The following is a 57,671-nucleotide window of genomic DNA, read 5'->3' on the forward strand; positions in this document are numbered from 1 at the left end:
GCAGCGCTACACCGAACCATCAAATGAAGGTTTCCACCGATACACCGAAGCGCTCGGCCAGCCAGCGGATCTGCCTCAAATTGAGCTGACGCTTACCGCTCAATACCTCCGATACCACCGACTGGGTACCAACGCCCGGCAAGTCGCTCTGGCTCATGCCATGTTCACGCATCAGGTAACGCAGCGCCTCGACACCGCTCGCCTTGGGCATTGGCCGGTGCTGCTGATCCCATGCCTCGATCCATTCGCCGATAATATCCACCAGGCTCATGAGAGGATGGGTTTCGTCTTCGCCCACCAACACCAACAGCTCATCAAGAGCACTTGCCAAGCGGTCATAATCCTCTTCGCTCCTGGGTTTTCGCAGCAGGGGCGACACAAATTCCCAATGGGCAGCGACTTGTTCAATCAGTGCACTCATCCCTTTTCCTCCTTCCACTTGCCTCTGTCGTATTCCCGATGGTCAAGCACGCATTTGATATACAGACGCTGTGCTCGGTATCGAATCACCGCAATCAGCCGCAACTTGTTTCCACCGATGTCAAACACATGCAGCGGACCGACCTTATCGGTTGCCGGAAATATGGATTTCATCGCCGCGAAATCAGCCGGGCTATTGCGCTTGATCAGCCGATACCATTGATCCAACGCATTCGCTGAATGTGGCCATTTCTCCTTGGCCTCCCAAATGCGTTTCTCAGTGATCACATGCATGCAACGTCCTTATCGCATTTTGCTATGGGGAAGTTAAACACAAATCTGGCGCATCGCAAATTGCGATAGCGCCAGTTAGACAAATGGTTAGCTCTTGCTGGTTTCCAGCCTAGTCGCCAAAAGATTTAGGTCTCGGTAAGAAATGTGAGCAGATATGAGTCCTGCTCACCCAACCTTATCGTTCCCCTGCTCAGGCGTCTCGATCCCCGGCTCCGCCTCTTCACCCCCCTTCTCCTTGGGTTTGGCCGCTGGTTTTTCCTCGGGATAGCCGGGCATGCCGCGGGCGTCTTCGGGGGTCAGCTCGTCCCGGTCGTGGCGGCGGTCGGTGGCGTAGGACGGGGCGGCGTTGGGGTCTTCGTCGCGGCCGGCGGTGCCGAGGACAAAGCCGTCGTCATTGGGGTTGTCCACGGCCTGTGGGGTGTCTGGGTCTTGAGGATTGCTCATGGGACCTCCGGGTTGCGAACAGGTACGTTGTGGTTTTTTGAGGGCCTGGCGTGCATTGAGTGCAACGCACCTGATGAATGGCAGCCTGGCTAGCCGCCCTTCACCGCAGACAAAAAACCAACGGGCCCGGCCCTATGCCATATCGCTATGACTGAATTCCTCGGCCAGGAAATCGATCAGCGTACGTACCGACGGCAGCAATCCGCGCCGTGAGGCGAAGATCGCATGAACGATGCCGCATTTAGGCGTCCAGCCCGGCACCAGTTCCACCAGCCGGCCAGCCGCGATGTCTTCACGCACCACCACGGTGGGCAGGTGCGCGATGCCGATGCCGGCCAACACGGCGTGACGCAGGGCCAGCAGGTCGTCGGTGACCATGCGCGGTTCATGACAGATCAATGCGCGACTGCCGTCCGGGCCGAACAATTCCCACTGATATTCCCGCTGCGCCCCGCCCCAATGCACGCTCGGCAGGCCGTTGAGGTCCGCCGGCGAAGCGGGTGAAGACAAGCGCTCAAGGTAAGCCGGGCTGCCCACCAGGCATTGGGTGCTGTTGCTCAGCACTTTCATGACCATGTCGGTGTTTTCCAGCGGCGGAAAGCGCACCCGCAAGGCGATATCGAACCCTTCATGGATCAGATCCACCCGGCGGTTGGTGCTCTCGATGAACAACTCCACCCGTGGGTACTTGAGCATGTAGCGGGTCAGCATCGGCCCGACCCAACTGTTGAGCAGCGCCGTCGGGCAACTGATGCGCACCAGCCCCTGGGGTTCGGAGCGGTTGCGTTCGATCACTTCCGCCGCGCTCTCGGCTTCGACCCGCATCGCCAGGCAACGCTGGTAATAGGCCTGGCCGATCTCCGTCAGCGTGCAGTGGCGGCTGGTGCGATGGAGCAAGCGCACCCCGAGCCGATCTTCCAACTGGGCGATACGCCGACTGAGTTTGGACTTTGGCATGTCCAGCGCCCGGCCAGCCGCGGCGAACCCACGGTGCTCCACGACCTGGGTGAAGTAGTAAAGCGTGTTGAGGTCTTCGATGATCGTTCTCCAAATAGAACGCTAAGGCTAATTTTCGCAGTCTAGCGCATCAAAGGTGCCAGTTTTAATCTACACCCATCGAAACGCAACACGGATTGAAGCCGGGGCGCTTCGACCGGATGAGTCACCGATCAATCGCTGCACCGACATTGAAAACCTTAACCACGCCGACACCTTCGGCAACCAAAACTTGATGAGGACTACGCCATGACCACTTCCTACAACCGCCTCGACAAAGATAACGCCGCCGTTCTGCTGGTCGATCACCAAGCCGGCCTGCTGTCCCTGGTACGTGACATCGACCCGGACCGCTTCAAGAACAACGTGCTGGCCCTGGCGGACCTGGCGAAGTACTTCCAACTGCCGACCATCCTCACCACCAGCTTCGAAACCGGCCCCAACGGCCCGTTGATGCCCGAGCTCAAGACCCTGTTCCCGGACGCGCCGTACATCGCCCGTCCTGGCCAGATCAACGCCTGGGACAACGAAGATTTCGTCAAGGCGATCAAGGCCACCGGCAAGAAGCAACTGATCATCGCCGGTGTGGTCACCGAAGTCTGCGTAGCCTTCCCGGCACTCTCGGCCCTGGCCGAAGGTTTCGAAGTGTTCGTGGTCACCGATGCGTCCGGCACGTTCAACGAGCTGACCCGTCAATCGGCCTGGGACCGCATGTCGTCCTCGGGTGCGCAACTGATGACCTGGTTCGGCCTGGCTTGTGAACTGCACCGCGACTGGCGCAACGACGTGGAAGGCCTGGCGACCTTGTTCTCCAACCACATCCCGGACTACCGCAACCTGATGACCAGCTACAACACGTTGACCAGCGCTAAATAACAGCCTCACCGATATACCCTTGTGGGAGCGAGCTTGCTCGCGATAGCGGTCTGACAGTCGATCCAGTATCTGACTGATACACCGCCATCGCGAGCAAGCTCGCTCCCACGGGTTTTTGTGCTGGTTTCTATATAGTGTTCAATCTGTGCCAATGAATTTTTCCGGGAGACTGACCTGATGCTGATCCCCTGCCCCCATTGCAACGGGCTCAATCGCATACCCGCCGAACGCCTGGGCGACCAACCCAAATGCGGGCGCTGCAAGGCCCAGGTGCTATTGAACAAACCGTTCGAACTCAAGCAAGGCGACTACACCAGCCAGATCAAAGGCGACCTGCCATTGCTGGTGGATGTATGGGCCGATTGGTGTGGGCCGTGCAAGTCCTTCGCTCCCGTGTTCGAACAAGCCGCCGCACAGCTGGCGGGCAAATGCCGCTTGGCCAAGCTCGACAGCGAGGCCAATCAGCAGTTATCGGCACAGTTGGGGATCCGCTCGATTCCCAGCCTGATTCTGTTCAAGGATGGCCGGGAAGTGGCGCGCCAGAGTGGGGCGCTGCCGTTGCCGCAGTTGATGGCTTGGTTGCGCAGCCAGGGGATTTGAATCAAAAACCCATGTGGAGCGAGCAAGCTCGCTCCACATGGGTTTTGCACAGGTCAGATTCAGGCGCTTTCCAGCAGGCTATGCAGCTCCATGAACTGCTGGGTCAGTTTGTGCCGTGGATCGAGGTGGATCAGCGGCAGGCTGGCCTGGTGGGATTCGCGCATGCGCACCGAGCTGCTCAGGTACACCGGCAATACCGGCAGCCCTTCGGCGATCAGTTCGTCGAGCATCTGCTGTGGCAGGCTGGCCCGAGCCTGGAACTGGTTGACCACGATGCCTTCGACTTCCAGGCCTTCGTTATGGTCGTCCTTGAGCTCTTCGATTTCCGCCAGCAGTCCATACAACGCCTGTCGGGAGAAGCTGTCGCAGTCGAAGGGGATCAACACCCGATCGGCGGCGATCAATGCTGAAACCGCATAGAAATTCAGTGCTGGCGGGGTATCGAGGTAAATCCGGTCGTAATCTTCCTCCAGCTCTTCAAGCAGTTTGCGCAGCTTGTTGATCTTGTGCTTGGCCTCAAGCTTGGGCTGCAGATCCGTCAGTTCCGCCGTGGCGGTGATGACGTGCAGGTTGTCGAACGGCGTTTCGTAGATATCCACCTTGTTCTTTTTCGAGAACGGCCCGGACGACAGGGTTTGCTTGAAGAAATCGGCAATACCCATGGGAATGTCATCGCCGGTCAAGCCAGTCAGGTATTGAGTGGAGTTGGCCTGGGCATCCAGGTCCACCAACAGCGTGCGATAGCCCTCGCTGGCGCTGACTGCCGCCAGATTGCAGGCGATGCTGGACTTGCCCACGCCACCTTTCTGATTGAACACCACACGCCGCATGTCAAAACCTCCGTGTATCAAAGATTCCCGAGTGTAGTAGGCAGCGACACCGCTTAGCTACCTTCCGCGTAGAAGGACTACAGCAACAGTGGCTTTTCCCACAATTCAGACGTCAATTCGCCCAGACCGTGACAGAAATAACCGACAGACAGGCTCATGATGATCGCGACAATGGTCCAAGCCTGGCCTTGAGCGGACCAACTCGTACATTTCGCTGGACAAAATGTAACCAGCATTTGCTACAAGCCAATCGCACCGGGATAATGCGCGCCACTTGGGTCGCAAGGCCATGCAGGGTTGGACGCGGGTCAAACCACTGAACCGTGACAATAAAAGCCCGCAGGGGTGGGGTGAAGTTTGTGATCAATTTCAATATCGCCCAATGGCGCGCGTGGGCCCCTGGGCTCGAAAGCGTGGACGATTGGCAGGCATGGAGCCGACAGCCGGTCGTATTGCCGGCCAGCGATGCCGCCCCTGACGTTTCGTTCCTGCCGGCCATGCAGCGCCGGCGCCTCAGCCGCCTGGCGCGGATGGCCTTCAGTGTTGGCTGGCCGTTGGCCGAGGGCCGGCCGGACCTACCGTTGGTCTTTATTTCCCGCCACGGCGAAACCCCGCGCACTTTTGAGATTCTCAAGGACCTGGCAGCCGACCAGCCCTTGTCGCCGACCCAATTCAGCCTGTCGGTGCACAACGCGGTGATTGGCCTGTGGTCGATCATGCGCGGCGAAACCAGCGAAATGACCGCCCTGGCCGCTACCGGCGACGGCTTGGAACACGGCGTGCTGGAGGCCGTCGCGCTGTTGAACGAAGGATCGCCTGCGGTGCTGCTGGTGATCACCGAAGAGCAACCTCCGCAAGTCTATGCACCCTGGGTCGATGACGTTCCGTTTCCCTATGCCATGGGCCTGCTGCTGACCCCGGGCGATGACTGGCAACTGGATCTCTGCCCGCAGGCCGGCCAATCGCCTGGCAGCGACTGGCCCCATGCCCTGGATCTGTTGCGTACCCTGCTGAACAACGAAACCACCTGCCAACATGCCTGGAAGAATCGTGTATGGACCTGGCAACGCAACCGGTGACCGGTAAACATCGCGACGCCTATTACTGGCGCCTGATCGCGACCGCCGCAAGCTTCGCCCTGTTCGGGCTGGGCGGGCTGTGCCTGCGTTTGCTGGTGTTCCCGCTGCTGGCCTGGTGGCCCGGCGATGCCCAGGCCCACCGGCAAAGGGCGCGCCGCACGGTCGGGCGGTTGTTCTGGTTCTTTATCCGGTTCATGGCCCGTACCGGCGTGCTCACCTATCAGATCGATGGCGCCGAACGACTCGGGCGCCCTGGGCAGATGATCATTGCCAATCACCCGTCGCTGATCGACGTGGTGTTCCTGATCGGGCTGGTGCGCGACGCCAACTGCGTGGTCAAGCAAAGCCTCTGGGACAACCCCTTTACCCGGGGCCCACTGCATTCGACCCAATACATCAGCAACGACGGCAGCATGGACATGCTCGATGCCGCCAGCGACGCCTTGCAAGAGGGCCAGACGTTGATCGTCTTCCCCGAAGGGACGCGCACCCAGCCAGGCCAGGTGCCGGCCTTTCATCGGGGGGCGGCGGCCATCGCCCTGCGGGGTGCGAAAATCCTCACGCCCGTCACGATCAAGGTCTGCCCCACGACCCTGACCAAGGCTGAACCCTGGTATCGCATCCCCCTGCGCCGCGTGCACTTCAGTTTTCACGTCGGGGCCGATATAGACCCACAGGCGTTCGCCGCGCTCGGCCCGCCCCCCCAGGCTTCGCGCAGGCTCAACGATTTTTTGCATCACTATTACATCAAGGAGCTCGCCGAAGATGAGCGATCTGCACCGTGACATCAAAAAGCTGATCATCGACGCCCTCGGCCTGGAAGACATCGACATCGACGACATCGGCGACCACCAGACGCTGTTCGGCGAAGGCCTGGGCCTGGACTCGGTGGATGCCCTGGAGTTAGGCCTGGCGATCCAGAAGGAGTACGGCATCAAGATAGACGCCGACGCCAAGGACACCCGTAACCATTTCAGCAATGTGGCAAGCCTTGCGGCCTTCGTCACTGCAAAAAGCGTAGCCTGAGACCAGACCATGCAAACTCGTGACGATATTTTCCACACCCTGCGCGATGCTCTGGTCGAGCTTTTCGAGCTGGACCCTGAGCGTGTGACGTTGGAATCGAACCTGTACCAGGACCTGGAAATCGACAGCATCGATGCGGTCGACCTGATCGACCATATCAAGCGTCAGACCGGCAAGAAAATCGCCGCCGAAGAATTCAAGTCGGTGCGCACCGTCAATGACGTGGTCGAGGCGGTTTATCGACTGGTCCAACCGGCCGCATGACCCGGCTGATTGGCCTTGGCCTGCTGCTGGCGGGCCTGCTCTACCCCTTTGCGGTGTATTTCGGCATGGAGCACTTTGCCCCGTGGCAGTTCGGACTGCTGCTGGGCAGCCTGTGGCTGGCCCGGGCGTTGCTTGGCACAGGCGGGGCCGGCAGCCGCTGGATGGCGGCCACGGCGATCGTGTTTTGCATATTGCTCGCGCTGTTCGACAGCCCGCTCCTGCTGCGCTGGTACCCGGTGCTGATCAGCGCGTTCATGCTCGGGCTGTTCGTGCTGAGCCTGAAATACGGCCCGCCAATGATCGAACGCCTGGCCCGCCTGCGCGAACCGCAGTTGCCGGCCAAGGCGGTGGTGTATACACGCCAGGTCACAGTGGCCTGGAGTGTGTTTTTCCTATGTAACGGTTTGCTCGCCGCCGCCCTCACCCTCTGGGCGCCGCTGAGCTGGTGGATGTTGTACACCGGCCTGATTTCCTACGGATTGATGGGGCTGCTGTTTGCCATTGAATGGCTCATACGACAACGGGTAAGAGGCCGCCCATGAATTGGATAACACTTGAGCAGATGCTGCTCAAGAATCAGCCGGAACGCACCGTTGCGGTCGATCCGGCGCTGAATCACTCGCAACTGCGGGACGCGGCGTTGCGCCTGGCGGCCGGCCTGCAAGCTCGGGGGGCGCGGCATGTGGCGGTGCACCTGGAAGATGCCGCCGACCTGGCCGTCGCCCTGCTTGGTGCCTGGCGCGCCGGGGTCCGGGTCCTGCTTCCCGCCGACCTGCAAGCGCAGACACGTCAGCGCTGGGCGGCGGACGTGGACCTGTGGCTGACCGACCAGCCCGGCGATACACATCCCGGCGACCTGCAACAAGCGCCGATGGACGCCGCCGAACTGGACCTCGATCACTGCTGGCTGAGCCTGTGCACCTCCGGCTCCAGCGGCGAGCCCAAGCGCATCGAGAAGACCCTGCGCCAGTTAAGCAACGAGGTCCAGGCCCTGGAACACCTGTGGGGCGCCGACCTGGGCCCGGCCTGCGTGATCGGCAGCGTTGCTACCCAGCACATCTACGGGTTGCTGTTCCGGGTGCTGTGGCCGCTGTGCGCCGGGCGTGCGTTCGTGCGTCGGCAATTGGCCTTCCCGGAAGACCTGCAACGTGCCAGCCGTGAGCAACCGGCCTTCGCCTGGGTCGCCAGCCCGGCGCTGCTCAAGCGCATGGGCGATAACCTCGATTTGCCAGCCCTGAGCTGCGTGCGCCGGGTGTTCTCCTCTGGCGGCGCCTTGCCCCCCGAGGCAGCGCAAAGCTTGCAGCAGCGCCTGGGGCAATGGCCCACGGAAATTTTCGGCAGCTCGGAAACAGGCGGCATTGCCTGGCGCCAGGGTGGCGGATTGTGGCAGCCCTTTGCCGGCGTCGAGTTGAGCCAGGACAGCGACGGCGCCTTGCTGATCGCGTCGCCCTATCTGCCGGCCGGGCATGTGGAACACACCGCCGACGCGGCGCGGATCGCCGAAGACGGCCGTTTCGAGCTACTCGGGCGACTGGACCGTATCGTCAAGCTCGAAGAGAAACGCATCTCCCTGCCCATGCTGGAACACGCGTTGGTGACCCACGACTGGGTCAGCGAAGCGCGACTGGGCGTGGTACAGGAGAATCGCGCCTCCCTTGGCGCGCTGCTGGTGTTGAGCGATGCCGGCCTGGGCGCCTTGCGCAACCAGGGTCGGCGCGCCGTGACCGAGGGCCTGCGCCGGCACCTGAGCGAACATTGCGAAACCCTCGCCCTGCCACGGCGCTGGCGCTGGCTGCGGCAGTTGCCGCTCAACGCCCAGGGCAAGCTGCCCCAGGCCGAGGTCGAGGCGCTGCTGATGGCGCCACGCCCCAAGACCCCCGACGTGTTGGCGCAAGTCGAAACCGACGGTGAGTGGAGCCTGCAACTGGTCGTGCCGCCCGATCTGGCGTACTTCAGCGGCCACTTCCCCACCGCGCCGGTACTGCCGGGCGTGGTGCAGGTCGATTGGGCCTTGAGCCTGGGGCGCCAACTGCTGGACCTGCCGCCTCGGTTCGTCGGCATGGAAGTGCTGAAATTCCAGCAACTGGTGCGCCCCGGCGATGACATCCAATTGCACCTGCGCTTCGACCGCGAGCGCGGCAAGCTGTACTTCGCCTACCGCAATGACACGGCGGCCTGCTCCAGCGGGCGGATTGTATTGGGGGAAAACAATGCCTAGGCATCTGCACAGATCACTGTGGCGAGGGAGCTTACTCCCGCTGGGCTGCGAAGCAGCCCCTGGTGCTACAAGAGCGAGTGCTTCGCACTCGAGCGGGAGCAAGCTCCCTCGCCACAAAGTGCACCTTAGCCACCGAGACATGCCGCATGCATAACCCCTGCGCCGTCATCCCGGTCTACAACCACGAAACCGCCATCTCGGCGGTGGTCCAGGCGTTGCTCGCCAACGGACTGCCCTGCGTGCTGGTGGATGACGCCAGCAGCCCGGCGTGTGCCGCCGTGCTCGACCGGCTGGCAGAGGGCGAGCGGGTTCATCTGGTCAGGCTAGCCGTCAACGAGGGCAAGGGCGGCGCGGTGATGACTGGCCTGCGCGAGGCTTCGCGCCTGGGTTTCAGCCACGCCTTGCAGGTGGACGCCGACGGGCAGCACGACCTTGGCGACGTGAAAGCCTTCATCGAACAATCCCGTGCCCACCCGGACGCGGTGATCTGTGGTTATCCGCGCTACGACGCCAGTGTGCCGAAAGGTCGCCTGTACGCGCGCTACCTGACCCACGTGATGGTCTGGATCAACAGCCTGTCCTTGCAAATCCGCGATTCCATGTGCGGCTTTCGGGTCTATCCCCTGACACCGACCCTGGCGCTGATCGACTCGGCCAATATCGGCAAGCGCATGGATTTCGATTCGGACATTCTCGTGCGCCTGGCCTGGCGCAATCAGCCGATGCGCTGGCTGCACACGCGGGTCCATTACCCCCAGGACGGGGTCTCGCACTTTCGCCTGTTCCACGACAACGTGCTGATTTCCAGCATGCACACCCGGTTGTTCTTCGGCATGCTCGTGCGCTTTCCCCTGATTCTCTGGCGACGGTGGCGAGCATGAGCCTTCAGCAAGACAAGCAACATTGGGCCGACCGCCAGGAGCGCGGCAGTTTCTGGCTGATGAAACTCACCGCAGTCGCTGCCAAAGTACTAGGCCGGCGCTTGCTGACTCCGGTGCTGTACGGCATCGTCCTGTACTTCTTCATTTTCGGCCGCAGCGCGCGCCAGGCGGCCTGGCAATATCAGCAGCGCCTGGCCGACTGGAGCGCTCGTCCCGAGCTGCACCCGAGCCACTGGCGGGTGTTCGGCCAGTTCATGGCGTTTGCCGACTCCCTGCTGGACAAGCTCGACGTCTGGAACGGCAAGCTGAGCATCGACCAGATCGAAATCGTCGATAAGGCACTGCTGCGCAATCACTTGCGAGACACCCGCGGGCAAATGCTGGTGGGCGCTCACCTGGGCAACCTGGAAATGTGCCGGGCCCTGGCCGAGCTGGGCGAGAAAGTCACCATGAACGTGCTGGTGCACACCAAGCACGCCGAGCAGTTCAACCGCTTGCTGGGCGAAGCCGGTGCCACGCACCTGCGGCTGATCCAGGTCAGCGAGCTGGACCCGGTGATCATGTTGCAGTTGAGCGAACGCCTGGAGCGCGGCGAGTGGCTGGCAATTGCCGGCGACCGCGTACCGCTGCACGGCGGGCGCAGCGTGACTGTGGACTTCATGGGTCAGCCGGCCGCTTTTCCCCAGGGCCCCTGGTTGCTGGCCGGCCTGTTGAAATGCCCGGTCAACCTGCTGATGTGCCTCAAGCACGAGGGGCGCTATCGCGTCACCCTCGAACCCTTCGCCGATGCCGTGGTGTGGAAACGCAACGAGCGCGAGCAAGTGATCGCCCACTGGGCTGGCCGCTACGCCGAGCGCCTGGCGCAATACTGCCTCCAGGCCCCCCAACAGTGGTTCAACTTTTACCCTTTCTGGAAGACCGATGACGATGCCCACTCTTGAGCCGGTAACCTTCGGCGAACGCCCTTTGCGCATCGAAGATGTGCTGGCCCTGGCCAACCGTCAGGCAGCGACGCAGTTGCAGGATGACCCGGCGTTCCGCCAGCGCATCGCCAAGGGTGCGCAATTCCTCGATTCCTTGCTGGACAAGGAAGGCGTTATCTACGGCGTGACCACCGGTTACGGCGACTCCTGCGTGGTGGCCGTGCCGTTGCACCACGTCGAGGCCTTGCCGCGTCACCTGTATACGTTCCACGGCTGCGGCCTGGGCAAGCTGCTCGACGCCCAGGCCACCCGTGCGGTGCTGGCGGCGCGTCTGCAGTCGCTGTGCCACGGCGTGTCCGGGGTGCGGGTGGAACTGCTGGAACGCCTGCAGGCCTTTCTTGAACACGACATCCTGCCGTTGATTCCGGAAGAAGGCTCGGTGGGCGCCAGCGGCGACCTGACGCCGCTGTCCTACGTCGCCGCCACGCTGTCCGGCGAACGGGAAGTGATGTTCCGTGGCGAACGGCGATTGGCCGCCGATGTGCACCGCGAATTGGGCTGGACCCCGCTGGTGCTGCGGCCCAAGGAAGCCCTGGCGCTGATGAACGGCACCGCCGTGATGACCGGCCTGGCCTGCCTGGCCTTCGCCCGGGCCGATTACCTGTTGCAACTGGCAACCCGCATCACTGCGCTGAACGTCGTCGCCCTGCAGGGCAACCCGGAACATTTCGACGAGCGCCTGTTCGCCGCCAAGCCGCACCCAGGACAGATGCAAGTCGCCGCGTGGCTGCGCAAGGACCTGGCCATCGACGCGCCGACCGCGCCGTTGCACCGCCTCCAGGATCGCTACTCCCTGCGCTGCGCGCCCCACGTGCTTGGGGTATTGGCCGACAGCCTGGGCTGGCTGCGCGCGTTCATCGAAACCGAACTCAACAGTGCCAACGACAACCCGATCATCGACGCCGAAGCCGAGCGCGTACTGCACGGCGGGCATTTCTACGGCGGGCATATCGCCTTCGCCATGGATAGCCTGAAGAACCTGGTGGCCAACGTCGCCGACTTGCTGGATCGCCAGCTCGCACTGCTGGTGGACGAGCGTTACAACCATGGCCTGCCGAGCAACCTGTCGGGCGCCAGCGCCGACCGAGCGATGCTCAACCATGGCTTCAAGGCCGTGCAGATCGGCACCAGCGCCTGGACCGCCGAAGCCCTGAAAAACACCATGCCGGCCAGTGTGTTCTCGCGCTCCACCGAGTGCCACAACCAGGACAAGGTGAGCATGGGCACCATCGCCGCCCGGGACGCCATCCGCGTGCTGGAGCTGACCGAACAAGTCGCCGCCGCGACCTTGCTGGCCGCCAACCAGGGCGTATGGCTGCGCAGCCGCGCCGAAGACGCCCGCCCACTGCCGCCGGCCCTGGCCGCCATGCACGAGCAACTGGCCGAGGATTTCGCCCCGGTCATCGAAGACCGCGCCCTGGAAGGCGAACTGCGCCTGTGCTTGCAACGCATCGCCGAGCAACACTGGAGGCTGCATGCGTAGCCAAGGTGTTTTGCACGTCGACACACACATCGTGGTGCCGTTCTTCGATGTCGATTCGATGAACGTGGTCTGGCACGGCCACTACGTCAAATATCTGGAAGTGGCCCGCTGCGCCTTGCTCGATCTGATCGGCCACAACTACAACGACATGCTCGAATCCGGCCACGCATGGCCGATCATCGACCTGCAACTGCGCTACGTACGCAGCGCCGTGTTCGGCCAGGCCCTGACCGTGCGTGCCAGTCTGGTGGAGTGGGAAAACCGGCTGAAGATCAATTACCTGATCAGCGACGCAACCACGGGCGAGCGCTTGACCCGTGCCAGTTCGGTGCAAGTGGCCGTGGACGTCGCCAGTCGCGAAATGCTGCTGGCATCGCCCCGGGTCTTTGTCGAAGCCGTGGAAAGGAAACTGCCATGAAGCGCCTGTCAGTCTGGCTGTTGCTGTGCTGCCTGGCACCCCTGGCCCAGGCGTTCGACTTGCAACAGTTGAGCGACCAACTGGCCCGCCCGGAAGTGATCCACGGGCAGTTTATCCAGGAAAAACATCTGCGCGCCCTGCCCCAGCCCCTCACCAGCAAGGGACGCTTCGTGCTGGCGAAAAACCACGGACTGCTGTGGCTGCTGCAAACCCCGCTGCAACAGGACTACCGCATCACCGCCCAGGGCATCGCCCGGCGGGATGGCAACGCCTGGCAGATGCTGCCGAACAAGAGCGCCGGCGCCGAGCAGAACCGCTTGTTCCTGGCGGTATTGCAGGGAGACAGCACAGGCCTGCAACGGGATTTCGAACTGAGCCTGTCGGGCGAGCCGCAACAATGGAAGCTCACCCTGACCCCGCGCTCGGTGCTGCTCAAGCAGGTTTTCAACCAGATCAACATCGACGGCGGCGAACTGGTGCAGCGCATCGAACTGCTGGAAACCCAAGGCGACAGTACCGTGCTGCGCATGCAGGACAGCAACAGCGCACAACCCTTGAGCGAAGCGGAGCAACATGATTTTGCCGAGTGAACGGATGCTGCCCCGGCTGTTCCTGATCCTGCTGCTGGCGGTGCTGGCGCTCGCCGGTTGGCAATGGCGCAACGGCGCGCCGTTGTCGGCCAATCTCATGGAGCTGGTGCCGGGCACGTCGCCCGATGCCCTGGAACTGATCGCCGAACAACGCATGCAGGAGCCGCTCAATCGCGAGATGCTGGTACTGGTCGGCCACACCGATCGCCAGCAGGCCATCGCCCTGGCGCAAACCCTCGGCGAGCAATGGCAGGCCAGCGGTCTGTTCGACAAGGTGCAGTGGACGTTGCAGGCCGACTTGCCGGCTCTGCGCACGCAATTGCTCAACGGGCGGCTGGCGATGCTCTCGGCGGCGGACCGGCAGCAATTGATCGAGCAGCCCCAGGCGTTCATCCAACAACGGGTGCAGGCCCTGTTCGACCCGTTCAGCGGCTTCAGCCTGGTGCCGAACCAGGACGACTGGCTGGGCCTGACCGGGCGCATCCAGAACAGCCAGCCACAACGCGGCGCGATCAAATTCGACATCGGCAGCGGTGCGTTGGTCGCCGATGCCGACGGTAAAAGCTGGGTGATGCTGCGGGCCCGCGCCCAGGGCAACGCCTTCGACATGAACCTGCCGCTGCAAGTGGCCGAGCTGCTGCAACGCAGCCGCGACCAGGCGAGCCAGGCCCAAGGTCAACTGCTGGCGGCGAGCGGCCTGCTGTACGCCGCCAGCGGCCAGCAACAGGCGTCGCGGGAAATCACCTGGGTCGGCGGTGGCGCGACCGTCGGTATCTTGCTGTTGCTGTTGCTGGCCTTCCGGCGCCTGCGAGTGTGGCTGGCGTTCGTGCCGGTGCTGGTGGGCGTGCTGTTCGGCGCGGTGGCCTGCGTGGCCTTGTTTGGCCGCATGCATGTCATGACCCTGGTCCTGGGTTCCAGCCTGATTGGCGTGGCCGTGGACTACCCGCTGCACTACCTGTCCAAGAGCTGGAGCCTGAAGCCCTGGCGCAGCTGGCCGGCCTTGCGTCTGACCCTGCCGGGGCTGAGCCTAAGCCTTGTGACTACCTGCATTGGCTACCTGGCCCTGGCCTGGACGCCCTTTCCGGCCCTGACCCAGATCGCGATATTTTCCGCCGCTGGCCTGGTCGGCGCTTACCTGAGCGCCGTCTGCCTGCTACCGGCGCTGCTCAAGGGCGCAGAGTTGCGTCCTGCCCAATGGCCGCTCCAAGTCTGCCAATACCTGCTCAAGGCCCGCGAAGCCCTGCTGAAACGGGTACGCACGCCGGCCCTGCTGATGTTGTTGCTGATGTTCTGCGCGGGTGGGCTCTGGCACCTGACCCCGAAAAACGACATCCGCCAGTGGATCGGCACGCCCCAGCACCTGACCGACGAAGCCCGCGATATCGCGCGCATCACCGGTTTCCAGCCCACCAGCCAGTTCTTCCTGATCCGCGCCGACGATCAATCCCAACTGCTGGAGCGCCAGACCGCCCTCAACGAGCGGCTGGATCAGTTGATCGGCCTGGAAAAGCTCCAGGGCTACCTGTCGCTGAACCAACTGGTCAGCCCACCCGCCGAACAACAGAAAGTGCGTGAGGCCCTGGGGCGCTTGCCAGCCGTCTGGCAACCGCTACTGGACCTGGGCGTCCCGGTCGCTGCGCTGCAAGCGGAACTGGCGCAATTACAGGCCCTGCCGGTGACCGACATTGACGCCGCACTGGCAGGTCCGCTGGCCGAGCCGTATCGCACACTCTGGCTCGGACCAACAGCGCAAGGCGTCGCGGCGGTGGTCAGCTTGCAAGGTTTGAACGATGCGGCGCTGCTGCGGATACAGGCGGTGGATCTGCCAGGCGTACAACTGGTGGATCGCCTGGGCGACCTGAACCGGGTCTTCGCCGCCACGCAGGTCAGCGCCGCCGAGTTGAAACTGGCCTCTTGCGTGCTGATTGTGCTGGTGCTGATCTGGCCGTTTGGCGTCGGCGGCGCCTTGCGCATCGTGGCACTTCCGCTGCTGGCTGCGCTGTGCAGCCTGGCGAGCCTCGGCTGGCTGGGGCAGCCACTGACCTTGTTCAGCCTGTTCGGCCTGTTGCTGGTGACGGCCATCGGCGTCGACTACGCGATCCTGATGCGCGAACAGATCGGCGGTGCCGCCGTGAGCCTGCTGGGCACGTTCCTGGCGGCGGTCACCACCTGGCTGTCGTTCGGCCTGCTGGCGCTGTCCAGCACACCGGCGGTGAGTAACTTCGGCCTGGCGGTGAGCCTGGGGCTGGCCTTCAGCTTCATGTTGGCGCCCTGGGCCGGACAACAAGCCCACGCGGCGACGGTCGCGGAGCCCGCCCAATGATGACCCTGCTGTTCTGGCTCATGGCCCTGGGGCTGTTCGCAGTGGCCACACGCCTGGGCGCTCGCTTCGGGTTGATCCCGATTGTCAGCCAGTTGTTGCTGGCGACCTTCGGCCTGCCGCTGCTGATGTATTTCTGGATCGAGCCGGGCTGGCAGCTCAGCGGCGCGCAACTGGTGTCGCCGGTGTGGCTGAAGAATCTCTACAGCCTCGCGTTCGCGCTGTTGCTGGGGCATATCCTCAGCGACGTGATCGACCTGCGCCTGGACCGCCAGAGCATGAAAATCGCCCTGCCAAGCTTCGTCGTTCCGTTCGCCTGCGGTCTGGCGACAGCGTTCTGGTTGCTGCCGCCCCAGCCCTGGATCAACTCCCTGGCGGTGGGACTGCTGTTTGCGATCACAGCGATCCCTGTGCTGTATCTGTATCTGCGTCACATCGATTACCCACCCGCCGCCACTCGGCGACTGGTGCAAACGGCGATCCTGATCGACCTGGCCTGCTGGAGCCTGTTCGGCCTGGCCCAGGGCAGTCTCCACCTGGGCAGCCTGCTGTTGCCGATGGCCGGCGCCTGCGTGCCGCTGCTGTTGCGCCTGGTTGGCCTGCGCCAGCCGTTGCTGTACAGCGGCGTGTTTTTTGCCCTGCTGGTGGTGGCCGAACACTACCGGCTCAATGCACTGATCGTCGGCATCGGCTATCTGCTGTGCATGGCCGCGCTCAAAGTGCCCTTGAGGCTGCCGTTCAATATCGCCTGGATGCAGGGTTTGCAGACATACCTGGCGATCCCGCTGATTCTCACGTTCGGCATTGTGCAGATCGACGTCCACAGCGCCATGAGCAGCCTCGACTGGGTGCAATTGACGGCGTTGCTGCTGTTGCCCATTGCCAGCAAACTATTGGGCAACTGGCTGGGCCTGGGGTGGGCCGCCGCGTCATTCGCCGGCGCCAGTCGCTGGCGCGAAAGTATCCTGCTGAACATTCGCGGCTTGAGTGAAATCGTGTTCCTCAATCTGCTCTTGCAACAACAGCTCATCAGCCCCGCGTTGTATTTCACGCTGATGCTGATGGGGCTGATCGCCACATTGCTGCCGGCCGTGACCGGTTTGCACCGTATTCCCTCGATTGCCGTCCCGGCCAGGAGCTCCAGTGCCAACAGTTGAAATGGAACGTCGACAGGTCGTCATCATTGGCGCAGGCCCTTCCGGCGCCATCGCCGCCGCGCTGCTCAAGCGCAAGGGCCATGAGGTGCTGGTCATCGAGCGCCAGCATTTCCCCCGGTTCTCCATCGGTGAGAGCCTGTTGTCCCATTGCCTGGATTTCGTCGAAGAAGCCGGCATGCTCGACGCGGTGAATGCCGCCGGGTTCCAGCGCAAGAACGGCGCCGCGTTTGCCTGGGGCGAGCGCTACAGCGCCTTCGATTTCGGCGATACCTTCAGCAACGGCAAGCCCACGACCTTCCAGGTGCAACGCGCCGACTTCGACAAGTTGCTGGCCGACCAGGCCGCCCTGCAAGGCGTGGAGATCCGCTACGGCCAAGCGATCACCAGCGCCGACTTCAGCCTCGCCAAACCACAACTGGGCGTGCAGCGCGAAGATGGCAGCGAGTACTGTGTCGAGGCCGACTTCGTGCTCGATGCCAGCGGCTATGGCCGAGTCCTGCCGCGCCTGCTGGACCTCGAAGCCCCGTCGAATTTCCCGGTGCGCCAAGCAGTGTTCACGCACATCGAGGATCGCATCGACGCCCCGGCGTTCGATCGAGAAAAGATTCTGATCACCACCCACCCGAGCAAGCGCGACGTGTGGTTCTGGACCATTCCGTTCAGCGGCGGGCGCTGCTCGGTGGGCGTGGTCGCGGCGGCGGAACATTTCGCCGGCCGCACCGACGATCTCGATGCCTGCCTGCGCGGTTTCATCGACGAAACCCCAAGCCTGGCCGGCGTGTTGAAGAATGCCGTGTGGGACACCCCGGCGCGGACCATCGGCGGCTACTCGGCCAACGTCAAGACCCTGCACGGCCCAGGCTTCGCCCTGCTGGGCAACGCTGCGGAATTCCTCGACCCGGTGTTCTCCTCCGGCGTGACCATTGCCATGCGTTCGGCGAGCATGGCCGCCGACGTGCTCCACCGTCAGTTGCAAGGTGAAAGCGTGGATTGGCAAAGCGAGTTCGCCGAGCCGCTCAAGCGCGGCGTCGACACCTTCCGCTGCTATGTCGAGGGCTGGTACGCCGGCACCTTCCAGGACGTGATTTTCTACACCGAAGGCTCGGACGACATCCGCCGCATGATCAGCTCGATCCTGGCCGGCTACGCTTGGGATCAGCGCAACCCGTTCGTCAGCGAACCCAAGCGGCGCCTGCGCATGCTCTCGGAAATCTGCGCGAGCCCGGCGCCATGAGTCAGCAACCATGAGCTACTTGAGCGACAACTACGTCGAAGAAACCCGCTTCGGTTTCTGGTTCCTGCGCAGCCACACCTGGCAGCACCATGTGTTGCGCGTAGCGATCAACGACCTGCGCAGCCTGTTCAGCACCCCGCTGCCGAGCAGCCCGGTGCTGCTGGACGCCGGCTGCGGCCAGGGCAAATCATTCCAGTACCTGCGCCAGGTGTTCGCGCCGCACCGCCTGATCGGCGTGGATGCCGACCCCCACAGCCTGGACCTGAGCCGGGAGGAGGCCGTGCGCCAGGGCATGACCGTGGAGCTGATCGGCAGCGACTGCGCGACATTGGCAGTGCCGGATGCCAGCGTCGACCTGCTGTTCTGCCACCAGACCTTCCATCACCTGGTGGAGCAGGAAAAAGCCCTCGCCGAGTTCTACCGCGTACTCAAGCCTGGTGGTTACCTGATGTTCGCCGAATCCACCGAGGCCTACATCGATACCTGGGTGATCCGCTGGCTGTTCCGCCATCCCATGCACGTGCAGAAAAGTGCCACGCAGTACCTGGAGATGATCCGTGGGCAGGGTTTCCAGTTCGAAGCCCGCAATGTGTCCTATCCGTACCTGTGGTGGAGCCGCGCCAAGGACTTCGGCTTGCTGGAGCGTTTTGGCCTGCGCCGGGCCAAACCGTTCGGCGAGCGAGAGGAAACCCTGGTCAATGTGGTGGCGCGCAAGCCCGTCGAAGGGGCCATTGGATGATTCGCGCCCTGCTTATCGGCTGCCTGTTGCTGCTCAGTGCCTGCGCCAGCCATGCGCCGCTGCCCGAGCGCACGCCAACCCTGGCCTTGCCGATGCAACTGCACATCGAGCGGACCCTGGTCGGCCAACGCCAGGACTGGTTGCTGGTGATCCAGCGCGAAGACACCGGCATCCGTTGGTCGATGATGGACCCGCTGGGCATTCCCGTGGCCCGTCAGCGCCTGGTCGCAGGTCAGTGGCAGGCCGACGGTCTGCTGCCGCCCAATGCCGAGGCCCGGGAGTTGTTCGCCGCGCTGTTGTTCGCCCTGACCCCCGAAGCCGAACTGCCCGACAACTACCCGGCCGCCCGGCAACAGGCGTCGCAACGGACCCTCGATAGTCGCTGGCAGGTGCGCTACACGCAGCCGCTGGATTTTGAAATGAGCCTGCCCCAGGGCCCCCGCTACCGCATCACACCGTTGACCGAGAACGCCCCATGACCGCCTATTTGAATGCCCTCGGGGTGATCTGTGCCCTGGGCCGCGACAAGCACAGCGTCGCGCGCAACCTGTTTGCCGGCGACTGCTCGGGCGTGCGCATCAAGGACGGCTGGGTCGCCGAACGTGCGTTGCCGGTTGCCGCGGTGCCGGGTGAACTCGCCCCCATCCCCCCAACCCTGTTGGCGCACCGCAGCCGCAACAATCAACTGCTGTTGGAAGCCGGGCTGCAGATTCGCGCCGAGATCGACCAGGCCATCCAGGCCTACGGTCGCGCCCGCATCGGCATCGTGTTGGGCACCAGCACTTCCGGGATCGATGAGGCCAGCCAGGGCATTGCCCATTACCTGCGCGAGCAACACTTCCCCGACGGCTACGACTACCAGCAACAGGAACTCAGCGCGCCGGCCAACTTTCTTTCCGACTGGCTCGGCCTGAGCGGCCCGTCCTACGTGATTTCCACGGCCTGCACCTCCAGCGCCCGCGCCTTGATGAGCGCCCGGCGCCTGCTGGACCTGGGCCTGTGCGATGCCGTGCTGTGCGGTGGCGTGGACAGCCTGTGCAAACTGACCCTCAACGGTTTTTCGGCCCTGGAAGCGGTGTCGAACGAACGCTGCAATCCGTTTTCGGTGAACCGCAGCGGCATCAACATTGGCGAAGCAGCCGTGCTGTTTCTCATGAGCAAGACGCCAGGCGACGGGACACCGATTGCCTTGCTCGGCGACGGCGCCAGTTCCGACGCCCACCATATTTCCGCACCTGAACCCAGTGGTCGCGGCGCCCGCCAGGCCATGGAAAAAGCCCTGCGTTGCGCCGGCCTCGAGGCCAGCCAGATCGACTACCTGAACCTGCATGGCACCGCCACGCAGCACAATGACGCCATGGAAAGCCAGGCGGTGGCCGGGCTGTTTCCGGCGGGCGTGCCCTGCTCGTCCACCAAGCCCATGACCGGCCATACCCTCGGCGCGGCCGGGGCGCTGGAAGCGGCGTTCTGCTGGTTGGCCCTGAGCTCGGAGAATACCGTCCTGGCCCTGCCGCCGCATGTCTGGGACGGCCAGGCCGATCCGGCCCTGCCGGCGCTGGACTGGGTCACCGCCGGCACCCACCTGAGCCCGGCCACCCCGCGCCGCCTGATGAGCAATTCATTTGCATTCGGCGGCAACAACGTCAGCCTGATTATCGGAGACGCCCCATGATTGACTGGCCGCTCGCCGAACTGCTGCCCCATGCCGGCGACATGATCCTCATCGACCGGATCCTGTCGTTCGATGACGAACAGATCCAGACCCACGCCACCGTCAAGCCCGGCGGTTTGTTCAGCCGCGACGATGGCACGCTGCCGGCCTGGGTCGGCATCGAGCTGATGGCGCAAAGCGTCGCGGCGTTTGCCGGTTGCCATGCACGCCAACGCGGCGATGCCGTGGAGTTGGGCTTTTTGCTCGGCACCCGCAAGTTCGAATGCAATGTCGAGTGTTTTCCCGTCGGCGTCGAGCTGACCATCCACGGCGTGCGCTCCCTGGAAGACGACAACGGCATGGGCGTGTTCGAATGCCACATCCACGCCCCCGGCATCCACGCCTCGGCCCGGCTCAACGTATTCCGTCCGCCCCAGGCCGCCCATTACCTTCATGAACCGTCCGCAACAGGAAACCCGTCATGACTGAATCCGTACTGGTCACCGGCTCCAGCCGTGGCATCGGCCGCGCCATCGCCCTGCGCCTGGCCCAGGCCGGGCACGACATCGTGCTGCACTGCCGTAGCGGCCGCGCCGAGGCCGAGACGGTCCAGGCGCAAATCCAGGCCCTGGGCCGCAACGCCCGGGTGCTGCAATTCGACGTGGCCGACCGTGCCGCGTGCAAGGCCATTCTCGAAGCCGACGTCGAAACCCACGGTGCCTATTACGGCGTGGTGCTCAATGCCGGCCTGACCCGCGATGGCGCTTTCCCGGCCCTGAGCGAAGACGACTGGGATGTGGTGATGCGCACTAACCTCGACGGTTTCTATAACGTGCTGCACCCGGTGATGATGCCGATGATCCGTCGTCGCGCCGCCGGAAGGATCGTCTGCATCACTTCGGTTTCCGGGCTGATCGGCAATCGCGGCCAGGTCAACTACAGCGCCTCGAAGGCCGGTTTGATCGGCGCGGCCAAGGCGTTGGCAATCGAGTTGGGCAAGCGCAAGATCACCGTCAATTGCGTCGCGCCCGGGCTGATCGATACCGCCATGCTCGATGAAAACGTCCCGGTGGAGGAACTGATGAAAATGATCCCCGCCCAGCGCATGGGCACCCCGGAAGAAGTGGCGGGTGCGGTAAATTTCCTGATGTCGGCCGAAGCCGGCTACATCACCCGGCAGGTCCTGGCCGTCAATGGAGGCTTGTGCTGATGAAGCGCGTCGTCGTTACCGGCATGGCCGGCATCACCTCCATCGGCAGCGACTGGGACACCATCGCCGCCAACTTCGCCGCCAACCGCAGCGGCATCCGGCGCATGGATGAGTGGGACCGTTTCACCGAACTGAACACCCGCCTGGCCGGTCCCATCGACGACTTCCAGGTCCCGGCCCACTGGACCCGCAAGCAACTGCGCAGCATGGGCCGGGTTTCGCGCCTGGCGGTCGCGTCGGCGGAACAGGCCCTGGCCGACGCCGGCCTGCTGGGCGACGAGTCGATCAAGGATGGGCGCATGGGCGTGTCTTGCGGTTCGTCCACCGGCAGCACCGACGAGATCAAGGCCTTTGGCAACATGCTCCTCAACAGCGTGGCCGAAGGGCTGAACGCCAACTCCTACGTGCGGATGATGCCCCACACCACGGCGGCCAATATCAGCATCTTCTTCGGCCTGACCGGGCGCCTGATCCCCACCTCCAGCGCCTGCACCAGCGGCAGCCATGGCATCGGCTATGCCTACGAGGCCATCAAGTTCGGGCGCCTGCCATTGATGCTCGCCGGTGGCGCCGAAGAGCTGTGCCCGACCGAAGCGATGGTGTTCGATGCGCTCTACGCCACCAGCCTGAAAAACGAAGCACCACAAACCAGCCCGCGCCCCTACGACAAGGACCGCGATGGCCTGGTGATCGGCGAAGGCGCCGGCATGCTGGTGCTCGAAGAACTGGAACATGCCCTGGCGCGTGGTGCGCGGATCCATGCCGAAATTGTCGGCTTTGGCAGCAACGCCGACGGCCAGCATGCCACGCGCCCAGAACTGGTCACCATGCGCCGGGCCATGGAACTGGCCCTGGAAGACGCAGGCCTCAGTCCCTCAGCCATTGGCTACGTCAACGGCCACGGCACCGCCACCGAACAGGGCGACATTGCCGAAACCCTGGCCACCAGCAGCCTGTTTGGCGAACACATGCCCATCAGCTCACAGAAGAGTTTCCTGGGCCACACCCTGGGTGCCTGCGGGGCGCTGGAGTCTTGGTTCAGCATCGAAATGATGAACCGCGACCTCTACGTGCACACCTTCAACCTCGATGAGGTTGATCCCCAATGCGGCAAGCTCGATTACCTGCGTAACGAGTTCAGGTCGATGAGCAACGAATACGTGATGAACAACAACTTCGCCTTTGGTGGGGTCAACACCTCGCTGATTTTCCGTCGCTGGCACTGAATCGGATTCAAAACCCTGTTGCCCCTCGTCAAGGAGACCACGATGTCGTTGAAGAAAATCGCTGTGACCACCGCCCTCTTGCTCAGCACCCTGCCAAGCCTCAGCCAGGCCCGTGATACCGCGCTGTTCCTGCCGTTCGACAAAGTCGTGGCCGAAGCCATCCGCACCGGCAAGATCGACGGCAGCGTGAAGTTCTACCTAGCCGGCAATAAACCGGCCGGCAACGTCACCGTCGTCAGCCCGGGTGCCGTGACCAACAAGAAAACCAACGCGTTCAACAAGTCCGATGAAGTCGCCTGCGAATGGGTGCTGCAATCGGCCCTGATCAGCCTGCACCAAGCCGCCAAGAACGCCGGCGCCAACGCCGTCACCAACATTGTCAGCTTCTACAAGAGCAACGAACGCAAGGACCCGACCACCTATGAATGCCACGCCGGCGCGATCATGGCGGGCGTTGCGTTGAAGGGAGATTTGGCGAAGGTGCAATAAGCCCGGAACGGCTGTGGCACCGATCCACCGCAATCGCGAGCAAGCTCGCTCCCACAGTGGATCTATGCTGGACGCTCATTGGATGTTCTCCTTCACCTCATCCGAGTGCAAGTAATGAACATCCGCCAGTTTGAGAGCGGGCAAAAAGTCTTCTGCCATCGGCACGCCTTCACGCACGATGATCAGAAAACGTCTCTGAAGCGTATTGATGATCTCGTCGCCATTGCTCAAACGGCTGCCGACCAGGGCGATATGACTGTTGGCTGCCCCCGCGGCGGTTACGATCCGCGCGGTGCTGCCATCGGCATACACAACCTGGTCACCTTTCCGCGCGGCTCGTACTTTCCAGCCATTATCCAAGGTGAACGTCAACGACGATGACACTTGCTGGATCGTTGCGCCGTTACGGGTCTGGCTGCCCTCGGTGGCCACTCGGTAAATAGCGATTGGGGGATGAGCTTTGACGAATGCTTTTTGTCGATTAATAAATGTGATGACTTTTTCGTCAACACCATCGAGTTGCTGTTGCGCCAAGTACAGATCGTCCAAATGACGGAGATAGTCACAGGAGACTTCGTTGGTGTAGGGGGCGTAAAAAGATGAGTGCATTTCCAAGGCCTTATTCACGGGCTTCAGGCGGGTCCCCTTTCCGCCGGGAAAGAGCACTGAGCCAGACAATTCGGAATGATGAATAAAACGTTGCAACACAGGCGAATCGCAACCCCAACATCGTGGGCATCTGGAGCGAATAGGAAACATCGCAACTAGAAACGGGACTTTTCCTACAGCCAACAGAAGTCCTGTGCACGTTCCGCCCTGCTTTTTTCACCTGCAACTGCTCTGCCGGGGCTCAATCGGAACAATTGCCGTTTGTCGGAACTGTCAACTTCGACAGTATCGACGGCATGCGGAAAGCCACAAGCTTTAAATGCCTTAAAAACACCTTAGAAGTTAACGCTCGATAAACAGTTCGCCGTTACTTATGAGCTGCACGGCGTAGCTCATGAAATTAACTCGGCTCCCAAAATGGACAAGAAAATGATGGACACAATAGCCTGGTCGGGCGCCATCGCCTTATCTTCTCGACACCAGGCCACATCACCTTCTGTAGAACAAAATATTGTTGTAGGGGGTGCATCGTTCACACGGGCCTACGTGTACGTGAACGGCATCCGCATGCACTATCTTATAAACGGTGATGGCGCAAACCCTGTGTTGCTGGTGCATGGGTTCCCGGGAAGCTGGCGCAATTGGGCGGTATTGATGGGGCCATTGGTGCGTGCCGGTTATACGCCTATCGTTCCTGATTATCGCGGTGCTGGAGAAACCGATATTTCAGAAAGCGGCTATGATAAAAAAAATATGGCGCATGACCTGCACGAGCTGGTCACCCACCTGAATATCAAACAGGTTGATATTGTCGGCCATGACATGGGCTTAATGATTGCCTATGCCTACGGAGCCCTTTATCCCGATGAAACCAAACGTATTATCCTGATGGACGGATTCATCCCTGGCATCCCAGGGTGGGAAACGGCTTATAACGGAGACCCGCAAGCCCGCATTGCCAGCAAGTGGCATTTCCGCTTCTTTGGCAAGACAGCACTCACCATGATCCAAGGTCAGGAAAAAACTTACTTGGACATGTTTTTTGACGACTTTGTATTCCCCGGCAACGACACAATGCCGGACGAGGTGCGTATGGCTTTGGTGAAAGATTATTCCCAGCCCGGACGCATGGAGGCAGCCTTCAAGCTTTATTCAGCCTGGATAGAGCATGATGTGGGTGATAATCAAGCATACGCCAACAATAAACTGACAGTGCCTGTGCTCACTATCGGCGGGGACCATTCGAGAGGAAGTACCCTGGCCGAGCAAGTCAAATGTATCACCACGCAACCGTACTCTTTTATATTGCACAACACCGGACATTGGGTACTGGAAGAAAGAACACAGGCAACCTGCGAGGCGATCCTGGTATTTCTGCGTGATAAAACATGACCGTTAGCATGACCCGTCAAGGCGCATCGCGAACAGTCTCGCTGCCACATCGATTATGTATCCACAACACCGGTACACCGCCTGTCGCCGCTCCATGCGGTATCTATATACCGCCCCCTCTTCGCGCGCCTTCAATAGGTTGTTCCTTCCGAAAAACTTTCAGGAAGAGAACATGCTGGAGAACACCCCCTTACAAACCGCTAGCGCCCTGCTGATACACCAACTCAATGCCTCGCAGCAGCAGATGATCCGTCTGAACGATGCCGTTCCGCGCGCCTCGGAAGTGGCTGCGCGGCACTTGGATGATGGGTTCAGGCAAGCCTTCCCCACCCTGGTGAACAAACTGGCCGTCAAAGAAATACGCGTGTGCCGACTGCAAGATGAAGCCGTCCCCCTAACTGAACGCGCAGCCAGCGCGCCGGCGCTTAAAAAGGTGGCGCAAACAGTCCCCCTCGACACGCTCTTCTGGCGTGCGGTGGCAGGAAAGATCAATGCCCACGAGTTCTTCGACGATTTGGGCAATATAGACATCGTCACCGAGCTGAACAGCGTCACGGAGATGCCGGCAGCCCTGAATAGCCGTGACGCCAAGCAAGCAATCAAGCAACTGATAAGCGTCACCCCAACGTCGTATGAACAAATGCTGGCGCGGGCACTGGACAACTTCTGGGACACCCCGCCCGACGTTAGCCAGGACCGCAGCGTCAGCCAATGGCTGGCCGATGAATTCGGTAGGCAACTCAAGGCACAGGCCGATCTCCACCAACTGGATGGAACCCTGAGCCCGCCACTGCACAAGGCGCTGACGGAACATGCACTGTCGGCACCGGACGCAACGTCTCGCGCCAGGCTGGCGGAGCGTGACCGGCCCGGGGTCTACAGCCTCAGTATCACCCCCGAAGGATGGGGGTTCAGCGTGCCGGTGTCAGGCGCTGTTGCACTGACCCGGCATGACAATACCGACTACCCGGCAAGCGCGGTGCTGTACAGCTTGGGCAAGCCGCTGGAAGTGTACGCGGACCTGACGGCGCTGAAGGCCAGCCTGGAGGCCGACGATAACGTTCAGTATGACGTGACAATCGCCCCCATCGCCGGGGACTTCCTTGCCTACCTGGTTATGGATCTGCGAGCGGCGCAAAAAACCGCCGTGAGCGACGTGTTGCTGAACGGGCCGGGAGATGATGAGGAAATCAGCGCCTGGATCGCCAGGCTGGATATCGCGGCGAACCTCAAGGACCAGCTGGACCTGGCGGGCGCCATGGACGAGCGCGCGCTACGGCTCTACCAGAAAAAACTGGACGACTGGCTGCACGCCAACCCGAACGTGATCGGCAGCGACCGCGTGGCCTGGTGGAACGCGCTGCAGGACCTGCAGATAACCCTGGCGGATACCCCACCCCCGCCAGATCCCGTGATGCTGGCGTCCCCTGACGCCCTCCAGGACCGGACCCGCACGTTGCTCGCCGGCTTCATCAAGGACAAATACGCCCCGGTCGATCCTGACCAGGTATCCCTGTGCATCCGCAAGCAGACCATCGACTCGCACGCGCCCACGGGCGAGTCACCGTTCGGGTCCGGGGTGTCGCTAGGCAGTGCGAAGGCGATATTCGACGATTGCCGTTCCATGACGCAGTGGGCCATGTCCAACCTGACACCGGACGAACGCAACGCTTCCCACCACACCGAAGAGGGGCCGCTGAGCTTTGCACAGATCGTGGAGATCATTGAAAGGGCAAATGTGGGTGCCCGTATCCCGCCCGCGTTGCTGCTTGCGGCCCGGGAGCGCCAGGCACAATGGATGGTTCTGAAAGCCAAACAAATGCGGGCGCAGGCGTGGGCCGCGCATATATCGGGAGACTTTACACACGATAAGGACAACACCGGCCTGAACCTGGTGCTGGCGGCGTTGGACAGCGCAGTGCCTGAGGAACGCCGCAAGGTCAACGGGCACGAGGTGGTGGTGCGGCAGATCCAGTGGGGCGACAGTGTGCTGAAAGAGCTGCTGGCCTTTGGCGTCAGGAAACTATCCAGCCGGCCTTCATTGACGCTGTACACGCCGGGTGCGCCGGACGGAAAAGTGTTCAGGGACATCCACGCAGGAAGCGAAAGGGAGCTGGAAGCGGTCCTGGTCAAGACACTCATCAGCACGCTGGAAATGACCCGCTGGCTGATTTCCCAACTGCCGCTGATGGAACAAGCCGATCAGCTTGCCAGCCTGGTGCCGGCCGCGGAAAACCTGACGCTCAACGAGAAGATAAAGAAAGTCACGCAGTCCACCTTCTCATGGATAAAGCATCGGGTTCAGGATGATTTCGCCTTGAAGGTCGCCTCCCCCGTGGTCAAAGGCGACCTGCTCAAAGCACTGCACGAAACGCAGATCAGCCACGCGCTCAAGACGGCTGACGCGCTGATGGTAACGAACGCCGAGCGCGACAGCGCAGCGGCCCAGGAAGGGCGCAGGAATGGCGTCACCTTGCTGGCGGGTGCGATGGCCATGTTCTACGCGGGCCGCCTGGGCGGGGTACTGGGCCGTGCGATCCTGCCGACAATGGCCGGGGGCGCCGCGGTGTCGGCCATAAAAGACGAGGGTGGCAGCTTCAGCCAGTGGGCCAGTGATTTCATCAGCGGGCTGGGTGAGGTCGTGGCAGAGGCCGGGCAGGACCTGATCATGGCGCGCGCGGCACGACGCCGGGACAAGACCCGCCCGGAGCTGTCTTCCCTGCCCCGTATGCCCGACCCCGAGCTAGGCCCTTTTCTCCTGAAAGGTTTTGACAGCAAAGGGCTCGTCCCCGAGGGTCGCAACCTGTATAGGGACGCGTCCGGCCAAGCCTATTTGAAGATGGGGCATGACTACTGCAAAACCGCGATCCAGGAAAGCCTGCGGATTATCTACGCGCCCAACAATCGTACCCATCAACGGACGGTGACGTGGAAAAACGGTCGCTGGCACATCGAAGAACCGCAACGCCTGCTCGGTGGCGGAGTCCTGCATAGTCTGTTCAGTCGGGCCCCGGAAACTGCGCAACAGAAAACCTATAACGCCTTGGTGGAGGGCATCCTGGTCGACCATCACTGGCCTTCTCGACAGGTGGTGAATACGGTAAAGAAGGTCATCCACTCGATGCCCGAGGAGCTGGCCGAACGCATCTTGCGCGAGAGCATGAATGACATCGACGTGCCCGATATAGACACTTACCTTTCACGAATCAACCAGATCAACAAGGGCCTCCACGGCCTCGGGCAACATAAGAAGCCCCACGAAAGCCTGCTGTACAAATTCAACGTATGGCAGGCCGTCGACTACTGCAGCCGAGACATCGACTCCCAGGTAAAGGGGATCCAGCTGACGGCCGCGCAAAAAATAAAAGTTTTCGACATGACCCTGCCACTCAAGAAGGAGCTTTTCGACAACGAAGGCAACTTCAAGATGATGATGTCCTCCTTGCCAGACAACCTCACCGGCGCATTATTCATCACCATCGTCCCTGAACAGGGAAAGAAGAAAGCCGCCATGACCAAGATACAGGACGATATTCATGAGGTGGTCAAAGTCGCGGAAAAGCGCGTCTGGGAGGACCTGGGCGTCCGGTTTTCAGGAGAAGGTCCCGAGGTAGAGGCTGCCAGGGAGGACTATAAAACGAACCCTGCAAACTTCGCGGAGTACAAAAAGAAAAAGCTCGGCGCGTTCCGGGACGAGATGAAAAAAAGACACAAACCCGGGCTCCTGACGGAAATCCGCAACAACAAGATTCCTTACGTCATCGCCAACAAGGGCAAGTCGCAGCGCAAGACGTTACTGGTCACCGGAGAGGACATTACCAACTTCGCAAAAAATCTCTCGAACTACGACGCGTTTGATATCGAGGTCGTGACCCAAGTCCCGACGAAGAAGGTCACTGGCACATCACCTACCACCAGCACTTCACCAGTACTGAGGGAAGCATCCACCGCAATAGACAAGTTTACGGTGACTCTCAGCACGCTGGCTGAAACACAGATGTCCTATGACAACTTTCCCGAAGCGGCCCGAGCCAAGATCAACGAAATCATGGATGACATTCGAGCCGGCAGGGCCACGACAAAACGAATCAACAAATATTACTGGTACGACATGGCCCAGCTATCCCCCGGTGGCGGCAGAAGCGCATGGCGCGCCGCGTTCGAACGCAAGGGCGATACCTGGATACTCCAGGGTTTTTATGATTACCACGCCAACAAACCTGCGACGGTCTGGTAAGGCCAAGTGAAAAAATAAAGGATCGAGGTGAGTACCGCCTGCCACGGCAAGCGCCGCCGCACACGGACAATTCCAATTGGCGAGGATTCTCCGGGTGTGCGGCACCCGCCGTGGCAGCGATCTTCTAGCGGCTTCACTTGCGACTGAAAACCCAAATAGAGAAAGCGGAGCACGTAAATTCGGAAACTTCCCACAACAAGGTGTTGAACTTCGGGCTAGGGTCACTCCTTCAGCACCTATTGGGACAGGTCCAAATGAATGAAATGACAAAGAAAGCAGTCATCGTTTTCAGCGGTGGCCAGGATTCGACTACCTGCCTGGTTCACGCCTTACCCCGGTACGACGAAGTTCATTGCATCACGTTCGACTACGGCCAGCGCCATCGTCAAGAAATCGAAGTGGCGCAACAACTCTGCAAGGCCCTTGGCGTGACCGTTCATAAAATACTGGACACCACCCTGCTCAACGAACTGGCCATCAGCAGCCTCACCCGCGACAACATTCCAGTGCCCGCGGCCAACAGCGATGGAGATGGCCTGCCCAGCACCTTCGTGCCTGGGCGCAATATTCTGTTTTTGACCCTGGCGTCTATCTATGCGTATCAGGTGGGTGCAAAAACGCTTATCACCGGTGTGTGTGAAACCGACTTCTCGGGCTATCCGGACTGCCGCGATGCGTTCGTGAAGGCGCTGAACAACGCCATTGAACTGGGCATGGACTATCCCTTGCGCATCGAGACGCCCTTGATGTGGCTGAACAAAGCCCAAACCTGGGCGCTGGCCGATTATCACGGGTGGTTGGAGTTCATCGATCAACAGACACTGACATGCTACAACGGCATCAAGGGCAGAGGCTGCGGTGACTGCGCCGCCTGTCATCTGCGCGCAAAGGGCCTGAGCCACTACCTTGAAAACCGGGTGGAGATCATGAACAGCCTGAAGACAAAACTGGATTTATAGGCACAACGCTCGAAGGGTAATGGGCTATGAGGCAATAGCCCATTGAGCTCTTATGCAGGCTGGGCACCGGTTACATACTTTCGAAACAACGCCCTGGCGCCATAGGCGGGTAGTACATTAAAAACAGCAAAACACACGGGCAGCATTTTTTGCAAGGCCGGCTCGCTCAGGGAAAATCAGCTCTACAACAGATGAATACTTCGCATGGTTTCCAGCGGGCAAGTTTTTCGCCACCGCCGGCCTTGGGTCGACCGCGGGTGCGCCCGCAGATTTGCGCGTAACAACGAACAAGGGCGCCTTACGGCGCCCCTGCATAATTTTCGACCCTCTGCTCATGGTTCATCTGGGTCGAGTGGCGAGGGTGCATTTACCGAAGGCCTCAATTGATGGATGACGGTTTTACCTGCCATCGCAATCATTACGCAGAGACCGGAAAACGCGCCACCGCCCAATACTAATGAGAACATTCCGGCGACAAGCCCTGAAGCCGCTTCGCACGTATTGGCGATAGTCGAATAGATGCCATAGTTTTTTCCCAGCTCGCGATCCTCTGAAAGCATTTGTATATTGGTAATAATGGATATATCGACAATAGCACCCGAAAAACCCAAGAAAAATATGACCACGAACACACCAAACAGGCTGTAATTTATAATGATTGAAACCGCAAAAAATAACACACCATACATTACCCAGGACTTCATCAACTGCTGGGGAGTGGAATCTTTCACGCAACGGGTGTAACAGAGGCCACCTAAAACCGTACCTAACGACATCACGGAAAAAATATAACCTATCAGCTTTTCACCCTCATAAACACTGACAATTGAAGCAGGCAAGACAAATCTGAGCAATGATGCAGTAAAAAGAACACATACCGAGGTTCCTGCAATCACCATGAATAGATTTTTGTTGTTATGGTACATCGTCACGGCGATCAATTTAGCTTCAGAAAAAATATTATTAGCTGACCATGCGGCACTGACACAGGAAGCATTATTCCTTAAAAACAACAAACACATCACCGAAACAAGGTAGGCCAGCGAATACATTAAAATGACTTCGCCTTTGTCTCCCCAAGCGATTATTAAAGAACAGACCAAAGGCCCTGCCACTGAAGCAACGTCTTCTATTATCTGAAGAAGACTGTTTCCCGCCGGCAAATTTCGCTTGCCCAGGACTAAGGGTAGATAGGCGCGAAAGCTCGGCTGAAAGAGACTTCTTCCGAGGGTAATCACCATGGCACTCGCGACCAGCAGATAGATATCCAAGTTGCCCCCCGTATAGACCACATAGAGGCAAGCGATCGTGATAAACCGTAAAATATCGCCGAACAACATATTCCGCTTATAAGGAAATACATCGGCAAGCCACCCGCCCACGGGACCAAATATCAAGTAAGGAATAAACCTGAAAAAATACACCCAACCTAAATAATATAAGTCGAAATCGAGCAATTCAATGGCGAGTATTACAAAGACCACCTCATAGGCGAAATCTCCAACTTTCGACACGAGACTGCCTCCATAGAGCGGCAGCGTATCCCTATTAAAAACAGCGCCCATACTCTACGCCTCCGCAAGAACGTTTTATTCAGCACGATTCACAAAACCACGCCAGGGCGAGCGATGTTTTATTCCGCTTCTTGGTCATACATAACAGCGCTCAAAGACTATCGCCAAATGGCCCAGCCCATTCAAATGGCCGTGACCGATAAAGTCAACGCCGCTCCCTGGGCAATGCGGGGCGAGCAGTGTTTACTTAGCAACCAATATGAATGAGATTTCCTACAACCCATAAGTCCAACCTGGAGTCGGAGATCTCTACCGCCTATGATTTTCTGTAGGACGCAATTGCGGATTCACTTAAAGTCCCTTGAAATCTATTGAAATAGTTCTTGAAAATTAGAGTGATCTTAAAAAAATGCACAACAAACAAGGGCGCCTTTCGGTGTAATGCTGTTCACCTAAGGCAATCGATACACCCGTGGCGAGGGAGCTTGCTCCCGCTGGGCCGGGAAGCGGCCCCAAAACCTGCCAGATGCGGAACATCAGACACACCGCACCCGCCGGTTTACGACTGCTTCGCAGCCGAGCGGGAGCAAGCTCCCTCGCCACAGGTCCATCACTTTTCTCATGACCAGCATTAGCCTTGCGGCGCCCCTTCACATATAGGCAAGTTTTTTATTCATCACGCCGACCTGTGGGTGTCTATATTTTCAGTCAACAACTCCACAAACCCCTTCGCCATCGGCGAACGCTGGTCCTTGCGCTGCACCAGCCACACCGCTGACACCGCCGCCGGATCGAGCAGCGGCCGGTAGACCACGCCATCGATTCGCATGCGTTGGTAAGACGCTGGCAAGACCGAAACGCCCAGGCCTGCCGCCACCAGGCCGATGATGGTCATGGCTTCGCCGGCTTCCTGGGCGAAGTGCGGGCTGAAGCCGGCGTCGCGGGCCAGGTTCAGGAGTTGCGCGTACAGGCCGCTGCCATAGCTGCGCGGGAAGAACACGAACGGTTCCTGGGCCAACGCCGAGAGAAACAGGCCTTCTTCGTTGCCCTGGGCCAGCGGATGTTTGGCGCTGAGCACGGCCACCAGCGGTTCGCGGCTGAGTTCGATTTCCCTCAAGGCGTCGGGCAGTGGCAACGGCCGCATGATGCCCACCTCGATTACCTCGTCCACCAGCGCATCGGCCACTTGGGTGCTGCTCATTTCCCGCAGGTTCAGGTGCACCGCGGGAAAGCGCTGGCGGAACGAGAAGATCGCCTGGGGAATGGTGGAGTTGAACGGTGCCGAAGAGGTGAAGCCGATTTTCAGTTCTCCCAGTTCCCCCAGTTGGGCACGACGGGCCACGTCGGCGGCCTTATCGACCTGGACCAAAACCCGTCGCGCCTCCTCGAGAAACAGTCGACCGGCCTCGCTCAGCTCGACCCGACGATTGGTACGCTCGAACAACCGCGCCCCGATCTCCTGTTCCAGGGCCTGGATCTGCTGGCTCAAGGGCGGTTGGGAGATACCCAGGGCCAAGGCGGCGCGGCCGAAATGCAGTTCTTCGGCAACGGCGATGAAGTAACGCAGGTGGCGCAATTCCATGGGTGATCCAATAGGTCGTAAAACGTCTTAAACAGGTCGAACAATATATTGGATAGAAACGTTAGCCGGCTATATGCTTTTTTCAATGCCTGCCTGGCCGTGCTCGTTCGAGGTTCAACGTGAAAACTGCTGTCGCTCCACTGGCCCATGAAATCCCACCTCGTGTGCAAGATGAGGTCGTCGCCGAACTGAAGGACATCTACATCGAAAAAGGCACGCCCATGTTCATGCGCACGGTGCTGGCACTGTTCAGCGGCGGCTTTGCAACGTTCGCCCTGTTGTATTGCGTGCAACCGATGATGCCGCTGTTGTCCACGGAGTTCTCCATCAATGCGGCGCAGAGCAGCCTGATCCTGTCGGTCGCGACCGGCTTGCTCGCCATCGGTCTGTTGATCACCGGCCCGATTTCCGACCGCATTGGTCGCAAGCCAGTGATGGTCGCGGCGCTGTTCGCCGCATCGGTGTGCACGATCGCCAGTGCCATGATGCCGACCTGGCACGGCGTGCTGCTGCTACGCGCCCTGGTGGGGCTGTCTTTGAGCGGCTTGGCTGCAGTCGCGATGACCTACCTGAGCGAAGAAATCCATCCCAAGCACATCGGCCTGGCGATGGGGCTGTACATCGCCGGCAACGCCATCGGCGGGATGTGTGGGCGCCTGATCACCGGGGTCTTGATCGACTTTGTCAGTTGGCACACCGCGATGCTGGTGATCGGTGGCCTGGCCTTGATCGCGGCGGCGGTGTTCTGGAGGATTCTCCCCGAGTCGCGCAACTTCCGTCCTCGCTCGCTGCACCCGCGTAGCCTGCTGGAGGGTTTCATCATGCACTTTCGCGACGCCGGCTTGCCGCTGCTGTTTCTCGAGGCCTTCGTCTTGATGGGCGCGTTCGTCACCCTGTTCAACTACATCGGTTACCGCCTGCTGGCCGAGCCTTATCACTTGGATCAGGCCTTTGTCGGGTTGCTGTCGGTGGTGTACCTGTCGGGCATCTACAGCTCGGCGAAAATCGGCGCACTGGCGGACAAACTCGGCCGACGCAAAATGCTCTGGGCAACCATCGCGCTGATGCTGGCCGGCCTCGCGCTGACCATGGCCACGCCGTTGTGGCTGGTGGTGCTGGGCATGCTGGTGTTCACCTTCGGCTTCTTCGGCGCCCACTCGGTCGCCAGCAGTTGGATCGGCCGCCGCGCCCTCAAAGCCAAGGGCCAGGCGTCGTCGCTTTACCTGTTCAGCTATTACGCCGGATCGAGTGTCGCAGGTACGGCGGGCGGCGTGGCCTGGCACTTGGGCGGGTGGAACGGTGTCGGTCTGTTCATCGGCACCTTGCTGGTGGTGGCGTTGCTGGTGGCGGTGAAACTGGCGAAGTTACCGTTGTTGCCGGGGAATGTTCAGGTTTAGCCATCACGAGTTCACGACCCAAACCAGGGACAGAGCGAATACTTTGTGGCGAGGGAGCTTGCTCCCGCTGGGTGGCGCAGCCACCCCAGAACCAGACGCCGCGGAGCAACAGGTGAACCCTGCAAACCGCTTTACGACTGCTGCGCAGTCGAGCGGGAGCAAGCTCCCTCGCCACAAAAACCCCATGCTTCAGGCCAAAATGGCTGTGTACTCGATCGCTCATTGACGCAACACCACCCGCGCCTCCAACACACTATTACGTGCTTCCAGAGTCAACGACTGCAGCGTCGCGCCCTCCCGCTCTTGTTGATCCAGCCACTGGAGCAATTGATTGGCATCGCCACTGACGGCCAGTCGCAACGAATCGCCATCGACCTCCATTTCAGCTATTTCCAACCCCGTCGCGGCCGCACTGTCATTGACGCGCACCGACAAGGGCCGTGTGGCGGTGGTTAGATCCCGGGCGGGCTCGGCGCGCTGGATTCGTGCGTGCAGCTCGGCCTGTTGGCGGTACTGTCGCTCGGCGACATCCAGCCGTTGCCGGACAGGTTGCCAGATCGTTGTGTAGACCACGACCACCAGCAGCAGCCCGACAAGGCCCAGCAACAATTGTTGCTCACGGCGTGACAGCCTCCCCCAGGCCTGTATCAAGCTATTGAAGTTCATCAACTGTTCTCCAGGGTGAGGATGGCCTGCACGCGGTTGTTCTGCTTGCTGGCGCTGCCCAGGGTGACGGACAGTCCGGTTTGCTGCCCCCGCTCGCGCAGTTGCTCAAGCTCGACGAAACTGGTGGCGGTGAGCTGGATTTTCCAACCTTCGTCTTCACGAAAATCGATGCGCTGCACTTCGACGCTGCTCGCACCAATGACCTGTTCCGTCAGACGGACCAGACGAGCGACCTGTGTGTCCTGGCTTCGCCCGCGATGACTTTGCAACGCCTGGAACTGCGCCGCCAGGTCGACGATCCGCGTTTGCTCGGGATACAGCGACCTGAATCGCTGCTCGCCCTGGGCATACAGATGACGGCTTTCGCTTTCAAGAAATCGTATGCGGCCCTCGCTGAATGCCCAGGTGAGCAATAGCAATCCCAACGCAGTAACCGCCACACCACGCCACGGCAGCGGCTGGCGACGTCGACGGAACTCACCCTGCATCAGGTCGATGGGATGTCCGCCAGCGCAGAGCAGCCACTCATCGATGCCTTCACGATCGCGTCCCTCGTCCAGCCAGTGAATCTCTTCGGGCAAGTCCGGCTTGAGCGTTGCCAGGGCTCGGGCCGACAGCGACACTCGCGCCGGTAATGCCCCGCCCAACAGCCAGCGACCGAACCAACGCACCGCAAAAGCCTTGTCATTGGGAAGCAGGTCCGCGTCGACATGCATTGCCCGTACATCGACGCCTTGCGCAGCCAGCAGCGCCAGCAGTGCCTGGAACCGGCCTCGCTCGGTCACCATCAGCGGGTAGCGCTGCTGTCGGTCCCGCGCGCCAACGCTGATGTGCAACGCCTCCAGATTTTCACTCAGCTGTTCTTCGATGGCGAATGCGAGGGCCTGGGGTCGCGGCTGGCGTCCAGAGGGCCACGGATCGCTGCGCAGCCAACTGCACATTTCCATCGGCAACAGCACATCGACGACTCGCCCATTCAACTCGCGGGCGGCTTCATGCAAGGGCAGGCTGCGTCGTTCGCCCGTGGACGACCACACGCAACACGGCCAGTTGACGCAAGGCGCATCCATGCCGTCGGCTGTCAGGTAAAGCCAGGTTTTCATCTCAGGGACTCGCTGGGGCTGATGGGTAAAAAACGACGCTGAGCCACCGTCCAGCGTCCGCTAACGGGGTCGCGCTCGATGTCCGAGGCCAGGCGCAGACGGCTATCGGCACGGGTCACGCTCACGGTGATTCGGAACCAGCGGCTGCTCACGCCCAGGCCATGGCTGCCGATGCCCACCCCGGATAAAAGCGGGTCATTGGTGAAGGCCTGCACACTGGCGTATGGCTGATGGCGACGCTGGTTGATCAACACCTTGGCCACCTCATCCTCCATGCCGTCCAGGCTCATCAACACTGGCAGCGGCGCGGTATTGATATTCACCAGGGCGTCCCCGGGCAACACCACCACCCAAGGCTCCAGGCGCCGCAGCGTCGGACCGTCGATGCCCGGCAACAGGCGCAGTTGACTCAACTCCTGCACCGAGCCGACCTGGGGCAATGACAGCGCGGGTAGCTCCAGCAACGCCAACAATCGCCTCCAACGACCGAGGGTAACTTGATCGGTCTGGCCCTGAGCCAGCAGCGCATTAAGGTTCAGGCGCCCGGACAAATCCTCGATATCGATGTGAACCTCGGCGTCCTCCATCTCGAATGCAGGTTTGAGCCGAGCCCAATCCTGGCTCAGGTCTACCGGCCCGGACGAAGTTATCGCGCTACCCTCCAACACCGCCTGCGCCCAGGCTTCAGCGGCCAGCCCCAATTGACGCAGTTGGACGTGCTGCAACTGCTGGGCGCTGCTCTGCAACAACAGGCGATGACTGCGCAGCATGCCAGCGGTGAAAAGCAGCGCCAGGCTCAGGACCAACAACACACTGATCAGCGCCACGCCTCGTTGCCGGCTCACGGCAACGCCCCAGGCAACAACAGCACGCGGCGGATCTGCTGGAAACGCCCCGTGGAAATCACCAGCTCCAACGCCAGTGGCGCGTTGCCGCGCACGGTTTCGTCATGCCAGCCTCGTTGCGCATCGAATACACGCCAGCTCAGGCTGCGTACGTCCTCGAGCAATTTCTGCTGTTGCACGATGACCGGCCCTTCACCGCGACTGTCGCGCCACAACACCGCTGCCTCGAGTCGATAGTTCACCGTTTGCCGCTCGCTGCGTGGCTGGTCCAGCGGATTGGGCCAATGGCTACGCTGCAATTGCAGGCGCCCTGACGCGAGCACGATGGAACCGGCAACGGCCTGCCACACATCCCGTTCGATCACCCCCACCGCACGCTGCAAGGCCCTGACTTCGCGCTCATGCTGGCCGGCGCCCTGCTGGGTACGCACCACGCCGTCGAACAGGCGCCAACTGGCCAGGCCGAGCAAGGCAAAAATGGCGATGGCAATCACCAGCTCCAACAAGGTGAAGCCCGATTGTCTATTCATGACGGTCGCGGACCCATCCCGTGGTGCGGTGCACGACTGCTGGGCTGCCGGCCCGGCTGACCTGGATCTCGACCCGGAGCAGACGCGGGTCGCGGGCCGCGGCGACACGCTGTTGCAAAATCCAATCGCGCTGATCCAGGCGCCGGGCCAGGCGCTGTTGGCCCAGTGGCGTAGCGGCTTGCAGACGGAGCTCGCTGAGCTGGTTGTCCGCCAGCCAGGCGCCGAACAGACGGTCCTCAAGCCCGGCGCTTTGCTTGAGCACGAACTGACTGGCCGACAGCACCGCAGCCGCCAACGTGGCGAAAATCGCCAGCGCGACCATGACTTCCAACAAGGTGAACCCCTGGCAATCGGCGGCCAGCCTGCGAGCGTCAGCCATCGATCAGCGGCTGCGCCAAGCCGTCACTCACGACCTGGGAAATCGTCTGGCCAGCAACTTTGATGAGCAACCTGAACGGACTGATCTCGTCACTGCTGAGCATCAGCAACTGTGGTGGACCTCGAGCATCATCGAGCGCCACGACATGGCCGTCCTGCTCCAACCCAAGCGTCAGGCTTTCAGGCAGCCGTTGCGACGCCGACACCGCTGTCCACCCCTGAGACTCGAGTCGCAACGCCTGATAGCCGCGAGGCTGCACACGTACCCCATATTCCAGCCCATCCAATACCGCGCGTTCGCGCAACTGCTGCACCACGCGGATGAAGTCCTGGGCTTGCTGCCGGGCCTCACGCGTCGGGCTCGGGCCGATAGCCAGGCTGACCATGCCCATCACGCTCCCGATCAACACAATGACGACCATCAGTTCCAGCAAGGTGAAACCCCGAGAATCACGGCTCATGTTCACTCAGCCCAATTGCCGATGTCGGCAGCAAAGCCCTCGCCGCCCAGCAGGCCGTCGGCACCCAGCGAGTACAGGTCGTAACCGCCATCGAGCGCCTTGAGGCCAGGATTGAGGTACTGATAGGGCGTGCCCCAAGGGTCGACCGGCAGGCTCTTCAGATACCCCTGGGGGTTCCAGTTTTTCGCGGCTGGCGTACCGGAAGGACGCTTGCTCAACGCCTCCAGGCCCTGCTGGGTCGAAGGATATTGAGCATTGTCGAGACGGTACATTTCCAGGGCCGTGGCAATCGCCTGGATATCAGTGCGCGCGGCCGTGACCTTGGCTTGGTCAGGCCGGCTCATAAACTGCGGCACGACGATGGCGCCGAGGATGCCGATAATGACCACCACCACCATGATTTCGATCAGGGTGAAACCACGCTGGGGGCGTACCGGTCGGTTGTTTTGAAGTGTCATGGGTCAATTCACCAATTGGTTGAGGCTCAAGATAGGAAGCAGAATGGCCATGACGATCAGCAGCACGACGCCGCCCATCAGCACCAACATGGCCGGTTCGAAAAGGCTCACCACCAGCGCGATGCGTGCCGCGAGGCTGGCCTCTTGTTGTTCGGCGGCGCGGGCCAACATGCTGTCGAGTTCGCCGGCTCGTTCACCGCTGGCGATCATGTGCAGCATCAGCGGCGGGATATCCCCGCCCAGTTCCAGGCCACGGGTCAGGGTGCCACCCTCGCGGACCGAACGGGCCACGTCGGCCATGCGTGCGCGAATGGTCAGGTTGCCGATCACCTGGGCGGCAATGTGCAAGGCCTCCACCAGCGGCACCGCGCTTTTGCTCAGGATCGCCAAGGTGCTGGCGAAACGGGCCGCTTCCATGGCCCGCAGCACCTCGCCCAACAACGGCAGCCTGAGCAACAAGCGGTGCCAACGCAGGCGCCACGCCGGTTGGCGCAGGCTCCAGCGCCACAGCCCGAGCAGCCCGGCCAGGGCCCCGAGCAGCAGCAGACCGTAGCGACGCAAGCCGTCGCTCATCGCAATCAGCGCCTGAGTCAGCCAAGGCAACGGCTGGCCACTGTCGACGAAAATCTTCACCACATCCGGCACCACGTAGCCCAGCAGGAACGCAACAATCGCGACGCAGGCCAGCATCAGAATCAGCGGGTACACCAACGCCAGTTGAATGCGCTGGCGCGACGCCTGGCGCGCCTGGGTGTAGGTCGCCAATTGCTCCAGCACCTGACCCAAGTGGCCGGATTGCTCGCCTGCGGCAACGGTGGCGCAGAACAGCTCGGGAAACGCCTGGGGAAAGGCCCTCAGGGCCGTCGCCAATGCGTGGCCTTCCATCACCCGGCTGCGCACCGCCGCCAGCAGGTGGGCGACACGGCGCTTCTGGCTCTGTTGCGCCACCGCTCCCAGGGATTCTTCGAGGGGCAGGCCGGCCTGGATCAAGGTGGACAACTGCAACGTCAGCAATGCCAGATCTGCCGGGCTCAACCACGTTCCGGCGTGCCACCCGCCCAGGGTTCGCGGTTCCTTCGCTGCAAGCAGTTCGCAGGGCAGCAAGCCGCGCTCGCGCAGCAACTGGCGAGCATGGCGCGGGCTGTCGGCTTCCACACGGCCCTTGCAGCGGCGGCCCTGGGCGTCCTCGGCCCGATAGTCGAAGGTCGGCATGGTGCTAATCCTCCTGGGTAATGCGCAGCAGTTCGTCGACGCTGGTCAGGCCTTCCAGCACCCGCTGGCGACCGTCCTGAAACAGGCTGCGGGAGGTCTTGCGCGCCTCGGCGGCCAGCGCCTGCTCGGTGGCGCCCTGATGAATCAGTTGCGACAGGGCGGCGCTGACATTCACCAACTCATAGATACCAAAGCGTCCGCGATAACCCTTCTGGCATTGCTCGCAGCCCTGGGCCTTGAACAACCGGGGCGCGGCACCGGCATCGAGGCCCAGGCGCCGACACGTAGCGGCGTCGGCCACATAAGGCGTCTTGCAGGACGGGCACAAGGCCCGCAACAAGCGCTGGGCGACGATGCCGGCCAGGGACGACGCCAGCAGATACGCATCCACGCCCATGTCCACCAACCGCGTGACCGCGCCGACGGCGGTATTGGTGTGCAGGGTCGAGAGCACCAGGTGGCCCGTCAGCGACGCCTGGACGGCGATTTCGGCGGTCTCGCGGTCGCGTATCTCGCCGACCATCACCACGTCCGGGTCCTGGCGCAAAATAGCCCGCAAGCCACGGGCGAATGTCATGTCGACCTTCGGGTTGACCGGCATCTGGCCGATGCCCGGCAGGTGATATTCGATGGGGTCTTCGACGGTGAGGATGTTGCGACTCTGGTCGTTGATGCTGCTCAAGGCCGCGTACAGGCTGGTGGTCTTGCCCGACCCCGTGGGACCGGTCACCAACACGATGCCGTGGGGTTTGCCGAGCAATAGCCGCAGGTCGGCGAGGGTGTCGTCGGGCAGGCCCAGGCGATGCAGGTCCAAACGCCCGGCCTGCTTGTCGAGCAAGCGCAACACCACGCGCTCGCCATGGGCCGAAGGCAACGTGGAGACCCGTACATCGACTTCATGGCCGGCCAGGCGCAAGGCCATTCTCCCATCCTGGGGTACGCGCTTTTCGGCGATGTCCAAACGGGCCATGACCTTGATCCGCGACACCAGCAAGTTCGCCAGTTCCCGGCGCGGGCGCAGCATTTCCTGCAACTGCCCGTCGATGCGCATGCGCACCGACAGGTATTGCTCGAACGTTTCCAGGTGCACGTCCGAGGCCTGTTCGCGGACTGCCTCGCTGAGCAGCGCGTTGATCAGCCGGATAATCGGCGCATCACCTTGTTGCTCCAGCAAGTCGGTAGTCTGCGGCATTTGGTCGGCCAGGCTGAGCAGGTCCAGCTCTTCGTCCAGGCCCTGGGCCACCTGCTCGGCGGCACTCTGGCCCTGGCGATAGACGCTGGCCAGGCGCGCGGCGAACAGCGTCGGTTCCAGCACCTGGATGGGCAAATCCCGCCCGCACAGGCGCCGCACTTCGGCCACGGCGGTCAGGGGCGTGTCGCCGCGCATCACCAGGCTCAAGGTCGGCCCCTCGCCTTCGAGCAGCACACCGAAACGTCTGGCGAAACCAAAGGGCAACGGGGCCTGCGGTTCAGTCACAAGGCCCCCGCACGCTGTTGCGAATCGGCCGCTGATGCATCCTTGGATGAGTCGAACAACTGGCGGGCATCCCGGGGCAAGAGCAGCGAGTTGTTTTTCCGCGAGCCGGGCCTGCTCAGTTCCCGGAGCGCGTCGTAGCGCTGGCGACTCACATCGGCCAGGTCTTCGCTGCTACGCACGATGGTCGGGCGCAGGAACACCATCAAGTTGCTTTTGGTCTGGGTGTCGCGGTTCCAGCGAAACAACGCGCCCAAGTAGGGAATACTGCGCAGCAGCGGCACACCGCTTTGCTGGCTGCGGACACTGTCGCGGATCAGGCCGCCGATCACGATGATCTCGCCATCGTCCGCCAGGATCGTGCTCTTCAAGGCGCGCTTGTTGGTGATCAGATCGGAGGAATCGACTCCGGAAACAGACGGTGCGATGTCCGAAACTTCCTGCTCGACTTCAAGGCGCAAGGTCGAGCCTTCGTTGATGTAGGGCTTGACCTTGAGGCTGATGCCGACGTCCTTGCGCTCCACGGTGGTGAACGGATTGTCCGCACCGTTGCCGCTGGTGGCATAGGAACCCGTTTTGAACGGGACGTTCTGGCCCACGATGATTTCCGCTTCCTGGTTATCCAGGGTGAGCAGGCTGGGGGTGGAAAGCAGGTTGCTGTGAGTATCGCTCGCCAGCGCCGAAACCAGTGCACTGAAGCGGTCACCGCCCAGCCGCAGGAATGCGCCTTCAGTCTTTTTATCCAGCTTATTGAAGTCCAGGCCGACGATCGGAATGTCAGTTCCCGGGAAATTGATGCCACCTGTCGCGCTGCCGCTCTTGACTCCCCACTGCACCCCCAGCGCTTCGGAAATATCTCCGCTCACCTCGACGATGGCCGCATGAATGAGCACCTGGGCCCGGGGTTGATCCAGCTCCCGGACGATGTTCTCGATGATGCGGACCTGGGCCGGCTCGGCGATCATGACCAAGGCATTCTGGCTTTCATCGGCCTTGATCCTGAAGGGGCTGGACCCCGCGGTTTCCCGTTGGCCAGCAAGGACCGGGGTGGTTTTCCTATCCTGCCCGACACCTTCCAGGACCTCGGCCAACTGTTTGGCATCGCTGTGACGCAGACGGATGACCCGCGCGTTGTCCTGGGAAGCGGCTGCCGGCACGTCCAGGGTCCGGGCCAGGTCGACCAGGCGTTGACGCACCGCTGGCGCGCCGATGATCACCAGCCGGTTGCTGCGGGCATCGGCGATCACCACGCCCGCCGTTTCCCCCTCGCGCTTGCCGCCGGAGGCTTCCACGAGTGGGGCGATGTCCCCGGCCTGGGCGTGCTTCAAGCGCACCACCACGTGATTGCGGTTGCGTCCTGAATCCAACCGTTGCACCACGCCGGCGATGCGCTGGACGTTGGCCGCCGTGTCGGTGACCACCAAGGCGTTGGACGAGACCGAAGGGCCGACGTAACCATTGGCCGATACCAAGGGGCGGATCAGCCCGGCGACGTCGGCAGCGACACTCGATTGCAGGTCGAGGACCCGGGTGATGAACTGCGACGGTGTGGCGCTTTGTTCGTCGGCGATACCGGCACGCGTCTTGGCATCGCTGACCGGGGTGATCAGGATCCGCTCGCCTTCGTCGATCACGGTGAAGTTGTGTGCATCGAGTACCGAATAGAACAACCGACGTACCCCCTCGCGGTCCAGCGCTTGACGGGACATGACCGTAATGCGCCCTGACACCCGGGGATCGAGCACCACGGTCTTGCCCAGGATCGCCGAGAATTCCTCGACCACGTCGCGCAGTTCCGCGTTGTTCATCGCCAGTTGCCACTGGGCCTCCTCGGCTCGCAGCGAAACGGGAAACGTCAGTGGACACACCACTGCAAGGCCGAACAGGACGCGTGCTACACGGCCCCGGATAAAGCTGTTCATGAATTCGATCACTCTGATTGCCCGGCCACCGGGCGTAGGTATTGCGTGGAAACAAGCGTGGCATGGTGCCCGTCTTCGGGGGTCAATCGGCGCAGCAAGGGCTTGGCGTCTTGTTGCAGGGAAAGGCGCTCTTCACGTCCGTTGCGCCACAACGTCACATGGCCGGCTTCGACCCGACGCAGCACGCTGCCACCGGGCAAGCGCTCACCCACCTGGTAAATGCGCGGGCCGGCGGCGTCCGCCAACAATGCCCGCGACAAACCTTGGCCGGCGACAAAACTGGCCTGCAACGTAATCGGTTCGGCGCTTGGCGCCTGGGCACCTTCAGGCGCCAGGCCAAGCACGGTCGCCACGGCTTGCACGTTGGGCAGGTCACGAACCGGAACCATCGGCGGGTCCGCCGGCACCGGCACATCACGACCCAAACCCTGGTGAAAGCGCCACTCTTGTCCGGCCAGCAATATCCCGTAAAGCAGCGGCACGAGCACCAGCAGCAGTCTCGGCAGGCGGCGGCCAAGGAAAGACAGGCTCACCTTTGCGCTCTCCGGCTCATCGCGCCAGCTGGCTTGGCGAAAGACATTCGTCGTACCACCCTGCGCCCGGAAAACTCATGCCAGAGCACCGCGCACAGGTGCAGCGCAATCAGCATCGAAAGCACCACGCAAGACAGGCTATGGAGGGTGTTGGCCAGTTCGATCAGCGCCGGATCAGCCAATGGTTGAGGAAAGCGAACAAGGCCGAAGACACTGATGGTGCTTTTCATCATCAGTACGCCGGTCACCAGCACGACGCTGATGGTCAGGTAGATCAGCGCATGCACCACCAAGGCCAGCTTCTTGTTCAATGAAAGCGCTGCCCCACGGGGCTCCAGCTCACAAAAAAACAGCCAGGCCCGCCACACGAAAAACGGAATGAACAGCGTGGTCAACGACACATTGAGTGAGCCGATCCAGTGTTCGGTCGAAGCTGACACCGGGTTGAAAGCCACATAAAAACCGGACACCAACGTCCATAAAATAATCACCGCCGACAGCCAGTGCAGCAGCACCCGTCGCTTGGAATAATTGGAATGCATCATCGCGCCCTCGCTTGAAGGCTTCAGGCAACCCGGTGGGCCGCCTGAAGCCATGCCTGTCAGGACTTACAGCTTGTCCCAGGCGCTTTGCCAGGAGGCACCGACACCCGGTTCAAAACCGTTCGAGGTCGGGCTGTACTGCTTGCAGTAGCCGGACGCCGGGAACGGCTTGCACTCGAAGACTTCGTCAGTCTTGGGCTGCAGCACTTTCGTGCCGGCGGTGTAGTCACTGATGCCTTCAGGGAACACGAAGTCGTACTCGATGCCGGCGCCCTCACCGGTCAGGGTGACGGTCTGGGTCTCCTGGCGCGTGGTACGCCCATCTTCGGTGGTGCCCACCAGCGTCAGGGTGTGGGCGCCCGGGGCGCTGCGCACGTCCAGGCTCAGGCCGGTACTGCCTTCACCCACGGCCTGGCTGACGGTACCGACCTGCTTGTTCTTCTCATCGAACAGTGCGGCTTCGAGGTTCATTCGGCGGTTTGTCTGCGCGGTGAACGCCATGCTGACCCGACCTTTATCGAGCACGTACTCTGGCTGCAGGGAAGAAATTTCCATGCTGGCGCTGGCGTCTTCCTGCATGTCCAACTGCACTTGATAGCCAGTCACACCGCTTTCTTTCTGGGCGTACAGCCTGTTGGTACCTTTGACCGGCGCGATATTGCCGTCTTCACCACGAATACCGGCACGAATCAGGGCATGGGTGTTAATGGCTTCGGCCAGTTTGAACGACCAATTCTCAGGCTTGCCTTCTTCAGCGTTGTCGATACTGATTTCTACGCTGTACTCAGCATTTTCGCCGGTGGCGGAGAATGCACGGGCCTTGACCTTGTCACCCGCCAGCAACGGAGTCGATGGCGTAATGCTGCCCACCGGCAACCAGCCGCCCGGCAATGCGGCTTCGGCGAGAATGTTCACATCCACCGGGTTGTAGAACGCGTTATCCGTGTCGCCCACTGTCCAGACGGCGAGGATGACGTGATGACCCGATTTACTGTCAGGAATGACGCAGTTGTGCGGGGCACCGCTTACCGGAATTTGATGACCGCCATCCACCGTACAGAACGGCGTGCTGTCGAACGAGGAGCGCTTGAGCGCTTGGTTCGGCTTCCAACCGTCGCGGGTAATGAAGTATTCGTGTTTGCTCGTCCGGTGCGCTGCGTCGTATTTCCATTGGAAGGTAATGTTGCGGTCCCTGATTTCGGTCAGGTGCCAGCGCGAAGCCGATTGCGCATCAAGAGCGGAGAAGTTGGCGTTGCCGCCGCTGGCGATCTTGCCGTCGATAGGGCCTTGCAGTGGCCCACCACCGGCTCCATTCGGGAAGCCCTTGAAGGTCTCGCCGGTACTATGCGGCTCGTATTGCGCGCCACCGCAGTTTAGGTTGACACCTTTCTGGCACAACAGCGCACGAGAAGGCGGCACTTCGACGAAACCATGTGCATGCACACCTTGGGACGCCACCATGGCCGACAACAGCACTAACGACGAAGCACACCCCGTTAATACATTGCCCTTATTGAAGTTATTTTTCATATAAGTTCCAGACTACTCATCGAGATTGAAAAGACGAATCACCGTCATCTTGAAAGGCGCGCCGGATCGTTCAGCGCCAGACCTAACAAGCGCCGAACCTTATAGAAAGTTGAACAGTTCCTATGTAGGAAAAATCTCTCAAAATAGAAGGAATGATCTCTGAAGCTATTTCTCTTACATAGCTTGAGAAACTTCTTACGAACAGAAATAACTATCAAACAAAAACAAACAGACACATCAGACAAAACAACTGACGCTTTACATTTAACAAATAAAAAACAGGCGAAAAAAAGCCTGTCCGGCACGGGTCCGGACAGGCTGGCTGACGCTGGAAAACGATTACTGGTGGTACTGCGCCGACAACTCATGCACCGCCCGCAGGAAGGCCCCAGCGTGTTCCGGGTCGACTTCCGGGGTGATGCCATGGCCGAGGTTGAACACATGGCCACTGCCGCTGCCATAGCTGGCCAGGATGCGCCCGACTTCTGCGCGGATGGCTTCAGGCTTGGCGTAAAGCACGGTCGGGTCCATGTTGCCTTGCAGGGCAACCTTGTGACCGACACGCTCGCGGGCGTTACCGATGTCGCAGGTCCAGTCCAGGCCCAGGGCGTCGGCGCCAGCATCGGCGATGCTTTCCAGCCACAGGCCGCCGTTCTTGGTGAACAGGATCACCGGGACTTTGCGACCCTCGTGCTCGCGGATCAGGCCACTGACGATCTTGCGCATGTAGGCCAGGGAGAATTCCTGGTACGCCGCCGCCGACAGGTTGCCGCCCCAGGTATCGAAGATCTGCACGGCCTGCGCACCGGCCAGAATCTGGCCGTTGAGGTAGGCGGTGACCGACTGGGCCAGCTTGTCCAGCAACAGGTGCATGGCTTGCGGATTGTCGTAGAGCATCGCCTTGGTCTTGCGGAAGTCCTTCGACGAACCGCCTTCGACCATGTAGGTCGCGAGCGTCCACGGGCTGCCGGAGAAACCGATCAGCGGCACGCGACCATTGAGTTCACGGCGAATGGTGCTGACCGCGTCCATGACGTAGCCCAGGTCTTTCTGCGGATCGGGAATCGGCAAGGCCTCGATGTCGGCCAGGGTGCTGATGACTTTCTTGAAGCGCGGGCCTTCGCCGGTCTCGAAGTACAAGCCTTGGCCCATGGCATCGGGAATGGTCAGGATGTCGGAAAACAGGATGGCCGCGTCCAGCTGCGGATAGCGATCCAGCGGCTGCATCGTCACTTCGCAGGCGAACTGTGGGTTCATGCACAGGCTCATGAAGTCACCGGCCTTGGCGCGGCTGGCGCGGTACTCCGGCAGGTAGCGACCAGCCTGGCGCATCATCCACACCGGGGTGACGTCAACGGGTTGCTTGAGCAGGGCGCGAAGGAAACGGTCGTTCTTCAGGGCAGTCATGTCGGCATCCGGAAAAAAAGTGCGGGCATTTTCTCAGAGCGCGACGCAAAAGGCACGGCAAGAGCCGTGCCTTTTATCTATCGGGGCAATTTGTCGCGGTTTAACTGATCGTTCCTACGCTCTGCGTGGGAATGTCTCAAGGGACGCTCCGCGTTCCAAGGGGGACGCAGAGCGTCCCGGGCTGCATTCCCACGCAGAGCGTGGGAACGATCAACAGCGGTCAGACTTGCAGGTAATCCAGAATCCCTTCCGCCGCATTGCGGCCTTCGAAGATGGCCGTCACCACCAGGTCTGAACCACGGACCATGTCGCCACCGGCGAAGATCTTCGGGTTGCTGGTCTGGTGCTTGTACTGGCCCTGTTCCGGAGCCACCACGCGGCCCTGGCTGTCGGTCTGGATGCTGAACTGCTCGAACCACGGCGCCGGGCTTGGGCGGAAGCCGAAGGCGATGACCACGGCGTCGGCCGGGATGATTTCTTCGGAACCGGGGATCGGCTCGGGACTGCGGCGGCCACGGGCGTCCGGCTCGCCGAGACGGGTCTCGACCACCTTCACGCCTTCGACTTTGTCTTCGCCGACAATGGCGATCGGCTGGCGGTTGTAGAGGAACTTCACGCCTTCTTCCTTGGCGTTCTTCACCTCTTTGCGCGAACCGGGCATGTTGGCTTCGTCACGACGGTAGGCGCAGGTCACCGACTTGGCGCCCTGGCGGATCGAGGTGCGGTTGCAGTCCATCGCCGTATCGCCGCCGCCGAGCACCACCACCTTCTTGCCTTTCATGTCGACGAAATCTTCCGGCGACTTTTCAAAGCCCAGGTTGCGATTGACGTTGGCGATCAGGAAATCCAGGGCATCGTACACGCCCGGCAAGTCCTCTCCGGCAAAGCCGCCCTTCATGTAGGTGTAGGTGCCCATGCCCATGAAGACCGCATCGTATTCTTCGAGCAGTTGCTCCATGGTCACGTCCTTGCCCACCTCGGTGTTCAGGCGGAACTCGATGCCCATGCCGGTGAAGACTTCGCGACGATTGCTCAGCACAGTCTTTTCCAGCTTGAACTCGGGGATGCCAAAGGTCAGCAAGCCGCCGATTTCCGGGTTCTTGTCGAACACCACCGGGGTCACGCCGCCACGCACCAGCACGTCGGCACAGCCCAGGCCCGCCGGGCCGGCACCGATGATTGCCACGCGCTTGCCGGTCGGTTTGACCTTGGACATGTCCGGCCGCCAGCCCATGGCGAACGCGGTGTCGGTGATGTATTTCTCCACCGAACCGATGGTCACCGCGCCAAAACCGTCGTTGAGGGTGCAGGCACCTTCACACAGGCGATCCTGCGGGCACACCCGGCCGCAGACTTCCGGCAGGGTGTTGGTCTGGTGGGACAGCTCGGCGGCCTGGAGGATGTTGCCCTCGGCCACCAGTTTCAACCAGTTGGGAATGAAGTTGTGCACCGGGCACTTCCATTCGCAATACGGGTTACCGCAACCCAGGCAGCGGTGGGCCTGGTCGGCCGACTGCTGGGGTTTGAAAGGCTCGTAGATTTCCACAAACTCTTTCTTGCGTTGACGCAACAGTTTCTTCTTCGGATCCTTGCGCCCGACATCGATGAACTGGAAGTCGTTATTCAGACGTTCAGCCATTGTTAAAACCTCATCAAACTCTTCAGGCGCATATCACTGCGGGTTGGCACGAGTGCTGGAAAGCAACGACTTCAGGTTGGCAGCCTTGGGCTTGACCAGCCAGAAACGGCGCAAGTAGTCATCGAGGTTCTCGGCGAGTTCACGACCCCACTCGCTGTCGGTTTCCGCGACGTACTCGTTCAGCACGTTTTGCAGGTGGCTGCGATAGGCTTCCATCGCCTCGCCGCTGATCCGCTGGATTTCCACCAGTTCGTGGTTGACCCGGTCAACGAAGGTGTTGTCCTGGTCGAGCACGTAGGCGAAACCACCAGTCATGCCAGAGCCGAAGTTATAACCGGTCTTGCCCAGCACACAGACAAAACCACCGGTCATGTACTCGCAGCAGTGATCCCCGGTGCCTTCCACCACAGTGTGGGCCCCGGAGTTACGCACGGCAAAACGCTCGCCTGCGGTGCCGGCGGCGAACAGCTTGCCGCCTGTGGCGCCGTAGAGGCAGGTGTTGCCGATGATGGCACTGTCCTGGGTCTTGTAGACGCTGCCCTTGGGCGGAACGATGACCAGCTTGCCGCCGGTCATGCCCTTGCCCACGTAGTCGTTGGCATCGCCTTCCAGGTACATGTCCAGGCCACCGGCGTTCCAGACGCCGAAGCTCTGGCCTGCGGTGCCCTTGAAGCGGAAGGTGATCGGCGCCTTGGCCATGCCCTGGTTGCCGTGCTTGCGGGCGATTTCGCCGGAGATCCGTGCGCCGATGGAACGGTCGCAGTTGCAGATATCCAGGTCGAACTCGGCACCGCTCAGGTCGTTGATCGCCGCAGCGGCCATGTCGACCATCTTCTCGGCCAGCTCACCCTTGTCGAATGGTGGGTTGCGATCAACCTGGCAGAACTGTGGCTTGTCTGCCGGAATGTAATCGCTGCCCAGCAATGGGGTCAGGTCCAGGTGATGCTGCTTGGCGGTCTGGCCTTCGATCACTTCCAGCAGATCGGTACGGCCGATCAGCTCTTCGAGCGAACGCACGCCCAGCTTCGCCAGCCACTCACGGGTTTCTTCGGCCACGTAGGTGAAGAAATTCACCACCATGTCCACGGTACCGATGTAGTGGTCCTTGCGCAGCTTGTCGTTCTGGGTCGCCACGCCCGTGGCGCAGTTGTTCAGGTGGCAGATGCGCAGGTATTTGCAGCCCAGGGCGATCATCGGCGCGGTGCCGAAGCCGAAGCTCTCGGCGCCGAGGATGGCGGCCTTGATCACGTCCAGGCCGGTTTTCAGGCCGCCGTCGGTCTGCACCCGGACCTTGCCGCGCAAATCGTTGCCGCGCAGGGTCTGGTGAGTTTCGGCCAGGCCCAGTTCCCACGGTGCACCGGCGTACTTGATCGAGGTCAGCGGCGATGCGCCGGTGCCGCCGTCGTAGCCGGAGATGGTGATCAGGTCGGCATAGGCCTTGGCCACGCCGGCCGCGATGGTGCCAACGCCCGCTTCCGCCACCAGTTTCACCGAGACCAGCGCCTTGGGGTTCACCTGCTTGAGGTCGAAGATCAGTTGCGACAAGTCTTCGATCGAGTAGATGTCGTGGTGCGGCGGCGGCGAGATCAGGGTCACGCCAGGCACCGCGTAGCGCAGCTTGGCGATCAGGCCGTTGACCTTGCCGCCAGGCAGCTGGCCGCCTTCGCCGGGCTTGGCGCCCTGGGCAACCTTGATCTGCAGCACTTCAGCGTTGACCAGGTATTCCGGCGTCACACCGAAGCGACCGGTGGCCACCTGCTTGATTTTCGAGCTCTTGATGGTGCCGTAGCGCGCCGGGTCTTCGCCGCCTTCGCCGGAGTTGGAACGCGCACCGAGGCGGTTCATGGCTTCGGCCAGGGCTTCGTGGGCTTCCGGGGACAAGGCACCCAGGGAAATACCGGCCGAATCGAAGCGCTTGAGCACCGACTCCAGCGGTTCTATTTCACTGATGTCCAACGGCGTGTCGAGGGTCTTGACCTTGAGCAGGTCGCGAATCATCGACACCGGACGGTTGTCCACCAGCGAGGTGTATTCCTTGAACTTGCTGTAGTCGCCCTGCTGCACGGCGGCTTGCAAGGTGTTGACCACGTCCGGGTTGTAGGCGTGGTACTCGCCACCATGGACGAACTTCAGCAGGCCGCCTTGCTGGATCGGCTTGCGCGGACTCCAGGCTTCGGCCGCCAGGGCTTTCTGTTCGGCTTCGATGTCGACGAAACGCGCCCCTTTGATGCGGCTCGGCACGCCACGGAAGCTCAGCTCGCAGACTTCTTCCGACAGGCCGATGGCCTCGAACAGTTGCGCGCCACGGTACGAGGCGATGGTCGAGATGCCCATCTTCGACAGGATCTTGAGCAGGCCCTTGGTGATGCCCTTGCGGTAATTCTTGAAGACCTCATAGAGGTCGCCCAGCACTTCACCGGTACGGATCAGATCGCCCAGCACTTCATAGGCCAGGAATGGATACACCGCCGAGGCACCGAAACCGATCAGCACCGCAAAGTGATGCGGATCGCGGGCGGTGGCGGTCTCTACCAGGATGTTGGAGTCGCAGCGCAGGCCTTTTTCGGTCAGGCGATGGTGCACCGCGCCGGTGGCCAGCGAGGCGTGGATCGGCAGTTTGCCCGGCGCGATGTGACGGTCGCTCAGCACGATCTGGGTACGACCGGCGCGCACGGCTTCTTCCGCCTGATCGGCAACGTTGCGGATCGCCGCTTCCAGGCCGACGCTTTCGTCGTAGTTCAGGTCGATGACCTGGCGCGCGAAGCCCGGACGGTCGAGATTGGTCAGCGAGCGCCATTTGGCCGGGGAAATGACCGGCGAGCTGAGGATCACCCGCGAGGCATGCTCCGGCGACTCCTGGAAAATATTGCGCTCGGCACCGAGGCAGATTTCCAGGGACATCACGATCGCTTCGCGCAGCGGGTCGATCGGCGGGTTCGTCACCTGGGCGAACTGCTGGCGGAAATAGTCGTAAGGCGTGCGCACGCGCTGCGACAGCACGGCCATCGGCGTGTCGTCACCCATGGAGCCGACCGCTTCGTAGCCCTGCTCGCCGAGCGGACGCAGCACTTGGTCACGCTCTTCGAACGTCACCTGGTACATCTTCATGTACTGCTTGAGCTGGTCGACGTCGTAGAACGCCGAACCGTGGTCGTTGTCTTCCATGGTCGCCTGGATGCGCAGGGCATTCTTGCGCAGCCATTGCTTGTATGGATGACGGGACTTGAGACGGTTGTCGATGGCGTCGGTGTCGAGGATCTGGCCGGTTTCGGTGTCCACGGCAAAGATCTGGCCCGGGCCTACGCGGCCCTTGGCGATGACGTCTTCGGGCTGGTAGTTCCAGACGCCGATTTCCGAAGCCAGGGTGATGAACCCGTTGGTGGTGGTGACCCAGCGCGCCGGCCGCAGACCGTTACGGTCCAGCAGGCACACGGCGTAGCGACCGTCGGTCATGACGATACCGGCCGGGCCATCCCACGGTTCCATGTGCATGGAGTTGTATTCGTAGAAGGCCCGCAGGTCCGGGTCCATGGTCTCGACGTTCTGCCACGCCGGCGGCACCAGCATGCGCACGCCGCGGAACAGGTCGATGCCACCGGTCACCATCAACTCGAGCATGTTGTCCATGCTTGAGGAGTCCGAACCCACGCGGTTGACCAGCGGGCCGAGTTCTTCGAGGTCGGGCATCAGGTCGTTGGCGAACTTGGTGCGACGGGCCACGGCCCAGTTGCGGTTGCCGGTGATGGTGTTGATCTCGCCGTTGTGGGCGAGGAAGCGGAATGGCTGGGCCAGCGGCCATTTCGGCAGGGTGTTGGTGGAGAAGCGCTGGTGGAACACGCAGATCGCGGTTTTCAGGCGCTCGTCGCTCAGGTCCGGATAGAAGGCGGTGAGGTCCGCCGGCATCATCAGGCCTTTGTAGATGATGGTCTTGTGGGAAAAGCTGCAGATGTAGTGATCGGTGTCGGCGGCATTGGCCACGGACGAACGACGACGGGAGCTGAACAGCTTGATCGACATGTCCTGGTCGCTCAGGCCTTCGCCAGCGATGAATACCTGTTCGATCTGCGGCAGGCGCTCGAGCGCCAGGCGGCCGAGGACACTGGTGTCGATCGGCACTTTGCGCCAGCCGACCAGTTGCAGGCCGGCGGCCAGGATCTCGCGATTCATGTTTTCGCGAGCCGCCTGGGCCTTCACCGGGTCCTGATTGAAGAACACCATGCCCACGGCGTACTGCTTGGGCAGGGTCACGCCAAACGTTTCCTGGGCAATGGCACGCAGGAACTCGTCGGGCTTTTGAATCAGCAAGCCACAACCGTCGCCGGTCTTGCCGTCGGCGTTGATCCCACCACGGTGGGTCATGCAGGTCAGGGCCTCAATGGCCGTTTGCAAAAGGGTGTGGCTGGGCTCGCCCTGCATATGAGCTATCAGGCCGAAACCGCAGTTATCCTTGAATTCATCTGGTTGGTACAGACCTGCTTTCATAGACACTTTCTCACCAGGCTGCCTCTAATCGAGGCAAATTTCTTTTCAATTCAACCAGTTGCATGCCGCGCCGAACGTACGCCAGCTTTGCGGGGGCAAAAGGGAGGTCATTGTACACACCGACACAGAGGCTCACAAATTTGACGACGAACTGTCGCAAATCCATGTCGCATTTGTGAAAGGTTTAAAGCTATATGCTGTGCTAGTCAAAACTTTTTTGGGTTCGACCGCTACGACTCAAACACTACTGTGACGCAGACACCACAAGGCGCGCGGCCTGAAAGGTCGCCCGCCCCTGCGGAAATTTTGAGGTTGCCGGGAGAGGCGGCCTGGGTAAGGCCGCCGAATCTTCAGCGAGTTGCTGCCAGTTCCTGTTGGACGCTGGCGACAGTGCGAGGCCAAGGTTTACCAGCCTGAACCTTCGCTGGCAAGGCCTTGATGGCGGAAACGGCTGCATCACGGTTGGCAAAGCTGCCGTAGGTGATGACATACAGCGGCTTGCCGTTGAGGACTTTCTTGAAATAGCGGTACTCGCCGCCCTGCTCCTTGACGAAGTTCTGTGCCGCGGCTTCGGAGCTGGTGCCGAGGATCTGCACTACGTAGTTGCCCGGTGCCTGGCCAGCGTACCAGCTACCGCCCGCGGTCTTGGCCGGGGCAGCAGCAGGCTTGGCTGCGGGCGCTGGTGCCGCCGGCTTGGCGGCAGGCGCTGGAACCGGGGCAGGCTTGGCGGTGGCCACCTGGGTGGGTGCCGGAGTCGGCTTGGCGGCCGGGGCAGGCGTCGGGGCAGGGCCGGCCGGCACGCCCACAGGCGGTGCGGTGGTGGTCACGGTCGGCGGCACGTCGCTGCTGTCGTCGACCGGTGGCGCTGCGCCGTCGTCGCCTTCGGTGATGCCACCGGCCGCTTCAGCCAACGGGCCACGCATGACCGGTTGCGACTGGCCGACCAGCGGCAGTGGCATCGGCTGGGTGTTGCCGGCGAATTCCACTGCCGGCGCACCCCCGTTGGGTTGCGGCGTCCCTTGGCCGAGAGGCAGTTGCGCCTGTTCGTTGGCAGGGGTACCCGTGGTAGGCGCCTTGGTGCGCCCCGGCATCAGCCAGGCGGCGGCAACCGCGACCACGACGACGGCGGAAATTGCCAATACGTGTTTCTTCGGCATGTTGAACCCCATACTTGGACGCTTCACCGCTGAGCGGCTGGCAATCATGACTTCGATCAGAGCATCGCGGGCGACCTGGTTGATGTTGCCAGGCCAACCGTCGGAGCTTTCGTGAATCTCAGAGATCTGATCGGCGGTGAAAAGTTCGATACCCCGGCCCGCCCCCTCAAGACGCTGGGCCAGGTATTCACGCGTTTCTTCCTCGGTGTAGGGCGCCAACTCGATGACGTGGAAGCGCTCTTCCTCAAGGTTCAATTGCTCCAGATCAGCGATCAGCGACGACTCACCGAACAGGAACACATGAGGGCGACCCTCTGGCGCTCCGGCCGCCAAGGCCAGCAGGGCCTCGAGGGCCGACTCGTCGAGCTGCTCGGCATCGTCCACCAGCAGATAGACTTCCTGCCCGGTCAGCGCCAGTTGCACGATCTGATCGAGAACTGCACCGATTTCGGCCTGCGCGACGTTCAGCGCCTGGGCCACCTGACGCAATATACCGGCTGCATCGCCGGCGCCACGGGCCGATACCACCACGCTTTGCACGGACTGCTTGTTGGTGCTGGCCACCAGGGCCTGGCGCAGCAAGGTCTTGCCGCTACCCTGGGGACCGGTGACCACCAGCAGCAACTGGCTGTAGCGCGCCAGGTGATGCAACTGGCCCAGTACCGGCTTGCGCTGTGCAGGAAAGAACTTGAAGCCCGGGACCCGCGGTGCGAAAGGGTCATGACTCAATTGGAAATGGCCGAGGAAAGCCTCGTCGGCATGCAAACTAGTCATCGGATCTTATTAACCTTTAAGCTGAGCCAGGGCGCGGTAGTCCGCTCCCAGCGTGGCCTGTAGAACTTCTTTCGGATAATCGTCGGTCACCACCGCTTCGCCCATGTGGCGCAGCAGCACCAGACGCAGACGACCGTCGATCACTTTTTTGTCGATTGCCATGTGTTCAAGAAAATCCGCCTCGGTCATTTCTTCAGGCGGAACCACCGGCAGCCCGGCGCGCTGGAACAGACGGATACCGCGATCGCGCTCCTGTTCACTGATCCAGCCCAGGCGCGCAGACATCTCCAGGGCCATGACCGTACCGGCCGCAACGGCCTCGCCATGCAGCCAGACGCCATAGCCCATGTGGGTTTCGATGGCATGGCCAAAGGTGTGGCCCAGGTTGAGCGTGGCACGCACTCCCGATTCACGCTCATCGGCCCCCACCACGGCGGCCTTCGCGGCGCAGGAGCGTTCGATGGCGTAGGTCAGGGCTGCTTGATCGAGTGCGCGCAGGCGGTCGACGTTCTCTTCTAGCCAGCCCAGGAACGGCTCGTCGCAGATCAGCCCGTACTTGATGACTTCCGCCAACCCGGCAGACAGTTCGCGAGCCGGCAGGGTATTGAGGGTGGCGGTGTCGATCAGCACCACATTGGGCTGATAGAAAGCACCGACCATGTTCTTGCCCAGCGGATGGTTGATCCCGGTCTTGCCGCCCACCGACGAGTCGACTTGCGACAGCAGCGTGGTGGGGATCTGGATGAAATCGACGCCGCGTTGATAGCAGGCGGCTGCAAAACCGGCCATGTCGCCGATCACACCGCCACCCAAGGCAAGCACCGTGGTGCGGCGATCGTGGCGCGCAGTCAGCAGGCCATCGAAGATAAGTTGCAGGGTTTCCCAGTTCTTGAAGGCTTCGCCGTCGGGCAATACCACGGAAATGACCGAGAAGGCCGACAGGCTGCGGGTCAGACGTTCCAGATACAGGGGCGCGACGGTTTCATTGGAAATGATCGCTACTTGCCGCCCGGCGATATGCGGCGCCAGCAGTTCGGGCTGGTCCAGCAGGCCCTCGCCAATATGAATCGGGTAGCTGCGCTCGCCCAGGTCGACCTTAAGTGTCTGCATGTGTCCCCACAGTAAAGATGGAATCAGGCGTCCTGCCTGCGATTAACGAAATGCCCAACGGGGATAAATCCCCTCGCCACAGGTCCCAAGAGCTTGGCTTGCCGTCATTAATGGCTATCCGCCACGCCTCGGACGGGTTCCGACGGGACGTCGAGGATAGCGCATTTCGCCAAGCGCATTAACGGGGAGGCAGTTGCTGAAGGCGATCGAGAATGTCCAGCACCACCATCCGCGGCGGCCGCTCGTCGGTTTCCACCACCAGGTCGGCGATCTCCCGATACAGCGGATCACGCAGCTCCAGAAGGTCCCGCAGGGTCTTGGCCGGGTCGG

At 61.5% G+C, this 57,671-nt stretch carries 54 protein-coding genes (1 of these 54 running past the window's edge); 27 read left to right on the top strand and 27 right to left on the bottom strand.

Annotated elements, in window-relative coordinates:
- Window positions 1-19: 19 nt before the first annotated feature.
- From V7773_RS11650 to V7773_RS11665, 4 genes are all read right to left on the bottom strand, one after another.
- Complete coding sequence (locus V7773_RS11650; RefSeq protein ID WP_336073512.1) at window positions 20-421, bottom strand: helix-turn-helix domain-containing protein; 402 nt, start codon at window positions 419-421, stop codon at window positions 20-22.
- Complete coding sequence (locus tag V7773_RS11655) at window positions 418-714, bottom strand: type II toxin-antitoxin system HigB family toxin (RefSeq protein ID WP_053117759.1); 297 nt, start codon at window positions 712-714, stop codon at window positions 418-420. Before V7773_RS11655 ends, V7773_RS11650 begins: the two co-directional genes overlap by 4 nt.
- A gap of 165 nt (window positions 715-879) precedes the next feature.
- Window positions 880-1,158, bottom strand: a complete 279-nt coding sequence (locus tag V7773_RS11660) for a hypothetical protein (RefSeq protein ID WP_336073515.1) — start codon at window positions 1,156-1,158, stop codon at window positions 880-882.
- Between the two features lie 132 nt (window positions 1,159-1,290).
- Entirely contained in the window at window positions 1,291-2,196 is a 906-nt protein-coding gene (locus V7773_RS11665) for a LysR substrate-binding domain-containing protein (RefSeq protein ID WP_336073603.1), read from the bottom strand.
- 207 nt (window positions 2,197-2,403) lie between these two features.
- Between V7773_RS11665 and ycaC the strand changes: the two genes are divergently transcribed.
- Window positions 2,404-3,030 (top strand): isochorismate family cysteine hydrolase YcaC, encoded by a 627-nt coding sequence (gene ycaC, locus V7773_RS11670; RefSeq protein WP_123345256.1) that lies wholly within the window; start codon window positions 2,404-2,406, stop codon window positions 3,028-3,030.
- 177 nt (window positions 3,031-3,207) lie between these two features.
- The gene (gene trxC, locus V7773_RS11675; protein ID WP_092146730.1) at window positions 3,208-3,630 is read left to right on the top strand and encodes a thioredoxin TrxC; all 423 of its coding nucleotides are present in this window, start codon (window positions 3,208-3,210) and stop codon (window positions 3,628-3,630) included.
- A 59-nt stretch (window positions 3,631-3,689) separates the two neighbouring features.
- Here the strand turns inward: trxC and V7773_RS11680 are convergent, their stop codons facing one another.
- A complete protein-coding gene (locus V7773_RS11680) occupies window positions 3,690-4,460 on the bottom strand; it encodes a ParA family protein (RefSeq protein WP_336073520.1) in 771 nt (256 codons plus the stop codon).
- A gap of 359 nt (window positions 4,461-4,819) precedes the next feature.
- Here V7773_RS11680 and V7773_RS11685 point away from each other — a divergent pair, with 359 nt between their 5' ends.
- The 21 genes from V7773_RS11685 to V7773_RS11785 all read left to right on the top strand — a co-directional run bounded on the left by V7773_RS11685 (window position 4,820) and on the right by V7773_RS11785 (window position 23,428).
- Window positions 4,820-5,539 carry a beta-ketoacyl synthase chain length factor gene (locus V7773_RS11685; RefSeq protein WP_072340387.1) on the top strand — a complete coding sequence of 240 codons (720 nt, stop codon included), beginning with the start codon at window positions 4,820-4,822 and terminating at the stop codon, window positions 5,537-5,539.
- Complete coding sequence (locus V7773_RS11690; RefSeq protein WP_072339995.1) at window positions 5,515-6,324, top strand: lysophospholipid acyltransferase family protein; 810 nt, start codon at window positions 5,515-5,517, stop codon at window positions 6,322-6,324. The genes V7773_RS11685 and V7773_RS11690 overlap by 25 nt, the downstream gene beginning before the upstream one ends.
- The gene (locus V7773_RS11695; RefSeq protein ID WP_063323264.1) at window positions 6,305-6,565 is read left to right on the top strand and encodes a phosphopantetheine-binding protein; all 261 of its coding nucleotides are present in this window, start codon (window positions 6,305-6,307) and stop codon (window positions 6,563-6,565) included. The genes V7773_RS11690 and V7773_RS11695 overlap by 20 nt, the downstream gene beginning before the upstream one ends.
- A gap of 9 nt (window positions 6,566-6,574) precedes the next feature.
- Window positions 6,575-6,829: an acyl carrier protein gene (locus V7773_RS11700; protein ID WP_003197040.1), complete on the top strand. Its 255-nt coding sequence runs from the start codon at window positions 6,575-6,577 to the stop codon at window positions 6,827-6,829.
- Window positions 6,826-7,371, top strand: coding sequence for a hypothetical protein (locus V7773_RS11705; RefSeq protein ID WP_063323265.1), 546 nt, complete (start codon window positions 6,826-6,828; stop codon window positions 7,369-7,371). Before V7773_RS11700 ends, V7773_RS11705 begins: the two co-directional genes overlap by 4 nt.
- Complete coding sequence (locus V7773_RS11710) at window positions 7,368-9,047, top strand: AMP-binding protein (RefSeq protein WP_336073523.1); 1,680 nt, start codon at window positions 7,368-7,370, stop codon at window positions 9,045-9,047. The genes V7773_RS11705 and V7773_RS11710 overlap by 4 nt, the downstream gene beginning before the upstream one ends.
- A 146-nt stretch (window positions 9,048-9,193) precedes the next feature.
- Window positions 9,194-9,928: a glycosyltransferase family 2 protein gene (locus V7773_RS11715; RefSeq protein WP_063323267.1), complete on the top strand. Its 735-nt coding sequence runs from the start codon at window positions 9,194-9,196 to the stop codon at window positions 9,926-9,928.
- Entirely contained in the window at window positions 9,925-10,869 is a 945-nt protein-coding gene (locus V7773_RS11720; protein ID WP_336073525.1) for an LpxL/LpxP family acyltransferase, read from the top strand. The genes V7773_RS11715 and V7773_RS11720 overlap by 4 nt, the downstream gene beginning before the upstream one ends.
- Complete coding sequence (locus V7773_RS11725) at window positions 10,850-12,394, top strand: HAL/PAL/TAL family ammonia-lyase (RefSeq protein ID WP_336073526.1); 1,545 nt, start codon at window positions 10,850-10,852, stop codon at window positions 12,392-12,394. The genes V7773_RS11720 and V7773_RS11725 overlap by 20 nt, the downstream gene beginning before the upstream one ends.
- A complete protein-coding gene (locus V7773_RS11730; protein ID WP_336073527.1) occupies window positions 12,387-12,812 on the top strand; it encodes an acyl-CoA thioesterase in 426 nt (141 codons plus the stop codon). The genes V7773_RS11725 and V7773_RS11730 overlap by 8 nt, the downstream gene beginning before the upstream one ends.
- Window positions 12,809-13,402: an outer membrane lipoprotein carrier protein LolA gene (locus tag V7773_RS11735; protein ID WP_063323271.1), complete on the top strand. Its 594-nt coding sequence runs from the start codon at window positions 12,809-12,811 to the stop codon at window positions 13,400-13,402. The genes V7773_RS11730 and V7773_RS11735 overlap by 4 nt, the downstream gene beginning before the upstream one ends.
- Window positions 13,386-15,725, top strand: a complete 2,340-nt coding sequence (locus V7773_RS11740; protein ID WP_063323272.1) for an MMPL family transporter — start codon at window positions 13,386-13,388, stop codon at window positions 15,723-15,725. Before V7773_RS11735 ends, V7773_RS11740 begins: the two co-directional genes overlap by 17 nt.
- Window positions 15,722-16,879 carry a sodium:proton antiporter gene (locus tag V7773_RS11745; RefSeq protein ID WP_336073528.1) on the top strand — a complete coding sequence of 386 codons (1,158 nt, stop codon included), beginning with the start codon at window positions 15,722-15,724 and terminating at the stop codon, window positions 16,877-16,879. Before V7773_RS11740 ends, V7773_RS11745 begins: the two co-directional genes overlap by 4 nt.
- Entirely contained in the window at window positions 16,866-18,113 is a 1,248-nt protein-coding gene (locus V7773_RS11750) for an NAD(P)/FAD-dependent oxidoreductase (RefSeq protein WP_063323274.1), read from the top strand. Before V7773_RS11745 ends, V7773_RS11750 begins: the two co-directional genes overlap by 14 nt.
- Before the next feature lie 10 nt (window positions 18,114-18,123).
- Window positions 18,124-18,852 (top strand): class I SAM-dependent methyltransferase, encoded by a 729-nt coding sequence (locus V7773_RS11755; protein WP_336073529.1) that lies wholly within the window; start codon window positions 18,124-18,126, stop codon window positions 18,850-18,852.
- On the top strand, window positions 18,849-19,331 hold the full coding sequence (locus tag V7773_RS11760; protein ID WP_063323276.1) for a DUF3261 domain-containing protein: 483 nt from the start codon (window positions 18,849-18,851) through the stop codon (window positions 19,329-19,331). The genes V7773_RS11755 and V7773_RS11760 overlap by 4 nt, the downstream gene beginning before the upstream one ends.
- Window positions 19,328-20,524: a beta-ketoacyl-[acyl-carrier-protein] synthase family protein gene (locus V7773_RS11765; protein ID WP_092146748.1), complete on the top strand. Its 1,197-nt coding sequence runs from the start codon at window positions 19,328-19,330 to the stop codon at window positions 20,522-20,524. Before V7773_RS11760 ends, V7773_RS11765 begins: the two co-directional genes overlap by 4 nt.
- Entirely contained in the window at window positions 20,521-20,988 is a 468-nt protein-coding gene (locus V7773_RS11770; RefSeq protein ID WP_336073530.1) for a hotdog family protein, read from the top strand. Before V7773_RS11765 ends, V7773_RS11770 begins: the two co-directional genes overlap by 4 nt.
- Window positions 20,985-21,713: a 3-oxoacyl-ACP reductase FabG gene (gene fabG, locus V7773_RS11775; RefSeq protein ID WP_003197011.1), complete on the top strand. Its 729-nt coding sequence runs from the start codon at window positions 20,985-20,987 to the stop codon at window positions 21,711-21,713. The genes V7773_RS11770 and fabG overlap by 4 nt, the downstream gene beginning before the upstream one ends.
- Window positions 21,713-22,939, top strand: coding sequence for a beta-ketoacyl-ACP synthase (locus tag V7773_RS11780; protein WP_072339967.1), 1,227 nt, complete (start codon window positions 21,713-21,715; stop codon window positions 22,937-22,939). The genes fabG and V7773_RS11780 overlap by 1 nt, the downstream gene beginning before the upstream one ends.
- Before the next feature lie 42 nt (window positions 22,940-22,981).
- Complete coding sequence (locus V7773_RS11785) at window positions 22,982-23,428, top strand: hypothetical protein (RefSeq protein WP_063323280.1); 447 nt, start codon at window positions 22,982-22,984, stop codon at window positions 23,426-23,428.
- A gap of 75 nt (window positions 23,429-23,503) precedes the next feature.
- Here V7773_RS11785 and V7773_RS11790 read toward each other — a convergent pair whose 3' ends face one another.
- On the bottom strand, window positions 23,504-24,136 hold the full coding sequence (locus V7773_RS11790) for a hypothetical protein (RefSeq protein WP_442963478.1): 633 nt from the start codon (window positions 24,134-24,136) through the stop codon (window positions 23,504-23,506).
- A 318-nt stretch (window positions 24,137-24,454) separates the two neighbouring features.
- On the opposite strand from V7773_RS11790, the gene V7773_RS11795 reads away from it, so the two are divergent.
- The 3 genes from V7773_RS11795 to queC all read left to right on the top strand — a co-directional run bounded on the left by V7773_RS11795 (window position 24,455) and on the right by queC (window position 30,625).
- Complete coding sequence (locus tag V7773_RS11795) at window positions 24,455-25,429, top strand: alpha/beta fold hydrolase (protein ID WP_336073532.1); 975 nt, start codon at window positions 24,455-24,457, stop codon at window positions 25,427-25,429.
- Window positions 25,430-25,601: 172 nt separating this feature from the next.
- Window positions 25,602-29,666 (top strand): dermonecrotic toxin domain-containing protein, encoded by a 4,065-nt coding sequence (locus tag V7773_RS11800; protein ID WP_336073533.1) that lies wholly within the window; start codon window positions 25,602-25,604, stop codon window positions 29,664-29,666.
- A 263-nt stretch (window positions 29,667-29,929) separates the two neighbouring features.
- On the top strand, window positions 29,930-30,625 hold the full coding sequence (gene queC / locus V7773_RS11805) for a 7-cyano-7-deazaguanine synthase QueC (protein ID WP_092222340.1): 696 nt from the start codon (window positions 29,930-29,932) through the stop codon (window positions 30,623-30,625).
- Between the two features lie 332 nt (window positions 30,626-30,957).
- Here queC and V7773_RS11810 read toward each other — a convergent pair whose 3' ends face one another.
- The gene (locus tag V7773_RS11810) at window positions 30,958-32,190 is read right to left on the bottom strand and encodes an MFS transporter (RefSeq protein WP_336073534.1); all 1,233 of its coding nucleotides are present in this window, start codon (window positions 32,188-32,190) and stop codon (window positions 30,958-30,960) included.
- Between the two features lie 625 nt (window positions 32,191-32,815).
- Window positions 32,816-33,721, bottom strand: coding sequence for a LysR family transcriptional regulator (locus V7773_RS11815; protein ID WP_063323284.1), 906 nt, complete (start codon window positions 33,719-33,721; stop codon window positions 32,816-32,818).
- A 140-nt stretch (window positions 33,722-33,861) separates the two neighbouring features.
- Between V7773_RS11815 and V7773_RS11820 the strand changes: the two genes are divergently transcribed.
- Entirely contained in the window at window positions 33,862-35,118 is a 1,257-nt protein-coding gene (locus V7773_RS11820; RefSeq protein WP_442963483.1) for an MFS transporter, read from the top strand.
- A 219-nt stretch (window positions 35,119-35,337) separates the two neighbouring features.
- On the opposite strand, the gene gspM is transcribed toward V7773_RS11820, so the two are convergent.
- From gspM to aroK, 19 genes are all read right to left on the bottom strand, one after another.
- Window positions 35,338-35,784 carry a type II secretion system protein GspM gene (gene gspM / locus V7773_RS11825; RefSeq protein ID WP_063323286.1) on the bottom strand — a complete coding sequence of 149 codons (447 nt, stop codon included), beginning with the start codon at window positions 35,782-35,784 and terminating at the stop codon, window positions 35,338-35,340.
- On the bottom strand, window positions 35,784-36,887 hold the full coding sequence (gene gspL, locus V7773_RS11830) for a type II secretion system protein GspL (RefSeq protein WP_336073536.1): 1,104 nt from the start codon (window positions 36,885-36,887) through the stop codon (window positions 35,784-35,786). Before gspL ends, gspM begins: the two co-directional genes overlap by 1 nt.
- A complete protein-coding gene (locus V7773_RS11835) occupies window positions 36,884-37,732 on the bottom strand; it encodes a type II secretion system protein GspK (RefSeq protein WP_336073537.1) in 849 nt (282 codons plus the stop codon). Before V7773_RS11835 ends, gspL begins: the two co-directional genes overlap by 4 nt.
- Window positions 37,729-38,262 carry a type II secretion system protein GspJ gene (locus tag V7773_RS11840; RefSeq protein WP_336073538.1) on the bottom strand — a complete coding sequence of 178 codons (534 nt, stop codon included), beginning with the start codon at window positions 38,260-38,262 and terminating at the stop codon, window positions 37,729-37,731. The genes V7773_RS11835 and V7773_RS11840 overlap by 4 nt, the downstream gene beginning before the upstream one ends.
- Window positions 38,255-38,641, bottom strand: a complete 387-nt coding sequence (gspI, locus tag V7773_RS11845; RefSeq protein ID WP_336073539.1) for a type II secretion system minor pseudopilin GspI — start codon at window positions 38,639-38,641, stop codon at window positions 38,255-38,257. The genes V7773_RS11840 and gspI overlap by 8 nt, the downstream gene beginning before the upstream one ends.
- Complete coding sequence (gspH, locus tag V7773_RS11850) at window positions 38,634-39,101, bottom strand: type II secretion system minor pseudopilin GspH (protein WP_063323291.1); 468 nt, start codon at window positions 39,099-39,101, stop codon at window positions 38,634-38,636. The genes gspI and gspH overlap by 8 nt, the downstream gene beginning before the upstream one ends.
- Before the next feature lie 2 nt (window positions 39,102-39,103).
- A complete protein-coding gene (gspG, locus tag V7773_RS11855) occupies window positions 39,104-39,559 on the bottom strand; it encodes a type II secretion system major pseudopilin GspG (RefSeq protein WP_336073540.1) in 456 nt (151 codons plus the stop codon).
- Between the two features lie 3 nt (window positions 39,560-39,562).
- Entirely contained in the window at window positions 39,563-40,771 is a 1,209-nt protein-coding gene (gene gspF / locus V7773_RS11860) for a type II secretion system inner membrane protein GspF (RefSeq protein WP_092222327.1), read from the bottom strand.
- A gap of 4 nt (window positions 40,772-40,775) precedes the next feature.
- Window positions 40,776-42,248, bottom strand: a complete 1,473-nt coding sequence (gspE, locus tag V7773_RS11865) for a type II secretion system ATPase GspE (RefSeq protein WP_092146775.1) — start codon at window positions 42,246-42,248, stop codon at window positions 40,776-40,778.
- Complete coding sequence (gene gspD, locus V7773_RS11870; protein WP_336073542.1) at window positions 42,245-44,167, bottom strand: type II secretion system secretin GspD; 1,923 nt, start codon at window positions 44,165-44,167, stop codon at window positions 42,245-42,247. Before gspD ends, gspE begins: the two co-directional genes overlap by 4 nt.
- Before the next feature lie 8 nt (window positions 44,168-44,175).
- On the bottom strand, window positions 44,176-44,700 hold the full coding sequence (locus tag V7773_RS11875; protein WP_092222321.1) for a type II secretion system protein N: 525 nt from the start codon (window positions 44,698-44,700) through the stop codon (window positions 44,176-44,178).
- The gene (locus tag V7773_RS11880) at window positions 44,697-45,242 is read right to left on the bottom strand and encodes a cytochrome b (protein ID WP_336073606.1); all 546 of its coding nucleotides are present in this window, start codon (window positions 45,240-45,242) and stop codon (window positions 44,697-44,699) included. Before V7773_RS11880 ends, V7773_RS11875 begins: the two co-directional genes overlap by 4 nt.
- A 66-nt stretch (window positions 45,243-45,308) precedes the next feature.
- Window positions 45,309-46,772 carry an N-acetylglucosamine-binding protein GbpA gene (gene gbpA, locus V7773_RS11885; RefSeq protein WP_092146780.1) on the bottom strand — a complete coding sequence of 488 codons (1,464 nt, stop codon included), beginning with the start codon at window positions 46,770-46,772 and terminating at the stop codon, window positions 45,309-45,311.
- 339 nt (window positions 46,773-47,111) lie between these two features.
- Window positions 47,112-48,179, bottom strand: coding sequence for a uroporphyrinogen decarboxylase (hemE, locus tag V7773_RS11890; protein WP_336073544.1), 1,068 nt, complete (start codon window positions 48,177-48,179; stop codon window positions 47,112-47,114).
- 220 nt (window positions 48,180-48,399) lie between these two features.
- Complete coding sequence (locus tag V7773_RS11895) at window positions 48,400-49,818, bottom strand: FAD-dependent oxidoreductase (protein ID WP_003196992.1); 1,419 nt, start codon at window positions 49,816-49,818, stop codon at window positions 48,400-48,402.
- A gap of 33 nt (window positions 49,819-49,851) precedes the next feature.
- A complete protein-coding gene (gltB, locus tag V7773_RS11900) occupies window positions 49,852-54,300 on the bottom strand; it encodes a glutamate synthase large subunit (protein ID WP_063323299.1) in 4,449 nt (1,482 codons plus the stop codon).
- 350 nt (window positions 54,301-54,650) lie between these two features.
- Window positions 54,651-56,231: an AAA family ATPase gene (locus V7773_RS11905; RefSeq protein ID WP_092146782.1), complete on the bottom strand. Its 1,581-nt coding sequence runs from the start codon at window positions 56,229-56,231 to the stop codon at window positions 54,651-54,653.
- A gap of 9 nt (window positions 56,232-56,240) precedes the next feature.
- Entirely contained in the window at window positions 56,241-57,341 is a 1,101-nt protein-coding gene (aroB, locus tag V7773_RS11910) for a 3-dehydroquinate synthase (protein ID WP_063323301.1), read from the bottom strand.
- Between the two features lie 178 nt (window positions 57,342-57,519).
- Window positions 57,520-57,671 carry the end of a shikimate kinase AroK gene (gene aroK, locus V7773_RS11915; RefSeq protein WP_003196983.1) on the bottom strand. 367 nt of this gene lie beyond the right edge of the window, so the window shows 152 of its 519 coding nt (coding positions 368-519); its start codon lies off the right edge, out of view; its stop codon occupies window positions 57,520-57,522.

It is taken from the genome of Pseudomonas sp. 3JA (assembly GCF_036961705.1).
Taxonomy (GTDB): domain Bacteria; phylum Pseudomonadota; class Gammaproteobacteria; order Pseudomonadales; family Pseudomonadaceae; genus Aquipseudomonas; species Aquipseudomonas fluorescens_Q.

Excerpts from the sequence above, each read along its gene's own strand:
- ycaC (WP_123345256.1), top strand. The coding sequence starts at position 2,404 with ATGACCACTTCCTACAACCGCCTCGACAAAGATAACGCCGCCGTTCTG.
- V7773_RS11765 (WP_092146748.1), top strand. The coding sequence starts at position 19,328 with ATGACCGCCTATTTGAATGCCCTCGGGGTGATCTGTGCCCTGGGCCGC.
- gspL (WP_336073536.1), bottom strand. The coding sequence starts at position 36,887 with ATGAAAACCTGGCTTTACCTGACAGCCGACGGCATGGATGCGCCTTGC.
- V7773_RS11770 (WP_336073530.1), top strand. The coding sequence starts at position 20,521 with ATGATTGACTGGCCGCTCGCCGAACTGCTGCCCCATGCCGGCGACATG.
- V7773_RS11840 (WP_336073538.1), bottom strand. The coding sequence starts at position 38,262 with ATGAATAGACAATCGGGCTTCACCTTGTTGGAGCTGGTGATTGCCATC.
- V7773_RS11785 (WP_063323280.1), top strand. The coding sequence starts at position 22,982 with ATGTCGTTGAAGAAAATCGCTGTGACCACCGCCCTCTTGCTCAGCACC.
- V7773_RS11905 (WP_092146782.1), bottom strand. The coding sequence starts at position 56,231 with ATGACTAGTTTGCATGCCGACGAGGCTTTCCTCGGCCATTTCCAATTG.
- trxC (WP_092146730.1), top strand. The coding sequence starts at position 3,208 with ATGCTGATCCCCTGCCCCCATTGCAACGGGCTCAATCGCATACCCGCC.
- V7773_RS11735 (WP_063323271.1), top strand. The coding sequence starts at position 12,809 with ATGAAGCGCCTGTCAGTCTGGCTGTTGCTGTGCTGCCTGGCACCCCTG.
- V7773_RS11725 (WP_336073526.1), top strand. The coding sequence starts at position 10,850 with ATGACGATGCCCACTCTTGAGCCGGTAACCTTCGGCGAACGCCCTTTG.
- V7773_RS11745 (WP_336073528.1), top strand. The coding sequence starts at position 15,722 with ATGATGACCCTGCTGTTCTGGCTCATGGCCCTGGGGCTGTTCGCAGTG.
- gltB (WP_063323299.1), bottom strand. The coding sequence starts at position 54,300 with ATGAAAGCAGGTCTGTACCAACCAGATGAATTCAAGGATAACTGCGGT.
- aroB (WP_063323301.1), bottom strand. The coding sequence starts at position 57,341 with ATGCAGACACTTAAGGTCGACCTGGGCGAGCGCAGCTACCCGATTCAT.
- V7773_RS11705 (WP_063323265.1), top strand. The coding sequence starts at position 6,826 with ATGACCCGGCTGATTGGCCTTGGCCTGCTGCTGGCGGGCCTGCTCTAC.
- V7773_RS11795 (WP_336073532.1), top strand. The coding sequence starts at position 24,455 with ATGGACAAGAAAATGATGGACACAATAGCCTGGTCGGGCGCCATCGCC.
- gspH (WP_063323291.1), bottom strand. The coding sequence starts at position 39,101 with ATGAGCCGTGATTCTCGGGGTTTCACCTTGCTGGAACTGATGGTCGTC.
- V7773_RS11780 (WP_072339967.1), top strand. The coding sequence starts at position 21,713 with ATGAAGCGCGTCGTCGTTACCGGCATGGCCGGCATCACCTCCATCGGC.
- queC (WP_092222340.1), top strand. The coding sequence starts at position 29,930 with ATGACAAAGAAAGCAGTCATCGTTTTCAGCGGTGGCCAGGATTCGACT.
- V7773_RS11695 (WP_063323264.1), top strand. The coding sequence starts at position 6,305 with ATGAGCGATCTGCACCGTGACATCAAAAAGCTGATCATCGACGCCCTC.
- gspF (WP_092222327.1), bottom strand. The coding sequence starts at position 40,771 with ATGCCGACCTTCGACTATCGGGCCGAGGACGCCCAGGGCCGCCGCTGC.
- V7773_RS11800 (WP_336073533.1), top strand. The coding sequence starts at position 25,602 with ATGCTGGAGAACACCCCCTTACAAACCGCTAGCGCCCTGCTGATACAC.
- gspM (WP_063323286.1), bottom strand. The coding sequence starts at position 35,784 with ATGAACTTCAATAGCTTGATACAGGCCTGGGGGAGGCTGTCACGCCGT.
- gbpA (WP_092146780.1), bottom strand. The coding sequence starts at position 46,772 with ATGAAAAATAACTTCAATAAGGGCAATGTATTAACGGGGTGTGCTTCG.
- V7773_RS11740 (WP_063323272.1), top strand. The coding sequence starts at position 13,386 with ATGATTTTGCCGAGTGAACGGATGCTGCCCCGGCTGTTCCTGATCCTG.
- V7773_RS11700 (WP_003197040.1), top strand. The coding sequence starts at position 6,575 with ATGCAAACTCGTGACGATATTTTCCACACCCTGCGCGATGCTCTGGTC.
- V7773_RS11815 (WP_063323284.1), bottom strand. The coding sequence starts at position 33,721 with ATGGAATTGCGCCACCTGCGTTACTTCATCGCCGTTGCCGAAGAACTG.
- V7773_RS11755 (WP_336073529.1), top strand. The coding sequence starts at position 18,124 with ATGAGCTACTTGAGCGACAACTACGTCGAAGAAACCCGCTTCGGTTTC.
- gspD (WP_336073542.1), bottom strand. The coding sequence starts at position 44,167 with ATGAACAGCTTTATCCGGGGCCGTGTAGCACGCGTCCTGTTCGGCCTT.
- V7773_RS11760 (WP_063323276.1), top strand. The coding sequence starts at position 18,849 with ATGATTCGCGCCCTGCTTATCGGCTGCCTGTTGCTGCTCAGTGCCTGC.
- gspG (WP_336073540.1), bottom strand. The coding sequence starts at position 39,559 with ATGACACTTCAAAACAACCGACCGGTACGCCCCCAGCGTGGTTTCACC.
- fabG (WP_003197011.1), top strand. The coding sequence starts at position 20,985 with ATGACTGAATCCGTACTGGTCACCGGCTCCAGCCGTGGCATCGGCCGC.
- V7773_RS11690 (WP_072339995.1), top strand. The coding sequence starts at position 5,515 with ATGGACCTGGCAACGCAACCGGTGACCGGTAAACATCGCGACGCCTAT.
- V7773_RS11660 (WP_336073515.1), bottom strand. The coding sequence starts at position 1,158 with ATGAGCAATCCTCAAGACCCAGACACCCCACAGGCCGTGGACAACCCC.
- V7773_RS11895 (WP_003196992.1), bottom strand. The coding sequence starts at position 49,818 with ATGGCTGAACGTCTGAATAACGACTTCCAGTTCATCGATGTCGGGCGC.
- V7773_RS11730 (WP_336073527.1), top strand. The coding sequence starts at position 12,387 with ATGCGTAGCCAAGGTGTTTTGCACGTCGACACACACATCGTGGTGCCG.
- V7773_RS11650 (WP_336073512.1), bottom strand. The coding sequence starts at position 421 with ATGAGTGCACTGATTGAACAAGTCGCTGCCCATTGGGAATTTGTGTCG.
- V7773_RS11680 (WP_336073520.1), bottom strand. The coding sequence starts at position 4,460 with ATGCGGCGTGTGGTGTTCAATCAGAAAGGTGGCGTGGGCAAGTCCAGC.
- V7773_RS11720 (WP_336073525.1), top strand. The coding sequence starts at position 9,925 with ATGAGCCTTCAGCAAGACAAGCAACATTGGGCCGACCGCCAGGAGCGC.
- V7773_RS11715 (WP_063323267.1), top strand. The coding sequence starts at position 9,194 with ATGCATAACCCCTGCGCCGTCATCCCGGTCTACAACCACGAAACCGCC.
- V7773_RS11710 (WP_336073523.1), top strand. The coding sequence starts at position 7,368 with ATGAATTGGATAACACTTGAGCAGATGCTGCTCAAGAATCAGCCGGAA.
- V7773_RS11880 (WP_336073606.1), bottom strand. The coding sequence starts at position 45,242 with ATGCATTCCAATTATTCCAAGCGACGGGTGCTGCTGCACTGGCTGTCG.
- V7773_RS11810 (WP_336073534.1), bottom strand. The coding sequence starts at position 32,190 with ATGGGCGCTGTTTTTAATAGGGATACGCTGCCGCTCTATGGAGGCAGT.
- hemE (WP_336073544.1), bottom strand. The coding sequence starts at position 48,179 with ATGACTGCCCTGAAGAACGACCGTTTCCTTCGCGCCCTGCTCAAGCAA.
- gspI (WP_336073539.1), bottom strand. The coding sequence starts at position 38,641 with ATGGCTGACGCTCGCAGGCTGGCCGCCGATTGCCAGGGGTTCACCTTG.
- V7773_RS11655 (WP_053117759.1), bottom strand. The coding sequence starts at position 714 with ATGCATGTGATCACTGAGAAACGCATTTGGGAGGCCAAGGAGAAATGG.